Annotated in this window: 54 protein-coding genes (1 of these 54 only partly in view); 18 read left to right on the forward strand and 36 right to left on the reverse strand. The window is 60.5% G+C overall.

The window, feature by feature from the left end:
- Positions 1-261: IS3 family transposase (locus tag ACF8FG_RS08805; protein WP_392518710.1), on the forward strand; the 261-nt coding region annotated here is incomplete at its 5' end.
- Between the two features lie 102 nt (positions 262-363).
- Here the strand turns inward: ACF8FG_RS08805 and glmU are convergent.
- The 19 genes from glmU to rpmH form a co-directional block, all read right to left on the reverse strand.
- Entirely contained in the window at positions 364-1,731 is a 1,368-nt protein-coding gene (gene glmU / locus ACF8FG_RS08810) for a bifunctional UDP-N-acetylglucosamine diphosphorylase/glucosamine-1-phosphate N-acetyltransferase GlmU (protein WP_019436530.1), read from the reverse strand.
- Between the two features lie 118 nt (positions 1,732-1,849).
- Positions 1,850-2,269, reverse strand: a complete 420-nt coding sequence (locus tag ACF8FG_RS08815; RefSeq protein WP_016489909.1) for a F0F1 ATP synthase subunit epsilon — start codon at positions 2,267-2,269, stop codon at positions 1,850-1,852.
- Between the two features lie 43 nt (positions 2,270-2,312).
- A complete protein-coding gene (atpD, locus tag ACF8FG_RS08820; protein ID WP_003253197.1) occupies positions 2,313-3,689 on the reverse strand; it encodes a F0F1 ATP synthase subunit beta in 1,377 nt (458 codons plus the stop codon).
- 27 nt (positions 3,690-3,716) lie between these two features.
- Positions 3,717-4,577: a F0F1 ATP synthase subunit gamma gene (atpG, locus tag ACF8FG_RS08825; RefSeq protein ID WP_003253195.1), complete on the reverse strand. Its 861-nt coding sequence runs from the start codon at positions 4,575-4,577 to the stop codon at positions 3,717-3,719.
- A 48-nt stretch (positions 4,578-4,625) separates the two neighbouring features.
- Complete coding sequence (gene atpA / locus ACF8FG_RS08830) at positions 4,626-6,170, reverse strand: F0F1 ATP synthase subunit alpha (protein WP_010955887.1); 1,545 nt, start codon at positions 6,168-6,170, stop codon at positions 4,626-4,628.
- A gap of 21 nt (positions 6,171-6,191) precedes the next feature.
- Positions 6,192-6,728, reverse strand: coding sequence for a F0F1 ATP synthase subunit delta (locus tag ACF8FG_RS08835; protein ID WP_003253191.1), 537 nt, complete (start codon positions 6,726-6,728; stop codon positions 6,192-6,194).
- Positions 6,729-6,740: 12 nt separating this feature from the next.
- Positions 6,741-7,211, reverse strand: a complete 471-nt coding sequence (locus tag ACF8FG_RS08840) for a F0F1 ATP synthase subunit B (RefSeq protein ID WP_010955888.1) — start codon at positions 7,209-7,211, stop codon at positions 6,741-6,743.
- Positions 7,212-7,267: 56 nt separating this feature from the next.
- Entirely contained in the window at positions 7,268-7,525 is a 258-nt protein-coding gene (gene atpE / locus ACF8FG_RS08845) for a F0F1 ATP synthase subunit C (protein WP_003097235.1), read from the reverse strand.
- 144 nt (positions 7,526-7,669) lie between these two features.
- Positions 7,670-8,539, reverse strand: a complete 870-nt coding sequence (atpB, locus tag ACF8FG_RS08850) for a F0F1 ATP synthase subunit A (protein ID WP_010955889.1) — start codon at positions 8,537-8,539, stop codon at positions 7,670-7,672.
- A gap of 16 nt (positions 8,540-8,555) precedes the next feature.
- Positions 8,556-8,963, reverse strand: coding sequence for a F0F1 ATP synthase subunit I (locus ACF8FG_RS08855; protein WP_010955890.1), 408 nt, complete (start codon positions 8,961-8,963; stop codon positions 8,556-8,558).
- Positions 8,964-9,112: 149 nt separating this feature from the next.
- Complete coding sequence (locus ACF8FG_RS08860) at positions 9,113-9,985, reverse strand: ParB/RepB/Spo0J family partition protein (protein ID WP_003253185.1); 873 nt, start codon at positions 9,983-9,985, stop codon at positions 9,113-9,115.
- Positions 9,986-9,994: 9 nt separating this feature from the next.
- Positions 9,995-10,786, reverse strand: coding sequence for a ParA family protein (locus ACF8FG_RS08865; RefSeq protein WP_003253182.1), 792 nt, complete (start codon positions 10,784-10,786; stop codon positions 9,995-9,997).
- An 18-nt stretch (positions 10,787-10,804) separates the two neighbouring features.
- The gene (gene rsmG, locus ACF8FG_RS08870) at positions 10,805-11,455 is read right to left on the reverse strand and encodes a 16S rRNA (guanine(527)-N(7))-methyltransferase RsmG (protein WP_076402390.1); all 651 of its coding nucleotides are present in this window, start codon (positions 11,453-11,455) and stop codon (positions 10,805-10,807) included.
- Positions 11,452-13,344, reverse strand: coding sequence for a tRNA uridine-5-carboxymethylaminomethyl(34) synthesis enzyme MnmG (mnmG, locus tag ACF8FG_RS08875; protein WP_014589199.1), 1,893 nt, complete (start codon positions 13,342-13,344; stop codon positions 11,452-11,454). Before mnmG ends, rsmG begins: the two co-directional genes overlap by 4 nt.
- Before the next feature lie 632 nt (positions 13,345-13,976).
- Complete coding sequence (gene mnmE, locus ACF8FG_RS08880; protein ID WP_010951424.1) at positions 13,977-15,347, reverse strand: tRNA uridine-5-carboxymethylaminomethyl(34) synthesis GTPase MnmE; 1,371 nt, start codon at positions 15,345-15,347, stop codon at positions 13,977-13,979.
- A gap of 88 nt (positions 15,348-15,435) precedes the next feature.
- Entirely contained in the window at positions 15,436-17,118 is a 1,683-nt protein-coding gene (gene yidC / locus ACF8FG_RS08885) for a membrane protein insertase YidC (protein WP_010951425.1), read from the reverse strand.
- 2 nt (positions 17,119-17,120) lie between these two features.
- The gene (gene yidD, locus ACF8FG_RS08890) at positions 17,121-17,366 is read right to left on the reverse strand and encodes a membrane protein insertion efficiency factor YidD (protein ID WP_003253169.1); all 246 of its coding nucleotides are present in this window, start codon (positions 17,364-17,366) and stop codon (positions 17,121-17,123) included.
- The gene (rnpA, locus tag ACF8FG_RS08895; RefSeq protein ID WP_003253166.1) at positions 17,359-17,763 is read right to left on the reverse strand and encodes a ribonuclease P protein component; all 405 of its coding nucleotides are present in this window, start codon (positions 17,761-17,763) and stop codon (positions 17,359-17,361) included. The genes yidD and rnpA overlap by 8 nt, the downstream gene beginning before the upstream one ends.
- A gap of 13 nt (positions 17,764-17,776) precedes the next feature.
- Positions 17,777-17,911 (reverse strand): 50S ribosomal protein L34, encoded by a 135-nt coding sequence (gene rpmH, locus ACF8FG_RS08900; RefSeq protein ID WP_003253163.1) that lies wholly within the window; start codon positions 17,909-17,911, stop codon positions 17,777-17,779.
- A gap of 595 nt (positions 17,912-18,506) precedes the next feature.
- Between rpmH and dnaA the strand changes: the two genes are divergently transcribed.
- Genes dnaA through gyrB form a run of 4 tightly spaced genes read left to right on the forward strand, consistent with a single transcriptional unit; the run spans position 18,507 to position 24,715 of the window.
- Positions 18,507-20,027, forward strand: a complete 1,521-nt coding sequence (gene dnaA / locus ACF8FG_RS08905) for a chromosomal replication initiator protein DnaA (RefSeq protein ID WP_019436534.1) — start codon at positions 18,507-18,509, stop codon at positions 20,025-20,027.
- Between the two features lie 40 nt (positions 20,028-20,067).
- Positions 20,068-21,171, forward strand: a complete 1,104-nt coding sequence (gene dnaN, locus ACF8FG_RS08910) for a DNA polymerase III subunit beta (protein ID WP_003253156.1) — start codon at positions 20,068-20,070, stop codon at positions 21,169-21,171.
- 15 nt (positions 21,172-21,186) lie between these two features.
- The gene (gene recF / locus ACF8FG_RS08915; RefSeq protein ID WP_014589201.1) at positions 21,187-22,290 is read left to right on the forward strand and encodes a DNA replication/repair protein RecF; all 1,104 of its coding nucleotides are present in this window, start codon (positions 21,187-21,189) and stop codon (positions 22,288-22,290) included.
- Between the two features lie 4 nt (positions 22,291-22,294).
- Positions 22,295-24,715 (forward strand): DNA topoisomerase (ATP-hydrolyzing) subunit B, encoded by a 2,421-nt coding sequence (gene gyrB / locus ACF8FG_RS08920; protein WP_003253152.1) that lies wholly within the window; start codon positions 22,295-22,297, stop codon positions 24,713-24,715.
- Between the two features lie 64 nt (positions 24,716-24,779).
- On the opposite strand, the gene ACF8FG_RS08925 is transcribed toward gyrB, so the two are convergent.
- Positions 24,780-25,187 (reverse strand): RcnB family protein, encoded by a 408-nt coding sequence (locus ACF8FG_RS08925; protein WP_019438064.1) that lies wholly within the window; start codon positions 25,185-25,187, stop codon positions 24,780-24,782.
- Between the two features lie 130 nt (positions 25,188-25,317).
- Positions 25,318-26,610 carry a sigma-54-dependent Fis family transcriptional regulator gene (locus ACF8FG_RS08930; RefSeq protein WP_014589203.1) on the reverse strand — a complete coding sequence of 431 codons (1,293 nt, stop codon included), beginning with the start codon at positions 26,608-26,610 and terminating at the stop codon, positions 25,318-25,320.
- Between the two features lie 222 nt (positions 26,611-26,832).
- Between ACF8FG_RS08930 and ACF8FG_RS08935 the strand changes: the two genes are divergently transcribed.
- From ACF8FG_RS08935 to ACF8FG_RS08945, 3 genes are read left to right on the forward strand one after another with little or no spacing between them, the layout of a single operon-like run.
- Positions 26,833-27,717, forward strand: coding sequence for an MBL fold metallo-hydrolase (locus ACF8FG_RS08935; protein ID WP_010951461.1), 885 nt, complete (start codon positions 26,833-26,835; stop codon positions 27,715-27,717).
- Between the two features lie 40 nt (positions 27,718-27,757).
- Positions 27,758-29,026, forward strand: coding sequence for an FAD/NAD(P)-binding oxidoreductase (locus tag ACF8FG_RS08940; RefSeq protein WP_014589205.1), 1,269 nt, complete (start codon positions 27,758-27,760; stop codon positions 29,024-29,026).
- Complete coding sequence (locus ACF8FG_RS08945; protein WP_014589206.1) at positions 29,023-29,841, forward strand: sulfite exporter TauE/SafE family protein; 819 nt, start codon at positions 29,023-29,025, stop codon at positions 29,839-29,841. Before ACF8FG_RS08940 ends, ACF8FG_RS08945 begins: the two co-directional genes overlap by 4 nt.
- Here ACF8FG_RS08945 and ACF8FG_RS08950 read toward each other — a convergent pair.
- Positions 29,830-30,717 carry a LysR family transcriptional regulator gene (locus tag ACF8FG_RS08950; protein WP_053867749.1) on the reverse strand — a complete coding sequence of 296 codons (888 nt, stop codon included), beginning with the start codon at positions 30,715-30,717 and terminating at the stop codon, positions 29,830-29,832. The two genes, ACF8FG_RS08945 and ACF8FG_RS08950, sit on opposite strands and share 12 nt — an antisense overlap.
- A 234-nt stretch (positions 30,718-30,951) precedes the next feature.
- Here ACF8FG_RS08950 and ACF8FG_RS08955 point away from each other — a divergent pair, with 234 nt between their 5' ends.
- Together ACF8FG_RS08955 and ACF8FG_RS08960 are read left to right on the forward strand one after the other, a co-directional pair.
- Complete coding sequence (locus ACF8FG_RS08955) at positions 30,952-32,598, forward strand: GMC family oxidoreductase (protein WP_014589208.1); 1,647 nt, start codon at positions 30,952-30,954, stop codon at positions 32,596-32,598.
- Between the two features lie 97 nt (positions 32,599-32,695).
- Positions 32,696-34,315, forward strand: a complete 1,620-nt coding sequence (locus ACF8FG_RS08960) for an MFS transporter (RefSeq protein ID WP_119713160.1) — start codon at positions 32,696-32,698, stop codon at positions 34,313-34,315.
- A 174-nt stretch (positions 34,316-34,489) separates the two neighbouring features.
- Here the strand turns inward: ACF8FG_RS08960 and ACF8FG_RS08965 are convergent, their stop codons facing one another.
- Genes ACF8FG_RS08965 through glyQ form a run of 4 tightly spaced genes read right to left on the reverse strand, consistent with a single transcriptional unit; the run spans position 34,490 to position 38,851 of the window.
- Entirely contained in the window at positions 34,490-35,275 is a 786-nt protein-coding gene (locus ACF8FG_RS08965) for a 1-acyl-sn-glycerol-3-phosphate acyltransferase (protein WP_019438060.1), read from the reverse strand.
- A gap of 46 nt (positions 35,276-35,321) precedes the next feature.
- Complete coding sequence (gene gmhB / locus ACF8FG_RS08970; protein WP_003253129.1) at positions 35,322-35,849, reverse strand: D-glycero-beta-D-manno-heptose 1,7-bisphosphate 7-phosphatase; 528 nt, start codon at positions 35,847-35,849, stop codon at positions 35,322-35,324.
- Positions 35,850-35,852: 3 nt separating this feature from the next.
- Positions 35,853-37,907, reverse strand: coding sequence for a glycine--tRNA ligase subunit beta (gene glyS / locus ACF8FG_RS08975; protein ID WP_014589212.1), 2,055 nt, complete (start codon positions 37,905-37,907; stop codon positions 35,853-35,855).
- Entirely contained in the window at positions 37,904-38,851 is a 948-nt protein-coding gene (gene glyQ / locus ACF8FG_RS08980) for a glycine--tRNA ligase subunit alpha (protein WP_003253126.1), read from the reverse strand. Before glyQ ends, glyS begins: the two co-directional genes overlap by 4 nt.
- Positions 38,852-38,934: 83 nt before the next feature.
- On the opposite strand from glyQ, the gene ACF8FG_RS08985 reads away from it, so the two are divergent.
- Complete coding sequence (locus ACF8FG_RS08985) at positions 38,935-39,486, forward strand: DNA-3-methyladenine glycosylase I (protein ID WP_019438059.1); 552 nt, start codon at positions 38,935-38,937, stop codon at positions 39,484-39,486.
- A gap of 41 nt (positions 39,487-39,527) precedes the next feature.
- Positions 39,528-40,415 carry a lysophospholipid acyltransferase gene (locus tag ACF8FG_RS08990; RefSeq protein ID WP_003253121.1) on the forward strand — a complete coding sequence of 296 codons (888 nt, stop codon included), beginning with the start codon at positions 39,528-39,530 and terminating at the stop codon, positions 40,413-40,415.
- A 98-nt stretch (positions 40,416-40,513) separates the two neighbouring features.
- On the opposite strand, the gene ACF8FG_RS08995 is transcribed toward ACF8FG_RS08990, so the two are convergent.
- Genes ACF8FG_RS08995 through def form a run of 5 tightly spaced genes read right to left on the reverse strand, consistent with a single transcriptional unit; the run spans position 40,514 to position 45,043 of the window.
- Positions 40,514-40,828 carry a tetratricopeptide repeat protein gene (locus tag ACF8FG_RS08995; RefSeq protein WP_014589214.1) on the reverse strand — a complete coding sequence of 105 codons (315 nt, stop codon included), beginning with the start codon at positions 40,826-40,828 and terminating at the stop codon, positions 40,514-40,516.
- Positions 40,829-40,839: 11 nt separating this feature from the next.
- Positions 40,840-42,213 (reverse strand): Trk system potassium transporter TrkA, encoded by a 1,374-nt coding sequence (gene trkA / locus ACF8FG_RS09000; RefSeq protein WP_003253117.1) that lies wholly within the window; start codon positions 42,211-42,213, stop codon positions 40,840-40,842.
- A gap of 23 nt (positions 42,214-42,236) precedes the next feature.
- Positions 42,237-43,547, reverse strand: a complete 1,311-nt coding sequence (gene rsmB / locus ACF8FG_RS09005; protein WP_003253115.1) for a 16S rRNA (cytosine(967)-C(5))-methyltransferase RsmB — start codon at positions 43,545-43,547, stop codon at positions 42,237-42,239.
- Entirely contained in the window at positions 43,544-44,476 is a 933-nt protein-coding gene (gene fmt, locus ACF8FG_RS09010; protein WP_318077343.1) for a methionyl-tRNA formyltransferase, read from the reverse strand. The genes rsmB and fmt overlap by 4 nt, the downstream gene beginning before the upstream one ends.
- 60 nt (positions 44,477-44,536) lie before the next feature.
- Positions 44,537-45,043, reverse strand: coding sequence for a peptide deformylase (def, locus tag ACF8FG_RS09015; protein ID WP_003253111.1), 507 nt, complete (start codon positions 45,041-45,043; stop codon positions 44,537-44,539).
- A 206-nt stretch (positions 45,044-45,249) separates the two neighbouring features.
- Here def and dprA point away from each other — a divergent pair, with 206 nt between their 5' ends.
- The 3 genes from dprA to ACF8FG_RS09030 all read left to right on the forward strand — a co-directional run bounded on the left by dprA (position 45,250) and on the right by ACF8FG_RS09030 (position 47,712).
- Positions 45,250-46,347: a DNA-processing protein DprA gene (dprA, locus tag ACF8FG_RS09020; protein ID WP_070383324.1), complete on the forward strand. Its 1,098-nt coding sequence runs from the start codon at positions 45,250-45,252 to the stop codon at positions 46,345-46,347.
- A 42-nt stretch (positions 46,348-46,389) separates the two neighbouring features.
- On the forward strand, positions 46,390-46,947 hold the full coding sequence (locus ACF8FG_RS09025; RefSeq protein ID WP_014589218.1) for an L-threonylcarbamoyladenylate synthase: 558 nt from the start codon (positions 46,390-46,392) through the stop codon (positions 46,945-46,947).
- Between the two features lie 447 nt (positions 46,948-47,394).
- Complete coding sequence (locus ACF8FG_RS09030; RefSeq protein ID WP_020192348.1) at positions 47,395-47,712, forward strand: hypothetical protein; 318 nt, start codon at positions 47,395-47,397, stop codon at positions 47,710-47,712.
- A gap of 127 nt (positions 47,713-47,839) precedes the next feature.
- Here ACF8FG_RS09030 and ACF8FG_RS09035 read toward each other — a convergent pair whose 3' ends face one another.
- Positions 47,840-48,817, reverse strand: a complete 978-nt coding sequence (locus ACF8FG_RS09035; RefSeq protein WP_318077344.1) for an NADPH:quinone reductase — start codon at positions 48,815-48,817, stop codon at positions 47,840-47,842.
- A 134-nt stretch (positions 48,818-48,951) separates the two neighbouring features.
- On the opposite strand from ACF8FG_RS09035, the gene hemF reads away from it, so the two are divergent.
- The gene (gene hemF, locus ACF8FG_RS09040; RefSeq protein ID WP_318077345.1) at positions 48,952-49,863 is read left to right on the forward strand and encodes an oxygen-dependent coproporphyrinogen oxidase; all 912 of its coding nucleotides are present in this window, start codon (positions 48,952-48,954) and stop codon (positions 49,861-49,863) included.
- Positions 49,864-49,887: 24 nt separating this feature from the next.
- On the forward strand, positions 49,888-50,712 hold the full coding sequence (gene aroE / locus ACF8FG_RS09045; RefSeq protein ID WP_274081530.1) for a shikimate dehydrogenase: 825 nt from the start codon (positions 49,888-49,890) through the stop codon (positions 50,710-50,712).
- 38 nt (positions 50,713-50,750) lie between these two features.
- On the opposite strand, the gene ACF8FG_RS09050 is transcribed toward aroE, so the two are convergent.
- The 3 genes from ACF8FG_RS09050 to betC form a co-directional block, all read right to left on the reverse strand.
- Positions 50,751-52,316 carry a SulP family inorganic anion transporter gene (locus ACF8FG_RS09050; protein WP_014589223.1) on the reverse strand — a complete coding sequence of 522 codons (1,566 nt, stop codon included), beginning with the start codon at positions 52,314-52,316 and terminating at the stop codon, positions 50,751-50,753.
- Positions 52,317-52,460: 144 nt separating this feature from the next.
- Positions 52,461-53,384, reverse strand: a complete 924-nt coding sequence (gene choX / locus ACF8FG_RS09055; protein WP_019436835.1) for a choline ABC transporter substrate-binding protein — start codon at positions 53,382-53,384, stop codon at positions 52,461-52,463.
- A 14-nt stretch (positions 53,385-53,398) separates the two neighbouring features.
- Positions 53,399-54,916 (reverse strand): choline-sulfatase, encoded by a 1,518-nt coding sequence (gene betC, locus ACF8FG_RS09060; RefSeq protein ID WP_019436836.1) that lies wholly within the window; start codon positions 54,914-54,916, stop codon positions 53,399-53,401.
- 108 nt (positions 54,917-55,024) lie between these two features.
- On the opposite strand from betC, the gene ACF8FG_RS09065 reads away from it, so the two are divergent.
- Entirely contained in the window at positions 55,025-55,924 is a 900-nt protein-coding gene (locus ACF8FG_RS09065; RefSeq protein WP_014589226.1) for a choline sulfate utilization transcriptional regulator, read from the forward strand.
- A 111-nt stretch (positions 55,925-56,035) separates the two neighbouring features.
- Here the strand turns inward: ACF8FG_RS09065 and ACF8FG_RS09070 are convergent, their stop codons facing one another.
- Positions 56,036-56,589, reverse strand: partial view of an NAD(P)-dependent oxidoreductase gene (locus ACF8FG_RS09070; protein WP_014589227.1) — the 3' portion only. The gene runs 64 nt beyond the window's last position; 554 of the gene's 618 nt are visible here — the last part of the coding sequence; its start codon lies off the right edge, out of view — the gene reads right to left on this strand; it ends in the stop codon at positions 56,036-56,038.

A 56,589-nucleotide genomic window follows, 5' to 3' on the forward strand; every position in this document is an offset into this window, starting at 1 on the left:
CAGGCGCAATACCGCCGTAAGCTAAGCGAATGCGGGGTAAAGCAGAGCATGTCTCGAAAAGGCAATTGCCTGGACAATGCGGCCATGGAAAGCTTCTTCGGCACGCTCAAATCTGAGTTTTTCTACCTGAAGTGTTTCGAGAGCATTGATGAGCTGAGAGCGGGTCTGGATGAGTACATTCACTACTACAACCATGATCGCATCAAGCTGAGACTCAATGGCCTGAGCCCTGTGGAATACAGGGCTCGGGCTGTAGCTTAGAACTGTCCAACTTTTGGGGGGCAGTCCAAGGCGCGGGAGCGCCAATAAAAAAGCCGACTTATTCACATAAGTCGGCTTTCGATCGAAACGCCTGTGAATAACTCAGCTCTTCTTGATCTTCTCAGGGCGCTTCCAACCCGAAATGTTGCGCTGGCGCGCACGGGCTACAGCCAGGTCACCCGCGTCTACAGCCTGGGTGATGGTCGAGCCAGCTGCGGTGGTAGCGCCGGCCTTGATTTCCACAGGCGCCACCAGCGAGTTGTTCGATCCAATGAACACGTCTTCACCCATCACGGTCTTGAACTTGTTGGCGCCATCGTAATTACAGGTGATGGTGCCGGCGCCGATATTGGTGCGCGCACCGATTTCGGCATCCCCCAGGTAGGTCAGGTGACCAGCCTTGGCCCCTTCACCCAGGTGGGCGTTTTTCAGTTCAACGAAGTTACCCACATGGGCCTTGGCGTCCAGTACGCTGCCCGGGCGCAGGCGGGCGAACGGGCCAGCATCGCTGCCTTCTCCCATCACGGCGCCTTCGAGGTGGCTGTTGGCCTTGACCACCGCGCCTTTGCGCAGGGTCGTGTTCTTGATCACGCAGTTAGGGCCGATCTGCACATCGTCTTCGATGACCACCTTGCCTTCGAGAATCACGTTGATGTCGATCAGCACGTCACGACCAACGCTTACTTCACCACGAACATCGAAGCGTGCCGGATCACGCAGGGTAACCCCCTGAGCCATCAGACGGCGGCCTTCACGCAACTGGTAGTGACGCTCCAGCTCGGAGAGCTGGCGGCGGTCGTTGGCGCCCTGCACTTCCATAGCGTCGTGTGGCTGTTCAGTTGCCACCACCAAGCCATCGGCCACTGCCATGGCGATTACGTCAGTCAGGTAGTACTCGCCCTGGGCGTTGTTGTTCGACAGGCGGCCCATCCAGTCGGCGAGGCGCGCGGCCGGCAGCGCCAGAATGCCGGTGTTGCCTTCGTTGATCGCTTTTTGCGCGTCGTTGGCGTCCTTGTGCTCAACGATGGCAGTTACCTTGCCCTGCTCGTCACGCACGATCCGGCCATAGCCGGTCGGATCATCGAGGGTGACTGTCAGCAGTCCCAGCTGCTGATCGTTGGCCTTCGCCAACAGACGCTGCAAGGTCTCCACTTCGATCAACGGCACGTCGCCGTACAACACCAGCACGGTGTCAGCGGTCAGCGCTGGCAGTGCCTGGGCAACAGCATGACCGGTACCCAGCTGTTTATCCTGCATGACGAAATTCAGGTCGTCAGCAGCCAGCCGCTCGCGGACCAGCTCGGCGCCATGGCCAATGACCACATGAATACCTTGCGGCTGAAGTTGGCGCGCGCTGTGGATAACATGGCCGAGCATGGAATTGCCAGCCACCGGGTGCAACACTTTGGGCAGCGCCGAGCGCATGCGGGTGCCTTGGCCGGCGGCGAGAATAACGATATCGAGTGACATTACTGGCTACCAATCCTGGGCGGTCAGTGAAAGACCGGGGGAGAAAACAGAAAAAGAAAAAGGGTAGCCGAGGCTACCCTTTTACTCAATCGCAACAGAAGTTATCAGCCGTAGCCGATTACTTGCCTTTGCGCATTTGCTGGACGGTACGCAGCTGGGCTGCGGCCTCGGCCAGACGTGCGGCGGCGGCACCGTAGTCGAAGTCCGCGCCTTTCAGATTCAGGGCGTTCTCGGCAGCCTTGAGGGCCTCCTGAGCCTGAGCTTCATCCAGGTCTGCAGCACGTTGCACGGTATCGGCAAGCACCTTGACCATGTTCGGCTGAACCTCGAGGAAACCACCAGAGATGTAGAACACCTCTTGTGCGCCACCCTGCTTGGTCAGCGTGATCGGACCAGGCTTGAGATTGGTGATCAGCGGCGCATGGCCTGGAGCGATACCAAGATCACCCAGGTTACCGTGCGCAACTACCATCTCGACCAGGCCGGAGAAGATCTCTCCTTCCGCGCTGACGATATCGCAATGGACTGTCATAGCCATCTGCTTGCCTCAACCTGATAGCGCCCCTTGCGGGGCGCAGGAATTACAGTTTCTTGGCTTTCTCGATCGCTTCGTCGATGCTGCCGACCATGTAGAACGCTTGTTCTGGCAGGTGGTCGTAGTCACCTTTGAGGATGCCGCTGAAGCCAGCGATGGTGTCTTTCAGGGAAACGTACTTACCTGGCGAACCGGTGAACACTTCTGCCACGAAGAACGGCTGCGACAGGAAGCGCTGGATCTTACGAGCGCGGGCTACCAGTTGCTTGTCGGCTTCGGACAGTTCGTCCATACCCAGGATCGCAATGATGTCCTTCAGCTCTTTATAGCGCTGCAGAACATACTGAACGCCACGAGCGGTCTCGTAGTGCTCGTTGCCGATCACGTTCGGGTCCAGCTGGCGCGAAGTCGAGTCCAGTGGGTCGACCGCTGGGTAGATACCCAGGGAGGCGATGTCACGGGACAGAACGACGGTGGCGTCCAAGTGGGCGAAGGTGGTCGCTGGCGACGGGTCGGTCAAGTCGTCCGCAGGTACGTATACGGCCTGTACGGAGGTGATCGAACCTTCCTTGGTGGAGGTGATGCGCTCTTGCAGAACGCCCATCTCTTCAGCCAGGGTCGGCTGGTAACCTACCGCCGAAGGCATACGGCCCAGCAGTGCGGATACTTCGGTACCGGCCAGGGTGTAACGATAGATGTTGTCGACGAACAGCAGAACGTCGTTACCTTCGTCACGGAACTTCTCGGCCATGGTCAGGCCGGTCAGCGCTACACGCAGACGGTTTCCTGGTGGCTCGTTCATCTGACCGTAGACCAGCGCTACCTTGTCGAGAACGTTGGAGTCCTTCATCTCGTGGTAGAAGTCGTTACCCTCACGAGTACGCTCACCCACACCAGCGAACACGGAGTAACCGCTGTGTTCCATGGCGATGTTACGGATCAGTTCCATCATGTTTACGGTCTTGCCGACACCGGCACCACCGAACAGACCAACTTTACCACCCTTGGCGAACGGGCAAACCAGGTCGATAACCTTGATGCCGGTTTCCAGCAGGTCGTTGCCGCCTGCCTGGTCAGCGAACGAAGGCGCTGGCTGGTGGATACCGCGACGCTCTTCTTCGCCGATCGGGCCGGCTTCGTCGATCGGGTTGCCCAGTACGTCCATGATACGGCCCAGGGTGGCCTTACCAACTGGAACGGAAATGGCAGCGCCGGTGTCGACGACATCCAGACCGCGCTTCAGGCCTTCGGTCGAGCCCATCGCAATGGTACGAACCACGCCGTCGCCCAGCTGCTGCTGAACTTCCAGGGTGGTTTCCGCGCCTTGTACTTTAAGCGCGTTGTATACACTCGGCACGACGTCACGTGGGAATTCCACGTCGATGACGGCGCCGATGATTTGAACGATACGTCCGCTACTCATAGCTGGATCCTCTGAATATGTGAACCGTTAAACCGCGGCAGCGCCGCCGACGATTTCCGAGATCTCCTGGGTGATCGCAGCCTGACGCGCCTTGTTGTAGATCAACTGAAGCTCTTTGATCAAATCACCGGCGTTGTCTGTGGCGTTCTTCATGGCGATCATCCGGGCCGCTTGTTCAGCAGCGTTGTTCTCGACCACCGCCTGGTATACCTGCGACTCCACGTAACGCACCATCAAGCCGTCCAGCAGCTCTTTTGCGTCGGGTTCGTACAGGTAGTCCCAGTGATGCTTGAGATCCTGATCCGGGGTTGCCACCAACGGTACCAATTGCTCGACCGTCGGCTTCTGGGTCATGGTATTGATGAACTTGTTCGAAACCACCGAGAGGCGATCGATACGGCCGTCCAGGTAGGCGTCCAGCATCACTTTGACGGAGCCGATCAGATCGTTGATCGATGGCTCTTCGCCCAAGTGGCTGATCGCTGCTACGACGTTGCCGCCAAAGATGCGGAAGAAAGTCGCACCCTTGCTGCCGATCACGCACAGGTCGATTTCCACGCCCTGTTCGCGGTTTGCGCTCATGTCCTTGACCAGGGCCTTGAACAGGTTGGTGTTCAAGCCACCGCACAGACCACGGTCACTGCTCACCACGATATAACCGGCGCGCTTTACAGGGCGCTCGATCATGAACGGGTGGCGGTATTCCGGGTTGGCGTTGGCCAGATGACCGATCACCTGGCGGATACGTTCCGCGTAAGGACGGCTAGCAGCCATGCGCATTTGTGCCTTGCGCATCTTGCTGACCGCCACTTTCTCCATGGCGCTGGTAATTTTTTGCGTGCTTTTGATGCTCGCAATCTTACTGCGAATCTCTTTTGCGCCTGCCATGTATCACCTATCAGGTTAGCAAGCGGGGGCCTGAGCCCCCGCTGCGGCTTACCAGGTCTGGGTGGCCTTGAACTTCTCGATACCGGCTTTCAGGCCTGCGTCGATTTCGTCGTTGAAGTCACCCTTCACGTTGATCTTCGCCATCAGTTCAGCGTGATCACGGTTGAAGAAGGCGATCAGAGCTTGCTCGAAGCTGCCGATCTTGGAGACTTCTACGTCGATCAGGAAGCCACGCTCAGCGGCGTACAGCGACAGAGCCATGTCCGCGATGGACATCGGCGCGTACTGCTTCTGCTTCATCAGCTCGGTAACGCGCTGACCATGCTCCAGCTGCTTGCGGGTCGCTTCGTCCAGATCGGACGCGAACTGGGCGAATGCAGCCAGTTCACGGTACTGAGCCAGAGCGGTACGAATACCACCGGACAGCTTCTTGATGATCTTGGTCTGAGCGGCACCACCTACGCGGGATACCGAAACACCGGCGTTCACTGCAGGGCGGATGCCCGAGTTGAACATGGCCGATTCCAGGAAGATCTGACCGTCGGTGATGGAAATCACGTTGGTCGGAACGAACGCAGAAACGTCGCCAGCCTGGGTTTCGATGATCGGCAGAGCGGTCAGGGAACCAGTTTTGCCAGTAACAGCACCGTTGGTGAACTTCTCGACGTACTCTTCCGAAACGCGCGATGCACGCTCCAGCAGACGGGAGTGGAGATAGAACACGTCGCCTGGGTATGCTTCGCGTCCTGGTGGACGGCGCAGCAGCAGGGAGATCTGGCGGTAGGCAACGGCCTGCTTGGACAGGTCATCGTAAACGATCAGTGCGTCTTCACCGCGGTCGCGGAAGAACTCGCCCATGGTGCAACCGGCGTATGGCGCCAGGAATTGCAGTGCGGCGGATTCCGAAGCACTGGCAACAACCACGATGGTGTTGGCCAGGGCGCCGGTTTCTTCCAGCTTGCGAACGATGTTGGCAACGGTGGAACGCTTCTGGCCGACTGCAACATAAACACAGAAAATACCGGAGTCTTTCTGGTTGATGATGGCGTCGATGGCCATGGCGGTCTTGCCGATCTGACGGTCGCCAATGATCAGCTCACGCTGGCCACGGCCGACAGGGATCATGGCGTCGACGGATTTGTAACCAGTCTGTACAGGCTGGTCTACCGACTTACGCCAGATCACGCCTGGAGCCACTTTCTCGACTGCGTCGGTCTGGGTGTTACCCAGAGGACCTTTGCCGTCGATCGGGTTACCCAGTGCGTCAACGACGCGACCCAGCAGTTCCTTACCAACCGGAACTTCCAGAATGCGGCCGGTGCACTTGGCGCTCATGCCTTCGGCGAGGGTGTCATAGGCACCCAGGATCACTGCACCTACGGAGTCTTGCTCCAGGTTCAGGGCCATGCCGTATACGCTGCCAGGGAACTCGATCATTTCGCCGTACATGACGTCGGCCAGACCGTGGATCCGCACGATACCGTCGGATACCGAAACGACGGTACCTTCGTTACGGGCTTGGGAGCTCACATCGAGGTTATCGATGCGGCCCTTGATGATTTCACTAATTTCGGAAGGATTGAGTTGCTGCATTGCTCTGCTGCCCCTTCAAACTCAAGATTTCAATGCTTCGGCCAGTTTCGCGATTTTGCCGCGAACAGAGCCATCGATTACCAGGTCACCGGCGCGGATGACGACGCCGCCAATCAGGCTGGCATCCTCCGACGCGTGCAGGCGCACTTCCTGGCCTAACCGTGCACTGAGAACCTTGGCGAGTTTGTCTTGCTGTTCTTGGTTCAACGCGAAGGCACTGGTGACTTCCACGTCCACGGATTTCTCTTGCTCGGCCTTGTACAGGTCGAACAGGGCGGCAATCTCCGGCAGAAGCAGGAGACGGTCGTTTTCCGCGGCAACATGAATGAAATTCTGTGCCTGTGCATTGAACTTGTCACCGCACACGTCAATGAACGTGGCGGCCTTTTCTGCGCTCGTCAGTCGCGGGGCCTTGAGCAGGCGCTGCATGGTGTCGTCTTGCGACACCGCAGCAGCCAGGCCGAGCATGGCTGACCAATTGGCCAGTTGCTGATGGGCCTGGGCATGCTCAAAGGCAGCCTTAGCGTAAGGTCGGGCCAACGTGGTCAGTTCTGCCATGATCGCCCTCGCTTAAATTTCAGCGGCCAGTTTGTTAACCAGCTCCGCATGCGCGTTTTGATCGATTGTGGCGCCAAGGATCTTTTCAGCACCACCAACGGCCAGAGCACCCACTTGGGCACGCAGGGCGTCTTTAGCGCTGTTCAGTTCCTGTTCGATCTCGGCCAGAGCCTGAGCCTTCACACGGTCAGCTTCGACGCGAGCCTGTTCACGGGCTTCGTCGACAAGCTGAGCAGCGCGTTTCTTGCTTTGCTCGATGATTTCGGCTGCCTGTGCTTTAGCTTCACGCAGTTGCTGACCCGCTTTCTCTTGGGCCAGCTCCAGGTCGCGAGCTGCGCGGTTGGCAGCGTCCAAGCCGTCGGCAATCTTCTTTTGGCGCTCTTGCAGGGCAGTGATGACCGGAGGCCATACATACTTCATGCAGAAGAGTACAAAAATCAGGAAAGCAACGGATTGGCCAATCAGGGTTGCATTAATGTTCACGCCAACACCTCGCTCGGTCTTAATTCATACAGCCATCAACTCGTGGTGACGAGTGATTAGCCGGCGATCTGACCAACGAACGGATTCGCGAAGGTGAAGAACAGAGCGATACCAACACCGATCATGGTTACGGCGTCGAGCAGACCGGCAACGATGAACATTTTGACCTGCAGCATCGGAACCATTTCTGGCTGACGAGCAGCGCCTTCCAGGAATTTGCCACCCAGCAGGCCGAAACCAATGGCGGTACCCAGAGCACCCAGGCCGATCAGCAGAGCAACAGCGATAGCGGTCAGACCAACTACAGTTTCCATCTTTCCTCCCGACTTTTACGTCGTATTGGTTAGGTTTTTAGTTTGAAGCGGTAAAACAAATCGTTTGGTACAGCATGCCCTTGCGGACTTTTTAAGCCCTCCCCCCATACAGGCAGGGAAGGCTATCAGACACGCCAGGCGGTCTTAATGGTTATCTTCGTGAGCCATCGACAGGTAGACGATGGTCAGCATCATGAAGATGAAAGCTTGCAGGGTGATGATCAGGATGTGGAACACAGCCCACGCCCATTGCAGCACCACACCCAGACCGCTGAGCCACAGCAGGCCGGAGCCGAACATTACAGCGATCAGGATGAACACCAGCTCGCCAGCATACATGTTGCCGAACAGACGCAGTGCCAGCGAGATCGGCTTGGCGATCAGGGTGACGAATTCCAGCAGGAAGTTGACTGGAATCAGCAGGATTTGCACGAAGATATTCTTGCTGCCAAACGGGTGCAGGGTCAGCTCACCGATGAAGCCGCCCAGTCCCTTGACCTTGATGCTGTAGAAGATGATCAGGGCGAAGACGCAGAAGGCCATGGCCAGGGTCGCGTTCGGGTCGGTGGTCGACACGGCGCGGAACGGAATGTGCGGGTCACCGGAAATCAGGATGGCCAGCTGAGGAATCCAGTCGACCGGTATCAGGTCGACGGCGTTCATCAGGAATACCCAGACGAAAATGGTCAGCGCCAGTGGAGCGATTACCGGGCTACGGCCGTGGAAGGAGTCCTTCACGCTGCCGTTGACGAAGTCGACCATCACCTCAACGAAGTTCTGCAGACCGCCAGGTTGGCCGGAAGTCGCCTTCTTGGCCGCCATGCGGAAGATCAACAGGAAGATCAGACCCAGCGCGACGGACCAACCCAGGGTGTCCAGGTGGAACGCCCAGAAGCCCATTGCCTTGGCTTCTGCAGCCGAATGGGCGAAGCCCCAGCTGCCGTCTGGTAGTTGACCGTAGGTCAGGTTCTGCAAGTGGTGCTGGATATAGCCCGAAGCGGTTTCTGCTGCCATGGTTGCCTCAAACGCCCTAAGGTCTCGAAAGTCTTTTATTCATCAGCAGGGGCGCGAACCAGCTGACCAAAAGGGTCAACACGAAGACGCCGAATACTGCTAGCGGCGCCAGTGGCTTCACTCCTGCAAAGGTCAGTGCAAAAAGCACTGCCGTCAAAATCATCTTGCCTGCCTCGCCAGCGTAAAACGACTTGACGATAGCTTGTGCCGCCCGAGCCCCGCTGAAGCGAAAAGCCTTCCAGGCGAAATACACATTGGGCAGCCAGGCAATCAAACCTCCGCAAAGGCCTGAATATCCACTGACCGACCCTTTCCACTGCCACAACACCAAGGTTGCCAGCAGCAGTACGACAAATTGAGCCAGCAGTACCGGAAAAACCGCCCAGCGATGGAAAGGCAGGCGGTTTGGCGTGCGTATTTCCATCACAACTGCTCCTCGGAAGTCGACCAACAAGTCAGCTATGACTTGGCATAATTTGTGCCGACAAAATGCGCGCAGAGTATAGGGGTGGATTAACCCCTATTCAACTCTTCGGTAGTGATTTCCGACTTCGCGCTACAACAGGAATTGTTTCAGCGGATGTGAGCGAGCACGCCTTGCAACTCGTCAAGCGAGTTGTAGCGAATAACCAACTGGCCTTTGCCCTTGTTGCCATGACGGATCTGCACAGCCGAGCCCAGGCGCTCTGCGAGCCGCTGTTCAAGGCGTGCGATATCCGGATCAGGTTTGCTCGGTTCGACCGGATCAGGCTTGTCGCTGAGCCACTGACGGACCAGTGCCTCGGTTTGGCGCACGGTGAGGCCACGTGCGACAACATGACGCGCCCCCTCCTCCTGACGATTTTCATCCAGGCCGAGCAATGCACGGGCGTGCCCCATCTCCAGATCACCGTGGGCGAGCATGGTCTTGATCGCATCGGGCAAGGTAATGAGGCGCAACAGGTTGGCCACAGTCACCCGCGACTTACCCACAGCGTCAGCCACCTGCTGCTGGGTGAGCTCGAATTCCTGTTGCAGGCGCTGCAGGGCCATGGCCTCTTCCAGTGGGTTGAGGTCTTCGCGCTGGATGTTCTCGATCAATGCCATGGCGATGGCGGCTTCGTCGGGCACTTCGCGGACCATGGCCGGGATCGTGTCCAGGCCGGCCTGCTGGGTAGCGCGCCAACGGCGCTCACCGGCGATGATCTCGTATCGGTTGTCGCCAATCGGGCGTACTACGATCGGTTGCATCACACCATGGTTGCGAATCGAGTGCGCAAGCTCTTCCAGCGCCTCCGGGTCCATGTCTCGGCGAGGCTGATACTTGCCGCGCTGGACCAGCTCGACCGGCAGGTGTTGCAGTTCTTTCTGGTCGATCTTTACAGCCTGCTCTTCGAGCGCGCTGACGGAAGGACCACTGAGCAGTGCATCCAACCCACGTCCGAGACCCCGTTTCTTGACGGCCATACGGATTCCTTAAGTTGTTTGTGCAGTGCGTGATGGACGGCGTTGACGGCGTACCAGTTCCCCAGCCAGGGCCAGGTACGCCAGTGCGCCCCGCGATTGCTTGTCGTAAGCAAGGGCTGGCATGCCGAAGCTGGGGGCCTCGGCCAAGCGAATGTTGCGCGGAATGACCGTGTCGTACAGCTGAGGGCCAAAGTGCTCCTTCAACTGCGCCGAAACATCGTTGTTCAGGCTCAGGCGCGGATCGTACATGGTCCGCAGCAGGCCCTCGATCTTCAACTCAGGGTTCAACCGCGCGGCGATACGCTTGATGTTATCCACAAGGTCGCTGAGACCTTCCAGTGCGTAGTACTCACACTGCATGGGGATAATCACGCCATCGGAAGCGACCAGAGCATTCAGCGTGAGCATCGACAGCGACGGCGGGCAGTCGATGAGGATGTAGTCGTAGTTATCGCGAATAGGCGCCAGGGCGTTGCGCAGACGGCTCTCCTTGACCTGCATTTCCAGCAGCACCACCTCAGCGGCGGTCAGGTCACGGTTGGCAGGCAGCAACTGGAAGCCTCCGTGCTCGGAATAGTGCATAGCCTGGGCCAAATCGCACTCCCCGATCAGCAGGTCGTAGACCGAATGCTCGAGCTCGTGTTTGTCCACACCGCTGCCCATGGTGGCGTTGCCCTGCGGATCGAGGTCGATCAGCAGGACACGACGCTTGGTCGCAGCCAGCGAGGCGGCGAGATTGATACAGGTGGTTGTCTTGCCCACACCACCTTTCTGGTTCGCGATTGCGAATACCTTAGCCATTGTTGCGAGTGTTCCCAGTCATGCCTTGCGGCGCAGTATCAGCAGATGGCGCTGGCCCTGGCAACCCGGAACGGTCAGGGCCTGTTCGCTTTCCACTGTGAAGTCTGCGGGCAATGCTACCAGTTCATCGGCAGGATGCAGCCCCTTCATTGCAAGCCATTGCGTCCCGGTGTCGCCCAAGTGGCGGGTCCAGTTGGTGAAGTTCTCCATGCTGCTGAAGGCGCGGGAGATGATTCCGTCGAACGGTTGTGCCGGCTGGAAGGCCTCGACCCGGCTGTGGATAACCGTGAGGTTGTCCAGCCTGAGTTCCATTTTCACCTGTGTCAGGAAACGGGTTTTCTTGCCATTGGCGTCCAGCACGGTGACGCGCTTGTGTGGATGCAGAATAGCCAGCGGGATGCCGGGCATGCCACCGCCGCTGCCAACATCCAGCCAGTTATCACGGCCGTTGTGGATAAAAGACATGACGCTAAGGCTGTCGAGCAGGTGACGAGAAACCATCTCGTCCGGGTCGCGCACAGCAGTCAGGTTGTAGGCTTTGTTCCATTTGATCAACAGAGCCAGGTAGCCAAGCAGCTTCTCGTGCTGCTCGGCAGTCAGCTCGACACCAAGCTGGCGCGCACCTGTGGACAACTCTTCAGCGTGTTGAGGGGTGACCAGGGAACTCAAGCGCTTTGCTCCAATTCGCGGCCAGCGCCGCGTTTTTTCAAGTGAATCAGCAACAGGGAAATCGCCGCCGGGGTCACACCCGGGATACGTGAAGCCTGGCCCAGCGTCTCTGGACGGGTCTGGCTCAGCTTGCCCTGTATCTCCTTGGACAGGCCGGAAATCGTCGTGTAGTCGATATCCACAGGCAGGCGTGTGTCTTCGCTGGCGCGCAGTCGGGCAATTTCATCCTGCTGGCGGTCGATGTAGCCGGCGTACTTGGTGCGGATCTCGACCTGCTCGGCAACCTGTGGATCGATCGCTTCACCGCCAGTCGCTTCGATCAGGCCGGCGTAGTCGATTTCGGGGCGCGCCAGCAGGTTGAGCAGGCTGTACTCGTGGCTCAGCGGAGTGCCGAATTTATCCACAATGGCCTGGCCTTGCTCGGTATTCGGCCGAACCCAGGTCGATTTCAGGCGCTGTTCCTCACGCTCGATACCGTCGCGCTTGGCGCAGAACGCGGCCCAGCGCTGGTCATCGATCAGGCCCAGTTCACGGCCCTTTTCGGTCAGTCGCAGGTCGGCGTTGTCTTCGCGCAGTATCAGCCGGTACTCGGCACGCGAGGTAAACATGCGGTACGGCTCCTGGGTACCCAAGGTAATCAGGTCGTCCACAAGTACGCCGATGTATGCCTCGTCGCGGCGCGGGCACCAGCTGTCACGGCCCTGCGCCCGCAGTGCGGCGTTAGTCCCGGCCAGCAGGCCCTGGGCGCCGGCTTCTTCGTACCCGGTGGTGCCGTTGATCTGCCCGGCGAAAAACAGGCCGCCGATGACTTTCGTCTCGAGGCTGTACTTGAGGTCGCGGGGATCGAAGTAGTCGTACTCGATGGCGTAGCCGGGGCGCACGATGTGGGCGTTTTCCATGCCACGGATGGAACGCACGAGCTCCAACTGCACGTCGAACGGCAGCGAAGTGGAAATACCGTTGGGGTACAACTCATGGGTGTTCAAGCCTTCCGGCTCGATGAACACCTGGTGGCTTTCCTTGTCGGCGAAGCGGTGGATCTTGTCTTCGATCGACGGACAGTAACGCGGACCGACACCTTCGATCACACCCGAGTACATCGGTGAACGGTCGAGGTTCGACGCAATGATCTCGTGGGTGCGCGCATTGGTGTGGGTAATCCAGCAGCTCACCTGACGCGGGTGCATTTCGGCATTGCCCATGAACGACATCACCGGGATCGGCGTATCGCCTGGCTGTTCGGTCATTACCGAGAAGTCCACCGAGCGGCCGTCAATGCGTGGCGGGGTACCGGTTTTCAGGCGGCCGACGCGCAGCGGCAGTTCACGCATGCGGTGGGCCAGGGCAATCGAAGGTGGATCACCGGCGCGACCACCGGAATGGTTTTGCAGACCAATGTGGATAAGGCCGCCGAGGAAGGTACCGGTAGTCAGCACCACCGATTCGGCAAAGAAACGCAGGCCCATCTGGGTCACCACGCCTTTGACCTGGTCCTGCTCGACGATCAGGTCGTCGCAGGACTGCTGGAATATCCACAGGTTTGGCTGGTTTTCCAGGATTTCACGTACCACTGCCTTGTAGATGGCGCGGTCGGCTTGTGCACGGGTGGCACGTACGGCCGGGCCCTTGCGGTTGTTCAGAACGCGGAACTGGATGCCGCTCTTGTCGGTGGCCAGCGCCATGGCGCCGCCGAGCGCATCGATCTCTTTGACCAGATGGCTTTTGCCAATACCGCCGATGGCGGGGTTGCAGCTCATGTGACCGAGGGTTTCCACGTTATGGGTCAGCAGCAGGGTCTTCACACCCATGCGTGCAGACGCAAGCGCAGCCTCGGTACCGGCATGGCCGCCGCCGATGACGATCACGTCAAAACGGGAAGGGAAATCCACCACGCACCTCGTGCCTGTTTTTGCGAATAGAGAAGGTAAGCGGACAAGTATAGGGACTTCACCCCCAGTAAAGAAACCGTCTGAGCAAATTTTGACCAGTCTGTGGATGAGTGGCAAACAACAGAAATCAGAGAGAAGAAATTTAAAAAGCTTTGTTTTTATGTTTATTCTTATGCACAGCGACTTCTGTGGATAAAGTCATGTATCCCAATAATGGCGCTATGTAGAGAGAAATTAAACCCTGTGTCTGGAGTGCCATGAGGGCTCTGGATAACGTCATTTAGCCTGTGGATTAAATGCTTCTTTACCCACAGGTGGGTTTTTCCTCAGAAAAAAAGCCCGCTTATCAACTGAGCTGAAGGCGACTTTTCCACAGGGCTCCTGAGCACAGTTTTTAAGCCGAGCATGGAAAATTCATCGCGCTGGCGGCCAGACATGGTCAGGTTGGAGCGGTCGAGCCCGCGAAAGGGTCGGTACATCCACAGAGATCTGGTGCTTGTAAGGGCTTCTCGCGGGCCCGCCCGCTCCCACAGGTGCTTGGGTCATCGGCCTGTATTCATCTTCTGCAACGAATTTCAGGCAAAAAAAAGCCGCCCCCTAAGGAGCGGCGCTTGGCCTTGCCTGGCTGTGGATTACTTGCCGATGCAGAAGCTGGAGAAAATCCGCCCAAGCAGGTCATCCGAGCTGAATGCTCCTGTGATCTCCCCCAGCGCATGCTGTGCCTGGCGTAAGTCCTCAGCCAGAAGCTCTCCCGCGCCCGCCAAGGTCAATTGAGCACGGCCGTGCTCCAGGTGCTCGCTGGCCTGGCGCAAGGCATCCAGATGGCGCCTGCGGGCGCTGAAGCCACTCTCCGCAGTCTGCTCGTAACCCATACAGCCCTTCAGATGGTCGCGGAGCAGCTGCAGCCCTGTATCGTCGCCCTTGGCGCTCAGGGTAATGGTCACATGGCCGTCATCGCACTGTTCCAGCGCTACCCGCTCACCACTCAGGTCGGCCTTGTTGCGAATCAGCGTGACCTTGGCCGGGTCCGGCCGCTGAGCGAGAAACTCCGGCCACAAAGCGAACGGGTCGCTGGCCTCGGGCGCAGTGGAGTCGACTACCAGCAGCACGCGGTCTGCCTCGCCAATGGCCTTCAGGGCGCGTTCCACACCGATCTTTTCCACATGGTCATCGGTATCGCGCAAGCCGGCAGTATCGACAACGTGCAGCGGCATGCCGTCGATGTGGATATGTTCGCGCAGGATATCCCGCGTAGTGCCGGCGATGTCAGTGACGATGGCAGCTTCCCGACCGGCCAGCTGGTTCAGCAAGCTCGATTTACCGGCATTCGGCCGGCCGGCAATGACTACCGTCATGCCGTCACGCAGCAAGGCGCCCTGCCCGGCCTCGCGCTGCACAGTGGATAACTCGCTACGCACGGCATCAAGCATCGACAGCACGTGGCCATCGGCGAGGAAGTCGATCTCTTCCTCAGGAAAATCGATCGCCGCCTCGACGTAAATACGCAGGGCAATCAACGCCTCGGTGAGGCTGTGCACACGCCTGGAGAATTCCCCTTGCAGCGAGCGCAGGGCGTTGCGCGCTGCCTGGCTGGAACTGGCCTCAATCAGGTCGGCGATGGCTTCAGCCTGCGCCAGGTCGAGCTTGTCGTTGAGGAAGGCGCGCTCGCTGAACTCGCCCGGGCGGGCCAGACGACAGCCGACTTGTACACAGCGCTGCAGCAGCATGTCCAAGACCACGGGGCCACCGTGTCCCTGCAGTTCAAGCACGTCCTCGCCAGTGAACGAATTAGGCCCAGGAAAGAACAGAGCAATCCCTTCGTCCAGCACCAGCCCTTCATCGTCGCGAAACGGACCGTAATGGGCATGCCGCGGGGTCAGGGTGCGGCCAGTGATCAACAGGCCGGCCTTGGCAGCCAAGGGGCCGGACAACCTGACAATTCCCACACCGCCCCGGCCCTGGGCCGTGGCGATGGCGGCGATGGTTTCACGCACAGTGTTCATGCTCGAAAGCCTCTACGACAAAAACGACAGATAGCAAAAACGCCCCACTAGGGGGCGTTTTTTATTCACAGGCTAGCGTATTAGCCCGTCAAGCAGCAGCTTTTTTGGTAGCTGCTTCGATACGGCGAGTGATGTACCACTGCTGCGAAATCGACAGGCAGTTGTTCACAACCCAGTACAGCACCAGACCGGCAGGGAACCACAGGAAGAAGAAGGTGAAGATGATTGGCATCATTTTCATTACCTTGGCTTGCATCGGATCCGGCGGAGTCGGGTTCAGGCGCTGCTGGATGAACATGGTGGCGCCCATGATGATCGGCAGGATGAAGAACGGATCCTTGATCGACAGGTCGGTAATCCACAGGATCCATGGGGCCTGGCGCATTTCCACGCTTTCCAGCAATACCCAGTACAGGGCCAGGAATACCGGCATCTGCACCAGGATCGGCAGGCAGCCGCCCAGTGGGTTGATCTTCTCTTTCTTGTAAAGCTCCATCATCGCCTGGGACATCTTCTGGCGATCGTCACCGAAGCGTTCCTTGAGTGCAGCGAGCTTAGGTGCAACGGCACGCATACGCGCCATGGAGCGGTAGCTGGCAGCCGACAGTGGGAAGAACAGGCCTTTGATCAACATGGTCAGCACGATGATCGACCAGCCCCAGTTACCCAGCAGGCTGTGGATATGTTGCAGCAGCCAGAAGATCGGCTGGGCGATGAACCACAGGAAGCCGTAGTCGACGGTCAATTCCAGGCCTGGGGACAACTCTTTCAGCTTGGACTGGATCTTCGGGCCGGCGTACAGCAGGGCACTGGTTTCGACCTTGCCGCCAGCCGGTACGCTGATAACCGGGCCGGTGTAGCCGATGATGTAGTTGCCCTGGCTATCCTTGCGGGTCTGGACAACGTTGTTGTCCGACTTGGCCGGAATCCAGGCGGTCACGAAGTAGTGCTGCAGCCAGGCAACCCAGCCGCCGGACACATTTTCTTTCAAACTACCTTTGTCGATGTCCTTCATCGAGACCTTTTTGTAAGGCTCAGAAGCTGTCCACAGGGCAGCACCCAGGTAGGTAGCGGTGCCGGTGGCAGTACTGGAGGACGGATCGCCGCTGGCATCACGCTTGAGCTGGGCAAACATGTTGCCGTTCCAGGCCTGGCCGCTCTGGTTGTCGATCAGGTAGCTGACATTCAGGTCGTACTCACCGCGCTTGAAGCTGAAACGCTTGATGTAGTTGACACCGTTGTCACTGAACTTCAGGTCTACCACCAGTTGTTCCTGGCCATCGGCCAGCTGGTAGCTCTTCTGCTCGGCGGCATACAGGGGCCGGCCGCTGGCGCGGGCATCCGGGCCGTCGGTGCCGGTCAGACCGCTTTGTGCCAAGTAAACACGCTCACCACCGTTGTCGAACAACTGGAATGGAATGTTCGGGTGGTCTTGACGGCGTGGGTACTTCGGCAGGTTCAGCTGGACGATGTCACCACCGACCGGATCGATAGCCAGTTCCAGAACGTCGGTCTTGACTCGGATCAGGTCCTTGCTGAGTGCGACCGGTGCCAGTTCGGCAGGGCTCGATTCGGCGTTGGCGCTCGGTACATCGGCGCTGGCACCGTTGTTACCGGCCGGCACGCCATCGGGCAAGCCCGGAGCAACAGTGCTGGCAGCAGTATTCTGAGTCGGCAGGGCAGCCTGGCCGTAGTCATCGTTCCACTTCAGGACCATGACGTAGGACACGACTGCCAGCGCGGCGATCAGGATCGTGCGTTTAATATCCATGATTACTCGGCTATCGAAGAAGTTCGGGAGGAAGGAGCGGGTGGAACGGGGTCGAAACCGCCGTCATTCCACGGATGACAACGCCCCAGGCGACGAACGGCCAGCCACCCACCACGCCAGATGCCATGGTTTTCGATGGCTTCATACGCGTAACAGGAGCAACTGGGGAAAAACCGACAGTGGTTGGCCATCAGAGGACTAATGGCGTAACGGTAAAACTGGATCGGAACGAGTGCCAGTTTACGCATCTTGGCTGTCTACCCCTGCGGAATTGGCGGTGACTGCTGGTGTTGGCCGGCTGCGCGCCAGGCGTTTCCAGAGCTTGCCAAAGTGTTGGTGCAATTCCGGGTTTTCTATCTCACCCAATCCCTTGCGCGCGACGATCACGATGTCCAGGCCGGCAAGCAATTGCTGGTTCAGACGAAAGGAATCGCGCATCAAGCGCTTGAGGCGGTTGCGTTGAACGGCGAGCTTGACACTCTTCTTGCCGATTACCAAGCCAAGGCGTGGGTGATCGAGGCCGTTCTCGCGAGCAAGGATCAGCAGGTTTTTCCCTGGAACCTTGCCGGTTGGGGAGTCGAAGACCGCTTTGAAATGCCGGGGTGTAAGCAGTCGCTTTTCCCGACTGAAGTCCTGACTCACCACCTGTGCCGAAAAATCAAATGGCCAGACGCTTACGGCCTTTGGCACGACGACGCGACAGAACAGCACGGCCGTTCTTGGTAGCCATACGGGCACGGAAACCGTGGGTGCGGGCGCGCTTGATGGTGCTTGGTTGGAAAGTACGTTTCATGGCGTGTTACCTGGTTTGTCGACGACGGGCCGGGATGGCCCCCTTTTTAAGAGACCGGCGATTCTAGAGAAAGCAAGCCCATAGGTCAATTTCCAACCAGTCTTTCCATATAGAGCATGTGATGGACGGTGCCTGTTGATCAGTGCCCAAGGGGTGCTTGATCGGACACACGGATCGGGGACAACATGAAAAAAAAGAAGAGACATATAAAAAGCTTTTTTGAAGAACTTATAACTCTTAAGTGGATAACCTTCTGTGGATAACCTGCGCCGGCCCATGAATTACGGGGTGTACAGAGTTTTACAACTTTGTTCTGATCCCGTGCTGCGCTTGTTCCCATCGTGAGCGAAAGCTGTGGATGAAAACACCAGTTATCCACAGTAGACTTATCAACAGGCTAAGGGGTGGGGTTGTGCATAGCCCTCATGGTCGTTTATCCACAGGGCTTATTCACAGAGGCGAAAAGCCGTTTTGGTCGATAAATGGCTGTTTTGTCGTGGTTCCTAACGTGTCCACATGTGGATAACTGAACGCTCGACCGGTACAATGGCGGTTTGTTTTTGCCTCATCCGGCTTTCAAACTCAGGGGATATCCGTGTCAGTGGAACTTTGGCAGCAGTGCGTGGAGCTTCTGCGCGATGAACTGCCTGCCCAGCAATTCAACACCTGGATCCGTCCGCTACAGGTCGAAGCCGAAGGCGACGAGTTGCGCGTCTATGCGCCTAACCGTTTCGTTCTCGATTGGGTCAATGAAAAGTACCTGGGTCGCTTGCTCGAGCTGTTGGGTGAGAACGGTAGCGGCATTGCACCAGCCCTTTCCTTATTAATAGGTAGCCGTCGCAGCTCGGCCCCAAGGGCTGCGCCCAACGCGCCAGTCAGCGCTGCCGTTGCGGCTTCGCTGGCGCAGACTCAGGCACACAAGACGGCCCCGGCAGCAGCGGTTGAACCCGTTGCCGTGACTGCAGCCGAGCCTGTACTGGTCGAGACGTCTTCGCGTGACAGCTTTGATGCCATGGCCGAGCCCGCTGCGGCGCCGCCCAGTGGTGGTGGCCGGGCTGAACAGCGCACCGTGCAGGTTGAAGGTGCGCTCAAGCACACCAGTTACCTGAACCGGACCTTTACCTTTGACACCTTCGTCGAAGGTAAGTCGAACCAGCTCGCCCGCGCGGCTGCCTGGCAGGTTGCAGACAACCCTAAGCATGGCTACAACCCACTGTTCCTTTATGGCGGTGTGGGTTTGGGTAAAACTCACCTTATGCATGCTGTGGGTAACCATCTGCTGAAGAAGAATCCGAACGCCAAGGTGGTGTACCTGCATTCGGAGCGTTTCGTCGCGGACATGGTCAAAGCGCTGCAACTCAATGCCATCAACGAATTCAAGCGCTTCTACCGCTCGGTGGACGCGTTGTTGATCGACGATATCCAGTTCTTCGCTCGCAAAGAGCGCTCACAGGAAGAGTTTTTCCACACCTTCAACGCCTTGCTTGAGGGCGGCCAGCAGGTAATCCTTACCTCTGACCGCTATCCCAAGGAAATCGAAGGCCTGGAAGAGCGTCTGAAGTCGCGCTTTGGTTGGGGCCTGACGGTGGCTGTCGAGCCACCAGAGCTGGAGACCCGCGTAGCGATCCTGATGAAGAAGGCCGACCAGGCCAAAGTCGAGCTCCCGCATGACGCAGCCTTTTTCATCGCTCAGCGCATCCGGTCCAACGTCCGTGAGCTGGAAGGTGCACTGAAGCGGGTTATCGCTCACTCGCACTTCATGGGGCGTGACATCACCATCGAGCTGATTCGTGAATCGCTCAAGGATCTGTTGGCGCTGCAAGACAAACTGGTCAGTGTGGATAACATTCAGCGTACCGTCGCTGAGTACTACAAGATCAAGATCTCCGATCTGTTGTCCAAGCGTCGTTCGCGTTCTGTCGCGCGCCCGCGTCAGGTAGCCATGGCCCTGTCCAAGGAGTTGACCAACCACAGTCTGCCGGAAATCGGCGACATGTTCGGTGGTCGCGACCATACGACCGTGCTGCACGCCTGCCGCAAAATCAATGAACTGAAGGAATCCGACGCGGACATCCGCGAGGACTACAAGAACCTGCTGCGGACGCTGACGACCTGATGGCCGTCTGCGCAGCTAATTGAAGGCAAGGGACTAGACCATGCATTTCACCATTCAACGCGAAGCCCTGTTGAAACCCCTGCAACTGGTCGCCGGTGTCGTCGAGCGCCGTCAGACCTTGCCGGTCCTGTCCAACGTATTGCTGGTCGTACAAGGCCAGCAACTGTCGTTGACCGGTACCGACCTGGAAGTCGAGCTGGTAGGCCGCGTGCAACTGGAAGAGCCGGCCGAGCCTGGCGAGATCACTGTTCCGGCGCGCAAGCTGATGGACATCTGCAAAAGCCTGCCTAACGACGCCCTGATCGATATCAAGGTCGATGAGCAGAAATTGTTGGTAAAGGCCGGCCGCAGCCGCTTCACCCTGTCGACCCTGCCTGCCAATGACTTCCCGACTGTGGAAGAAGGCCCGGGTTCGCTGACCTGCAACCTGGAGCAGAGCAAGCTGCGCCGCCTGATCGAGCGTACCAGCTTCGCCATGGCCCAACAGGATGTGCGCTATTACCTCAACGGCATGCTGCTTGAGGTTTCCCGCAACACGTTGCGCGCCGTATCCACCGATGGTCACCGCCTGGCGCTTTGCTCGATGAGTGCGCCGATCGAGCAGGAGGATCGACACCAGGTTATCGTGCCGCGTAAAGGTATCCTGGAGTTGGCGCGCCTGCTGACCGATCCTGAAGGTATGGTCAGCATCGTGCTGGGCCAGCATCACATCCGCGCCACTACTGGCGAGTTCACCTTTACCTCCAAGCTGGTGGACGGCAAATTCCCTGACTACGAGCGCGTACTGCCCAAAGGCGGTGACAAGCTGGTCGTTGGAGACCGCCAGGCGCTGCGTGAAGCTTTCAGCCGTACTGCGATTCTTTCCAACGAGAAGTACCGCGGTATTCGCCTGCAGCTGGCAGCCGGTCAACTGAAGATCCAGGCTAACAACCCCGAGCAGGAAGAAGCTGAAGAAGAAATCAGCGTGGACTACGAAGGTAGCTCGCTGGAGATTGGTTTCAACGTCAGCTACTTGCTAGACGTGCTGGGCGTGATGACTACTGAGCAAGTTCGTCTGATTTTGTCCGATTCAAACAGCAGTGCGCTGCTGCAGGAAGCTGGCAATGACGATTCTTCCTACGTTGTCATGCCGATGCGACTGTAAGCTGTAGCAGGCGAAATGTCCCTTCGACGTATCATGGTCACCGCGGTGCGCAACTTGCACCCGGTGACACTCCTACCCTCCCCCCGCATCAACATCCTTTACGGCGCCAACGGCAGCGGCAAGACCAGCGTGCTAGAAGCCGTGCATTTGCTCGGGCTGGCCCGTTCATTTCGCAGCACTCGCCTGAATCCGGTTATTCAGTACGAACAGGCTGCCTGTACTGTGTTCGGTGAGGTTCAGCTGACGGAGGGTGGTACGAGCAACCTGGGGGTGTCCCGCGAGCGGCAAGGGGAGTTTACTATTCGCATTGATGGGCAGAATGCGCGCAGCGCCGCGCAATTGGCTGAGTTACTGCCGCTTCAGCTCATCAACCCAGACAGTTTCCGGCTGCTGGAAGGTGCCCCAAAAATACGCCGCCAGTTTCTGGACTGGGGAGTGTTCCACGTGGAACCTCGTTTTCTGCCAGCCTGGCAACGCCTTCAGAAGGCGCTGCGGCAGCGGAACTCATGGTTGCGTCATGGTACACTTGACCCAGCTTCGCAAGCCGCCTGGGACCGGGAATTGTGCCTGGCTAGCGCGGAAATAGATGAATACCGTCGCAACTACATCAAGGCCTTGAAGCCCGTCTTCGAGCGAACCCTGAGCGAACTGGTCGAGCTGGACGGGTTGACCCTGAGCTACTACCGAGGTTGGGACAAGGACCGGGAACTGCAAGAAGTACTCGCCTCCTCCCTCCTTCGCGATCAGCAGATGGGCCATACCCAAGCCGGTCCGCAGCGTGCTGATCTGCGTTTGCGGTTGGCTGGCAACAACGCAGCCGACATCTTGTCGCGTGGTCAGCAAAAGTTGGTGGTATGCGCATTGCGCATTGCCCAAGGCCACCTCGTTAGTCAGGCTCGCCGCGGTCACTGTATTTATCTCGTGGATGACTTGCCGTCCGAACTGGATGACCAGCATCGCCGCGCACTATGCCGCTTGCTTGAAGAATTACACTGCCAGGTGTTCATCACCTGTGTAGATCACGAATTACTGAGGGAAGGCTGGCAGACGGAAACGCCAGTTGCTTTGTTCCACGTGGAACAAGGCCGTATCACCCAGACCCACGACCATCGGGAGTGAAGGCATGAGCGAAAATCAAACGTACGACTCCTCCAGCATCAAAGTGCTGAAAGGTTTGGATGCCGTACGCAAGCGTCCCGGCATGTACATTGGCGACACCGATGATGGTAGTGGCCTGCACCACATGGTCTTCGAAGTGGTCGACAACTCGATCGACGAAGCCCTCGCCGGTCACTGCGATGACATCACTGTCATCATCCACCCGGACGAATCTATCAGTGTGCGCGACAACGGTCGCGGCATTCCGGTCGATGTGCATAAGGAAGAAGGCGTTTCCGCAGCCGAGGTCATCATGACTGTGCTGCACGCCGGCGGTAAGTTCGACGACAACTCCTACAAAGTATCTGGCGGTCTGCACGGTGTCGGTGTGTCGGTTGTGAACGCCCTGTCCGAGAAGCTGGTTCTGACCGTTCGCCGTAGCGGCAAGATCTGGGAACAGACTTACGTTCACGGTGTTCCACAAGCGCCCATGGCGGTTGTCGGTGACAGTGAAACCACGGGTACCCACATCCACTTCAAGCCATCGGCTGAAACCTTCAAGAACATTCACTTCAGCTGGGACATCCTGGCCAAGCGCATCCGCGAGCTGTCGTTCCTCAACTCGGGCGTTGGCATTCTGCTGAAGGATGAGCGCAGCGGTAAGGAAGAGTTCTTCAAGTACGAAGGCGGTCTGCGTGCGTTCGTCGAGTACTTGAACACCAACAAGACGCCGGTCAACTCCCAGGTGTTCCACTTCAACGTTCAGCGTGACGATGGCGTGGGTGTTGAAGTCGCCCTGCAATGGAACGACAGCTTCAACGAAAACCTGCTGTGCTTTACCAACAATATTCCGCAGCGTGATGGCGGTACCCACCTGGTGGGTTTCCGTTCCTCGCTGACCCGTAGCCTTAACAGCTACATCGAGCAGGAAGGCCTGGCCAAGAAGAACAAGGTGGCAACCACTGGCGACGACGCCCGTGAAGGCCTGACCGCAATCATCTCGGTTAAGGTACCGGACCCGAAGTTCAGCTCGCAGACCAAGGACAAGCTGGTCTCCTCGGAGGTGAAAACCGCCGTGGAGCAAGAGATGAACAAGTACTTCGCCGATTTCCTCCTGGAAAACCCGAACGAGGCGAAGGCCGTCGTTGGCAAGATGATCGACGCGGCTCGCGCTCGTGAAGCTGCACGTAAAGCTCGTGAGATGACCCGCCGTAAAGGTGCGCTGGATATCGCGGGTCTGCCGGGCAAACTGGCGGACTGCCAAGAGAAGGATCCTGCTCTCTCCGAACTGTACCTGGTGGAGGGTGACTCTGCGGGTGGCTCGGCCAAGCAAGGTCGCAACCGTCGTACCCAGGCGATCTTGCCGCTGAAGGGTAAAATCCTCAACGTCGAGAAAGCGCGCTTCGACAAGATGATTTCGTCCCAGGAAGTGGGCACGCTGATCACTGCGCTGGGCTGTGGTATCGGCCGTGAAGAGTACAACATCGACAAACTGCGTTATCACAACATCATCATCATGACCGATGCTGACGTTGACGGTTCGCACATCCGTACGCTGCTGCTGACCTTCTTCTTCCGTCAGCTGCCGGAGCTGGTCGAGCGTGGCTACATCTATATTGCCCAGCCGCCGCTGTACAAGGTGAAACGAGGCAAGCAGGAGCAGTACATCAAGGACGATGAGGCCATGGAAGAGTACATGACCCAATCGGCGCTGGAAGATGCCAGCCTGCACCTGGACGAATCGGCACCTGCAGTTTCCGGTGTGCAGCTGGAAGCGTTGGTGAATGAGTTCCGTAGTGTCATGAAGACTCTCAAGCGCCTGTCGCGCTTGTACCCGGAAGAGCTGACTGAGCACTTCGTCTACCTGCCTGAGGTGACCCTGGAGCAGTTGGGTGACCACGCAGTGATGCAGGCCTGGCTGGCCCAGTTCCAGGCGCGTCTGAACTCCAGCCAGAAGTCTGGCCTGGCTTACAACGCCAGCCTGCGTGAAGACAAAGAGCGCAACGTGTGGCTGCCTGAAGTGGAAATTACCTCCCACGGTCTGGCCAGCTACATCACGTTCAACCGCGATTTCTTCGGCAGCAATGACTACCGTACCGTAGTCAACATTGGTGCCAAGCTTTCGAGCCTGTTGGGTGAAGGTGCGTACGTGCAGCGCGGTGAACGCCGCAAGGCAATCGTCGAGTTCAAAGAGGGCCTGGATTGGCTGATGAACGAGACCACCAAGCGCCATACGATTCAGCGATACAAAGGGCTGGGTGAGATGAACCCGGACCAGCTGTGGGAAACCACCATGGACCCGACCGTTCGCCGTATGCTCAAGGTCACGATCGAAGATGCCATCGCCGCTGACCAGATCTTCAACACCCTGATGGGTGATGCGGTCGAGCCGCGTCGTGACTTCATCGAAAGTAACGCGCTGTCGGTGTCGAACCTGGACTTCTGACCAGGTGTAATTCGCCACACACTAAGAAGCCCGCTGATGCGGGCTTTTTAGTGCCTGCAAACAATCAGTAGCCGGCCAGAATGTTCACGATCACACCGCTGGCAATGGCCACCAGCACATAGTCGCCATTCACATACAGCCAACGATGATCACGAGGTGGCGCATACAGGTGGCGCGCTTGCCAGTCAGTTACCCAGTAACGATCACCACGGTAATGTGGATCAACGGCATGACCACGCTGCCACTGCTTATGAGGTATCGGCATGCCTTGTTGTGGGCGGAAGTTTGGATCACGGTAAGCAGGTCCGCGGCCATTGTCATGTCGGCCCTGGTGCTGTGGTTGACCATGTGGCGGGTTGCCTTGGTGCGATGGGCCGCCATCATGCCGATCAGGCGGGCCCGGTTGCGCGAAGCTTGCCAGCGGTGTGCTGAGCATGAGCGCGGCGCAGATCACGGTTAGGGCTTTCTTCATTTGATGCGGTCCTCTGCCTGTTAATCGCCTGGCAAGTATTGATTGCCAGTTTCGGTTAACTGATCAGACCACGATTTTTCCCTTTCAATGTCAGGGCGCAGGTAAAGGTCCGGTAAAGTCTGGCGTTCTTTCAGTTCAGCCCGAGCGCTTTCAAGCGGCGATACAGCGTGCGTTCACTCATGCCAAGATGACTGGCCAGTTCACTGCGCGAGCCTTTGAACAGCTCCAGCGCCTGCGCCAGCTCACCCAAGTCATTGCGACGGCCGCTTCCTTTAGGCGCGCCAGTCAGCCCAGTGTCTTCCGGTAAATGCTCCGGCCTGATCACACCGTCATCGGCAAACAAACGCGCGCGTTCCAGAATGTTGCGCAGCTCGCGGATATTGCCCGGAAACGGATGCAATGCAAGTTGCTGCAAGGCGTCTTCACTCAGCCTGGGCGTCGGCTGGCCCACCATGCGCTGCAGCAGGCTTTGTGCGAGCAGCGGCAGATCCTCCACCCGTTCGCGCAATGCAGGCAGACGAATCGGGAAGCCACTGATGCGGTAATACAGGTCTTCACGGAAGGAGCCATCCGCGACCATTTGTTTAAGTGGTTTATGGGTGGCCGATATCAGGCGGAAATCCGAATGCACAGTGCGCAGGCTGCCCACAGGACGGAAACTGCCGGACTCTATCAGGCGCAGCAGCTTCACCTGCATCGCCAGCGGCACTTCACCGATTTCGTCGAGGAACAGGGTGCCGCCATGGGCTGCCTCGGCCAAGCCGATCTTGCGCTGATTCGCCCCGGTGAACGCACCCTTCTCATAGCCGAACAGTTCACTCTCGAACAACGACTCGGTCAGACCGGTGCAGTCCACCACCACCAGTGGGCCGTTGGCCCTGGGGCTGCCCATGTGCACTGCACGGGCGAACAGCTCCTTGCCGGTCCCCGACTCCCCCTGCAACAACACCGGGATCTGCGCCGGTGCCGCACGCTGCAGGCTGGCCAGCGCGGCCTTGAAGGTTGGCGCGCGGCCGACCAACCCTTGCTCCTGAGGCTGCGCCGAGGCGAGGGTAATGGTGGTGAGGCGTTCGACAAAGGCCACTACCTTGCCCTGTTCATCCAGGATCGGCCGCAACTCGACATCCACATGCTCCGGGCCGCGTGGTGTGTGATGAATGTGCAATACCCGTTCCGGTACCTTGCTGTCCCACGCCTTGCGCATCGGGCAATGTTCGCCAGCCTGGTCGCACGGCACAGCGTAGTGATGCGAAACCCTGTGGCACTTCTCGCCCAGTGGGGCCTGATCATGCCGCCCAAACTGACGGCGATAGGCCGCATTGGCGGCGAGGATGTTGTAGTCGGTGTCCAACACGATGGTCGGGAGGGCATCGTGCTCGAGGTAGGAAACCAGAGCTAGGATGAGGGGATGGGCTTCAGGCATGACGGCACCGTATGGATGACCGACGCAGGGTAACAAGGACTGCCAAACACTGCCATTGGCTGTCAGTCGACTGCCATCTGGGCTGCCAGTTTTGACGGCAGCAGTCTGCAACTGGACGGTTTTACTGGCCAGTGAGTGGCAAAAAGCCTGGCATGCATCTTGATAAAGCTCCTGTCACTGCCTACGCCTGTACAAGGCGGGGCGGATAAATTGGAGAACGTGATGATCATCGGCAACAACCTTCACGTGGACGCCTTCTACGACGAGGCGACCTCGACCATCAGCTACCTGGTCATGGACCGTGAAACCCGACAATGCGCATTGATCGACAGCGTGCTGGATTACGACCCCAAGTCCGGGCGCACCTGCAGCGCTTCGGCTGATCGCCTGATCGAGCGTGTGAACGAGCTGAATGCCAGTGTGCGCTGGGTGCTGGAAACCCATGTACACGCCGACCACCTTTCAGCCGCTGCCTACCTGAAGGAAAAGCTGGGCGGCCATACCGCAATTGGCGCGCACATTACCCAGGTGCAGAAAGTGTTTGGCGCCTTGTTCAACGCTGAGCCCGGCTTCGCCCGTGATGGCAGCCAGTTCGATGTGCTGCTCGAAGACGAGGAAGGTTTCCGTATTGGCAACCTGCAGGCCCGTGCGTTGCACACGCCTGGGCACACACCCGCGTGCATGAGTTTCATGATCGAAGATGCTGGCGAGATCGCGGTGTTCGTTGGAGACACCTTGTTCATGCCCGACTATGGCACCGCCCGCTGCGACTTCCCCGGGGCCGATGCCCGCACCTTGTATCGCTCAATCCGTCGCCTGCTGGCTTTCCCCGATCAGACGCGGTTGTTCATGTGCCACGACTACCTGCCAGGTGGCCGTGACATGCAGTACGTCACAACTGTCGCCGAGCAGCGCGCCCACAACATTCACATCCACCAGGGTATCGATGAGGACAGCTTCGTTGCCATGCGCGAAGCCCGCGACAAGACGCTCGAAATGCCTGTGCTGATCCTGCCTTCGGTGCAGGTGAACATGCGTAGCGGCCAGCTACCCCCTCCGGAGGCGAACGGCGTGAGCTATCTGAAGATCCCGCTGAACAAGCTGTAACCGCCCTGCCCCCATAATCAGATTTCCAGGATTTGCCGCCATGCCTGCCTTGTTGTCCCCTGCCAATACCGACCACCACAAGGTGGTCATCGTCGGTGCCGGTGCCGCCGGGATCGCCACTGCTTCCAGCCTGACCAGCCGCGACCCATCGTTGGACGTCGCCTTGATCGACCCTGCCGAAGTGCACTACTACCAACCCGGCTGGACCATGGTCGGTGCCGGTGTGTTCAAGGCACCAAGCACTGCCCGCACCATGGCGTCGACCATTCCTCGCGGTGTGCGCTGGGTCAAGGCGCGGGTAAAGGGATTCGACCCATTGGCCCAGTTGGTCATCCTCGATGATGGTCGCGCCATCAGCTATGAACAGCTGATCGTCTGCCCCGGCCTCAAGCTGGACTGGGCGGCCATCGATGGGCTCAGCGAGACCCTCGGCCGCAACGGTGTCACCTCCAACTATCGCTACGACCTGGCGCCCTATACCTGGGAACTGGTGCAAAAGCTCAAGCAAGGACGCGCGTTGTTCAGCCAGCCGCCCATGCCGATCAAGTGCGCCGGTGCACCACAGAAGGCGCTGTACCTGTCTTGCGACCACTGGCTGCGCCATGGCCATTTGGGGGCGGTGAAAGCCAGCTTCTATAATGCGGGTGCCGTACTGTTCGGTGTCGCGGATTACGTGCCCGCGCTGATGAAGTACATCGAGAAATACGCCGTCGACCTCAACTTCTCCCACAGGTTGGTTGCCGTAGACGGCCCGGGAAAGCGCGCTACATTCTTGCGTACCCTCCCCGATGGCAGCAGCGAAACGCGCATCGAGGCCTTCGACATGCTGCACGTGGTACCGCCACAGGTGGCGCCAGACTTCATTCGCGAAAGCCCCTTGGCTGATAGCTCCGGCTGGGTTGACGTCGATCCGCATACCCTGCGCCATCGCAAATACACCAACGTTCATGCCCTGGGTGACGTGGCTAACACCAGCAATGCCAAGACCGCCGCTGCGGCGCGCAAGCAGGCACCGGTGGTCGCCAACAATGTGCTGGTGGCGCTGGGCAGGCTGGCGACCCTGGCTCAGTACGACGGCTATGGCTCGTGCCCGCTTACCGTCGAGCGCGGCAAGATTGTCCTGGCCGAGTTCACCTATGGCGGCAAGCTGGCACCGAGCTTCCCTAACTGGTTACTGGATGGCCGCAAGCCGACACGCCTGGCCTGGTTGCTCAAGGCACAGGCGCTGCCACCGTTGTACTGGCAAGGCATGCTCAAGGGGCGCGAGTGGTTGGCACGCCCGCAGCTGGTAGCTGAGGGTGGGCAGTGATCGAGCATCAACTGTTAGGGGCGGGCCTGGGCGCAATCATCGGCGCGGTGCTGGCGCTGACCGGCGCAGGCGGTGGCATTCTCGCAGTACCCTTGCTGGTGTTCGGCCTGGGGCTATCGATGGTCGAAGCGGCACCGGTGGGCCTGTTGGCTGTAGGTTTGGCTGCAGCGGTTGGTGCGGTGCTGGGCTTGCGCCAAGGTCTGGTGCGTTATAGGGCTGCGCTGTTCATTGCGTTGGTTGGTGTGGCAGCAGCGCCTTTCGGGCTGATGCTGGCGCACCGCCTGCCGAATGCACCGTTGCAGGTGGTATTCGCCGGCGTGCTGGTTTATGCCTGCCTGCGCATCTGGCGCAAGGCGGCCAAAGAACTGCGTGGCGAAGCCAATGACGCTCATCGCTTTATCGAGCCGTGCGTGCTGAACCCGTTGCAGGGGCGTTTGCGCTGGACCCTGCCCTGCGCGCGCGCACTGGCATTCACGGGTGCCTTGTCCGGGTTGTTGTCCGGCTTGCTGGGCGTGGGTGGGGGCTTCGTTATCATCCCGGCCCTGAACCGCTACACCAACCTGCGCATGGCCAGTATCGTCTCCACCTCGCTGGCAGTGATTGCCCTGGTCTCTACCGGCAGTGTGGTCAGCGCCAGCCTTGCGGGCGTCATGCACTGGCAGGTTGGCGCCCCGTTTGCCGTCGGCGCGGTGCTCGGCCTGCTGCTGGCGCGGCCCTTGGCAGCCAGGTTGGCCGGGCCGCGTCTGCAGCAAATGTTTGCCGTGGCAGGTTGGGCCGCAGCCCTGTTGTTGGCCGGCAAGGCACTACTCGGCTAGCAACTCGCTTTGTTCGGCCGCGCATAACGCCAGCAGGTAGTCCCACACCACCCGCAGGCGCACAGACTTGTGCAGCTCGCGGCGGGTGCAGATCCAGTAGCTGCGCTGGATGGTTTCTCCCGGCAGCACACGCACCAGTGTCGGGTCGTGGCGGGCCATGTAGTTGGGCAGCACGGCGATGCCCAGCCCGGCGCGGGCGGCGGCTTGCTGGGCAATCACGCTGGTGCTGCGAAAGACCACGTTGGGTGCTCGGCAGAAACTGTTGAGAAACAGCAGTTCCTGGCTGAACAGCAAATCGTCAACGTAGCCGATCCAGCTGTGCCGGGCCAGGTCTTCTCGGTGATGCAATGGCGGCGCACGGTCCAGATAGTCCTGGCTGGCGTACAGCGCCAGGCGGTAGTCGGTGAGTTTGCGGGTGATCAGCAGATCGGCGTTGGGTCGCTCCAGATGGATGCTGATTTCTGCCTCGCGGTTGAGGATGCTGACGAAACGCGGGACCGCAACCAGTTCCACCTCCAGGCCGGGGTAGCGCTCGAACAACGCGTTCATGCGTGGGGTGAAGAACATGATGCCGATGCCTTCGGTTACCCCAAGGCGAATCTTGCCCAGCGGGGTGATGGCCTGGGTGATTTCCTCCTGTGCCAGCAGGGCGACGTTCTCCATGGCTTCGGCATGCTTGAGCAGGGCTTGGCCCGAGGGGGTCAGCTCGTACCCCTGGGCATGTTGCACGAACAGCGCGGTCCCCAGGCTCTGCTCGATGCTCTCGATATGCCGGGCCACGGTGCTGTGGGTAGTGTTCAGGCGCTTGGCGGCGGTCAGCAGGCGGCCGCTGCGCTGCAACTCGAGGAAAAAACGCAGATCATTCCAGTCGAACATGCTTGTCCCTTATGGCAGTTCGTTCCGGCCTCTTCACGGGCATGCCCCACAGGTGTGGTCAACACCCTGAAGTTAACGTGATCCCTGAGGTGCGGGCGAGCCCGCGAAGAGGTCGGTACAGGCTTGCCACTGTGCTAAAACGCACAGCGGCTGCGCGAAATCTCGTGTTTCATCCACGAAATTACTCACTAAGATGGATCGGGACAAGAATAAAAAACAGGCGCGAGGTTGCACATGCCATCAGCCGATTCTGTCTTCGACTACGTGGTCGTAGGGGCCGGTCCTGCCGGATGCCTGCTGGCCAATCGTTTGTCCGCCGACCCTTCCTGCCGCGTGCTGCTGCTGGAGGCGGGTGGCCGTGACAATTATCCCTGGATCCATATCCCCGTCGGTTACCTCTACTGCATCGGCAATCCGCGCACAGACTGGTGCTTCAAGACCGAGGCACAGCCTGGGCTCGGCGGTCGCGCTTTGGGTTATCCAAGGGGCAAGGTGCTAGGTGGCTGTTCGTCGATCAACGGCATGATCTACATGCGGGGCCAAGCCGCCGACTATGACCATTGGGCCGCGCAAGGCAACGACGGCTGGGCGTGGAAAGATGTGTTACCGCTGTTCAAGGCCAGCGAAAACCACTTTGCCGGCGCCAGCGAGTACCACGGCGCGGAGGGCGAATGGCGGGTCGAGCGCCAACGCTACAGCTGGCCGATCCTTGATGCTTTCCGTGATGCCGCCGAGCAGAGCGGTATTGGCAAGGTCGACGATTTCAACACCGGCGACAACCAGGGTTGTGGATATTTTCAGGTCAACCAGCGCAGTGGTGTGCGCTGGAACGCTTCCAAAGCTTTCCTGCGGCCGATCAAGGATCGCGCCAACCTCACTGTGCTGACCGGCGTGCAGGTTGATCAGGTACTGCTCGACAACACCCGCGCAAGGGCGGTGAAGGCGCTCTGGCAAGGGGCTTGGCATGAGTTTGCGGCGCGCCGCGAGATCATCCTCTGTGCTGGGGCGGTTGGTTCACCGGGCATCCTCCAGCGCTCCGGCATCGGCCCGCGTCAGTTGCTGGAAAGCTTGGGCATTGGTGTTCGCCACGATATGCCTGGCGTTGGTGGCAACTTGCAGGACCACCTGCAACTGCGCCTGATCTACCAGATCCGCAACACCCGTACCTTGAACCAGATGGCCAACAGCCTGTGGGGCAAGATGGGCATGGGCCTGCGTTACCTCTACGACCGTAGCGGGCCGCTGGCCATGGCGCCGAGCCAGTTAGGCGTGTTCGTGCGTTCAAGCCCCGAACAGGCCACCGCCAACCTTCAGTATCACGTGCAGCCGCTGTCACTGGAACGCTTCGGTGAGCCGTTGCATCAGTTCCCGGCCTTTACGGCCTCGGTGTGCAACCTGCGCCCGGCCAGCCGTGGGCGCATCGACATCTGCAGCACCGACATGAATAGCACGCCGCTGATCGACCCTAATTACCTCAGTGCTGCGCAGGACTTGCGGGTTGCTGCCGATGCCATTCGCCTTACCCGGCGCATCGTCCAGGCCCCTGCCCTCGCCGCTTTCGAGCCCAAGGAATATTTGCCGGGCCCGGCGCTGCAAAGCGAGGAAGAACTGTTCGAGGCCGCTGGCAAGATCGGCACCACCATCTTCCACCCGGTCGGTACCTGTCGCATGGGCAACGGTGCCATGGACGTTGTGGATAACCAGCTGCGCGTGCATGGCATCCCCGGACTTCGCGTGGCTGATGCTTCGATCATGCCGCAGATAACTTCCGGCAATACGTGTTCCCCCACCCTGATGATCGCCGAAAAGGCGGCGCAACTGATCCTCAAAGGAGCTGCTACCCAGACCTACCTGAACGAAGACGCGTTACCGACGCCCTGACCCGGGTGCGTGCAGTACCGGCGGCTTGCGGTCAGAAGTCGCCGACAGTGGAACAACAAGAATAATCACTGTGGCCTAAGGGCCGAGGACAGCAACGATGTCGGATTACATCCAAGAGCAGGGTGCGGCGGCCAGCAGCTCCAGCCGCCGTGAAGAACGCAAGATCATTTTCGCGTCATCCCTCGGGACGGTTTTCGAGTGGTATGACTTTTTTCTCTATGGTGCGCTGGCAGCGGTCATCAGCAAGCAGTTCTTCGCTGGCGTGAACGATACCACCGCTTTCATCTTCGCCCTGATGGCCTTTGCTGCGGGCTTTCTGGTGCGGCCGTTTGGCGCGCTGGTGTTCGGCCGCCTGGGTGACATGATCGGGCGCAAGTACACCTTCCTGGTCACCATCGTGTTGATGGGCCTGTCCACTTTCGCTGTGGGGTTGTTGCCCACCTACGCCAGCATCGGCATCGCCGCACCGATCATCCTGGTGATCCTGCGCATGCTTCAGGGGCTGGCGCTGGGCGGTGAGTATGGCGGTGCAGCCACTTACGTGGCCGAGCATGCGCCGCCCGGCAAGCGTGGCTTACACACTGGTTTCATCCAGTCCACCGCAACGCTGGGCCTGTTGTTGTCGCTCTTGGTGGTGCTGGGTAGCCGGTATGTCAGTGGCGACCAGTTCGAAACCTGGGGCTGGCGCTTGCCGTTCCTGCTGTCGATCGTGCTGCTGGCGATCTCCACCTGGATTCGCATGAGCATGCACGAGTCGCCGGCCTTTGTGAAAATGAAGGCTCAGGGCAAGGTCAGCAAGTCGCCCATCCGTGAGTCATTCACCTCCTGGCCAAACCTGAAAGTGGTGCTTACCGCCCTGTTCAGCATCAACGCGGGGCAGGCTGTGACCTTCTACACGGCGCAGTTCTACGTTCTGTTCTTCATGACCCAGATGCTGAAAATGGACTCGGCTCAGGCCAACACCCTGCTCATCATCAGCGTTGTGATTGGCGCGCCGTTCTTCGTGTTCTTCGGCTGGTTGTCCGACCGTATCGGCCGCAAGCCGATCCTGATGCTCGGCCTGTTGCTGGCCACGGTACTGTACTTCCCACTGTTCAAGGCGCTGAGCCACTACGCCAACCCGCAGATCGACGCTGCCAGCCGTCAGGCGCCGATTGTGGTCACCGCCGACCCGCAAGGCTGCACATTCCAGTTCGACCCAGTGGGCAAGGCTCGTTTTGACAGCCCGTGCGACAAGGTCAAGACCTTCCTGGTTAAGCAGGGCCTGCCGTACAGCTCGGTAAGCGTGGCCGGCAGTGAAGTGGTGGTGAACATCGGTGACAAGACCATCAACGGCTTTGACGAAACCGCCATGCGTGCTGCAATCGAGCAGGCTGGTTACCCGGCCAAGGCGGAGCCTGCGCAGGTCAACCAGGTAATGGTGGTGGTACTGATCGTGGCGATGATCCTGATCGCGACCATGACCTATGGTCCGTTGGCGGCGGTGATGGTCGAGCTGTTCCCGACCCGCATCCGCTACACCTCGATGTCGCTGCCCTACCACATTGGCAATGGCTGGTTTGGTGGTTTCCTGCCTACCGTATCGTTTGCGCTGGTGGTCTATACCGGGGATATCTTCTACGGGCTGTGGTACCCGGTGCTGGTGACCGGGATCAGCCTGGTGGTTGGGATCTTCTGTCTGAGAGAAACCAAGGATGTAGATATCGACAAAGTCTGATGTCCACATGCCATAAAAAAACCGGCTGTAAAAGCCGGTTTTTTTATACCTCAAAAAAACTTATGCACGATTTTCAGAAAAAATTCATACAAAGAAATAACTAGAAAATTCATACACTTAGCTATCAATTCAAGCATTTAATCCAAAAACTGCACACAAGTTATCCACAGAAGGTCAAGCCATCTGCTCCTGAGGTTTTTCCGCAGCTGGCGGCAGCGATCCCATGGCCCGCTGGGTCGCTTCGTTCCAAGCTGCAGCGCGGTCGTTGAGTTCGGCGATGGCACGTGGCCCAGTGCCGTTGGCGTACATCGGCTCACCAATTACCACTTCGATTGTACCGGCGCGCTTGCCCCAACCCGTCTTGGGCCAGAACTTGCCAGCGTTGTGGGCAATCGGCAGCACCGGCAGCCCGGCATTCACGGCCAGGGCGGTACCGCCGCGGGAGAACTTGCCGAGGGTGCCGAACGGTACACGGGTGCCTTCTGGGAAAATCAGCACCCACGTCTTCTGCTTGAGCAGTTCGTCACCCTTGCTCGCCACCTGGCGCAACGCTTCCTTGGGGTTGTCGCGGTTGATCGCGATGGGCCGCAGCATGGCCATGGCCCAGCCGAAGAACGGTACATACAGCAGCTCGCGCTTGAGCACCTGGCTAAGCGGCGAGAAGTACTGGGACAGGAAGAAGGTTTCCCAGGTGCTCTGGTGATTGGACAAAATCACGCAAGGCTCAGCTGGCACGTTCTCGGCGCCAGTGATCTTGTAGTCGATGCCCAAGATGGTGCGCACCAGAAACAGCGCGCAGCGGCACCAGTACACATTGATGAACTTGTAGCGCTTGGGGAACGACAGGAACGGCGCGACGAAGAAGCTCAGCGAGCACCACAGCAGCGAACTGGTGCCCAGCAGCAGGTAAAAAAGAAAGATTCTGATCGCCTGCAGGATCGACATAGTGGCTTGTACCATTGCGGGGCATGCCCGCCTGAGAAAAATGCGCCAGAAGGCGCACTGTTTAAATTAGTTCTCTGGCGATAGCTGCCAGATCGTCGAAAATCAGTGTAGTTTCCGGGACGCCTTTTTCCAGGGTCCGCTCGCCCTTGCCGGTCTTCACCAGCACGGGTTGTGCACCGACGGCCAGGGCGGCCTCCAGGTCACCTTTGCTGTCGCCGACGAACCAGACGCCTTCAAGGCCGATCTGGTAATGCTCGGCGATCGCCCGCAGCATGCCGGGCTTGGGCTTGCGGCAATCGCACCCCTCGTCCGGCCCATGCGGGCAATACACGATGTGGCCCACCTCGCCGCCCTGCTCGGCCACCAGCGCGCGCAGACGCGCGTGCATGGCCTCAAGGGTTGCCAGCGGGTAGTAGCCACGGGCAATGCCGGACTGGTTGGTGGCCACGGCCACCGTCCAGCCCGCCTTGCTCAACTGCGCGATCGCATCGACCGAACCTGGGATCGGCACCCATTCTTCCAGCGTCTTGATGTACGCATCGGAGTCGTAGTTGATCACCCCGTCACGGTCGAGAATCAGCAGTTTCAAGGCTTACCCCAGCAGCGAAATGTCAGCCACGCCCAGGAACAGGCCGCGCAGGCGGCTGAGCAGGGCATAACGGTTGGCACGTACCTTGGCGTCTTCGGCGTTGACCATGACCGCCTCGAAGAAGGCATCGACCGGGTCACGCAGGGCCGCCAGGCGGGCCAGCGATTCGCTGTACTGACGTGCCGCAGCCATCGGTTGCACGGCCTGGTCGGCCTGCTGGATGGCCGAGTACAGGGAGAACTCGTTGGCATTGTCGAAGTACTTCGGCTCGACCTGCTCGGCGATGGCACCTTCGGCCTTGCTCAGCAGGTTCGACACGCGCTTGTTCACCGCGGCCAGGGCCTCGGCTTCCGGCAGTTTGCGGAACGCCTGCACGGCTTGTACGCGCTGGTCGAAGTCCAGGGCGGAGCCTGGCTGCAGTGCGCGTACCGACAGGTACGTGGCGACGTCGATGCCTTCGTCTTCGTAACGCGCGCGCAGGCGGTCGAAAATGAACTCCAGTACTTGTTCGGCCAGGCCGGGGGCCTTGACCTTGGCGCCGAACTGCTTGACCGCAAACTCGACCGCACCGGTCAGGTCCAGGTCCAGTTGCTTCTCGATCAGGATACGCAGCACGCCCAGAGCAGCACGGCGCAGGGCGTACGGGTCCTTGCTGCCGGTAGGCAGCATGCCGATGCCAAAGATGCCCACCAGGGTGTCGAGCTTGTCGGCGATGGCCACGGCAGCACCGGTCAGGGTCTGCGGCAGCTCGGCGCCTGCACCGCGCGGCATGTACTGCTCGTTCAGGGCCAGGGCTACGTCTTCCGGCTCACCGTCGTTGAGCGCGTAGTAGTAACCGGCAACACCCTGCATTTCAGGGAATTCGCCGACCATCTCAGTGGCCAGGTCGCACTTCGACAGCAGGCCGGCACGGCCAGCGCGCTGGGCGTCGCCGCCGATCAGCGGAGCAATGAAGGCGGCCAGCCTGGAAACACGTTCAGCCTTGTCGTACACGGTGCCGAGCTGAGCCTGGAACACCACGTTCTTGAGACGTTCGTTGAAGGTTTCCAGTGGCTGCTTCTTGTCCTGCTTGAAGAAGAACTCGGCGTCGGTCAGGCGCGGGCGCACGACTTTTTCGTTGCCTTGCACGATCTGCTTCGGGTCGCGGCTTTCGACGTTGGCCACGGTAATGAAGCGCGGCAGCAGCTTGCCTTCGTTGTCCAGCAGGCAGAAGTACTTCTGGTTGTCCTGCATGGTGGTGATCAGGGCTTCTTGCGGTACCTCGAGGAAACGCTCCTCGAACGAGCACACCAGCGGCACCGGCCACTCGACCAGTGCGGTCACTTCGTCCAGCAGCGCCGGTGGCACGATGGCCGTGCCTTCCTGCTGCATGGCCAGCTCTGCGGTACGCTTGCTGATCAGCTCGCGGCGCTCGGCGAAGTCGGCCAGGACGTAGGCCTTGCGCAGGTCTTCGACGTAGTTGGCCGGGGTGGTGATGAGCACGTTTTCCGGATGGTGGAAGCGGTGGCCACGGGATTCACGCCCGGCCTTCTGCGACAGGATGGTGCAGTCGACCACCTGATCGCCCAGCAGCATCACCAGCCATTGGGTCGGGCGTACGAACTCTTCACGGCTGGCCGCCCAGCGCATGCGCTTGGGAATCGGCAGGTCGTTCAGCGAATCTTCGACGATGGTCGGCAGCAGCCCAACGGTAGCCTTGCCCGGGATGTGCTGGGAGAAGCGCAGCTTGGGGCCGCTCTGGTCGATCTCGGCCAGTTCCACACCGCACTTCTTGGCGAAGCCCAGCGCAGCCTGGGTCGGCTCGCCTTCGGCGTTGAAGGCAGCCTGCAGGGGCGGGCCGTCGATGTTGATGCTGCGGTCAGGCTGCTGCACGTCCAGCTGGCGAATCAGCACGGCCAGACGACGCGGCGCGGCGTACACCTGCTTGCCGGTGTAATTCAGGCCAGCAGCCTGCAGGCCTTTTTCGATACCGGCCAGGAAGGCGTCGCCAAGGCTGGCGAGGGCCTTGGGTGGCAGCTCTTCGGTGCCCAGTTCTACCAGGAAATCTTGAGCACTCATTGTGCAGCCTCCAGCTTAGCCAACACTTCGTCACGCAGTTCAGGGGTGGCCATCGGGAAGCCCAGGCGTGCGCGGGCTTGCAGATAGCTTTGCGCCACGTCCCGGGCCAGGGTACGTACACGCAGGATGTAACGCTGGCGCTCGGTTACCGAGATGGCGCGGCGGGCGTCCAGCAGGTTGAAGGTGTGCGAGGCCTTCAGGACCATTTCATAGGTCGGCAGCGGCAGCTCCAGCTTGATCAGGCGGTTGGCTTCGCTTTCGTAGAAATCGAACAGTTCGAACAGTTTGTCGACGTTGGCATGTTCAAAGTTGTAGGTCGACTGCTCCACCTCGTTCTGGTGGAACACGTCGCCATAGGTGACCTTGCCGAACGGGCCGTCGGCCCACACCAGGTCGTACACCGAATCGACGCCCTGGATGTACATGGCCAGGCGCTCCAGGCCGTAGGTGATTTCACCGGTGACCGGGTAGCACTCGATGCCGCCGACTTGTTGGAAGTAGGTGAACTGGGTGACTTCCATGCCGTTGAGCCAGATTTCCCAGCCCAGACCCCAGGCGCCGAGGGTCGGCGATTCCCAGTTGTCTTCGACGAAACGAATGTCGTGCACCAGCGGATCCAGACCGATGGCTTTCAGCGAGCCGAGGTACAGCTCCTGGAAGTTGGCCGGGTTCGGTTTGAGCACCACCTGGAACTGGTAGTAGTGCTGCAGGCGGTTGGGGTTTTCGCCATACCGCCCGTCGGCAGGACGACGGCTAGGCTGCACATAGGCGGCGTTCCAGGTTTCTGGACCCACGGCGCGCAGGAATGTAGCGGTGTGGAAAGTGCCGGCGCCTACTTCCATATCGTAGGGCTGAAGTACCACACAACCTTGAGCTGCCCAGTAGTTCTGCAGGGCGAGGATCAGGTCTTGGAAGGTACGCACGGCTGGCGTAGGCTGGCTCACGAAATTCACCTGTATCTGGGGATGCGGATGTAAAGAGCGGGAGTATAACCTGATTCGCCTCGCCCTCTACTCATTGGAGCCTTATGCCACGCTGCTTTTGGTGTACCGACGATCCGTTGTACCAGGCCTACCACGACCAGGAATGGGGAATGCCACAGCGCGACCCGGCGTTGCTCTTCGAGATGCTTTTGCTCGAAGGGTTCCAGGCGGGGCTTTCGTGGATTACCGTTTTGCGCAAACGCGAGCGTTATCGTCAGGTGATGTACGGCTTCGACCCGGTAAAGCTGGCGGCCATGAGCGACGAACGCATCGAAGAATTGATGCAGGATGCAGGCATCATCCGCAATCGCCTCAAGCTCAAGGCTGCACGGCGCAATGCCCAGGCCTGGCTGGCTGTGGATAACCCTGCCGAATGGCTGTGGTCGTTCATCGGCGGCTCGCCGAAGATCAACCACTTCAAGCAGCGCAGCGATGTGCCGGCGGTCACCGATGAAGCCAAGGCAATGAGCAAGGCCCTGCAGAAAGCTGGCTTCACGTTCGTCGGTCCGACCATCTGCTACGCCTTCATGCAGGCCACCGGCATGGTCATGGACCACACCACCGACTGCGATCGCTACGCCGCCTTGTTGCGCTGAGGGGTTACAATGCGCGCCTTGCTGAAATAAGGAATTCGCCTGTGGAAAAGTTCAAGGGCGCCCTGATGGTCGGGGTGCTGCGCCTGTTTGCCAAGCTGCCCTGGGGCGCTGTGCAGCGTGTCGGCGCCGGTATTGGCTGGCTGATGTGGAAAATCCCCAACAGTTCGCGCAACGTGGTACGGATCAACCTGGCCAAATGCTTCCCGGAGATGGACCCGGTTGCCCGTGAGCAACTGGTGGGCCAGGCGCTGCGGGATATCGGTAAATCCTTTGTCGAAAGTGCCTGTGCCTGGATCTGGCCGCCGCAACGCTCGCTGGAGCTGGTCAAGGAAGTGCATGGCCTGGAAGTGCTGGAGCAGGCCCTGGCCTCGGGTAAAGGCGTGGTCGGCATCACCAGCCACCTGGGCAACTGGGAAGTGCTGAACCACTTCTACTGCAACCAGTGCAAACCGATCATCTTCTACCGCCCGCCGAAGCTGAAGGCGGTGGATGACCTGCTGCGCGAGCAGCGCGTGCAGATGGGCAATCGCGTGGCACCGTCGACCAAGGAAGGCATCCTCAGCGTGATCAAGGAAGTGCGCCGTGGTGGCCAGGTGGGTATTCCTGCCGACCCGGAGCCGGCGGAATCGGCGGGCGTGTTCGTGCCGTTCCTCGGCACCCAGGCGCTGACCAGCAAGTTCGTGCCGAACATGCTGGCCGGTGGCAAGGCGGTAGGTGTGTTCCTGCATGCGCTGCGGTTGCCGGATGGCTCGGGCTTCAAGGTGTTCCTCGAAGCTGCGCCGGAAGAGATGTACAGCACCGATGTGAATGTGTCGGCGGCGGCGATGAGCAAAGTGGTCGAGCGTTATGTACGCGAGTACCCGAGCCAGTACATGTGGAGCATGAAGCGCTTCAAGAAGCGCCCGGCTGGCGAGCCGCGCTGGTATTAAGCCATTCATCGCCCTCTGGTAGGAGCGGGTTTACCCGCGAATGCGATGTTGGATTCACCGACGCATTCGCGGGTAAACCCGCTCCTACAGGGGCCGCGTCAACCCGCTGCTTTGTTGAGCTTCTTCAGGAATACGGTCATCTCTTTCTCGGCTTGCTTGTCGCCATGGGCCTGCGCCGCCACGATCCCGTCTTCCCACGCCTTGCGCGCCGCCGCCAGGTCACCCTGCAACTGATAGGCCTTGCCCAGAAGCTTCCACGCTGCCGAGTATTTCGGATCCTGCTCTACACAGCGCGCCAGGTGTACCGCCGCTTCAGCGCCGTTGCCTTCATCCAGCCAAGCCTTGCCCAGACCAAACCTCAGCAGTGGGTTATCCACACCCTTGGCCAGCATCTTCTCCAGCGACTCGCGCATGCCCTCTTCTCCTAGAAGAAACTCAAGCCGACGTGGAATAGCTTCTCCACATCACGAATGTGCTTTTTATCCACAACGAACAGGATTACATGGTCACCCGATTCGATCACGGTGTCGTCGTGGGCAATCATCACCTCTTCGTCACGGATGATCGCGCCGATGGTGGTTCCCGGTGGCAGGGCAATGTTCTCGATCGCCTTGCCGACCACCTTGCTCGACTTCGAATCGCCATGTGCCACCGCCTCGATCGCTTCGGCCGCACCGCGGCGCAGCGAGTGCACGCTGACAATGTCGCCCCGGCGCACGTGCGCCAGCAGGGTGCCGATGGTGGCGAGCTGCGGGCTGATGGCAATGTCGATATCGCCGCCCTGCACCAGGTCGACATAAGCCGGGTTGTTGATGATGGTCATCACCTTGCCTGCGCCCAGGCGCTTGGCCAGCAAGGACGACATGATGTTGGCTTCGTCATCGTTGGTCAGGGCCAGGAAAATATCGGCGTCGGCGATGTTCTCTTCGAGCATCAGGTCTTTGTCCGAGGCGCTGCCCTGCAGCACCACAGTGCTTTCGAGGGTATCGGAGAGGTGCCGGCAACGCGCCGGGCTCATCTCGATGATCTTCACCTGATATCGGCTTTCGATGGCCTCCGCCAGGCGCTCGCCGATCTGCCCGCCGCCGGCGATGACAATGCGTTTATTGGTTTCGTCGATGCGGCGCAGTTCGCCCATCACCGCACGGATATCCTTCTTCGCGGCAATGAAGAACACCTCGTCGTCGGCTTCGATCACCGTGTCGCCACGCGGGGTGATCGGCCGGTCACGGCGGAAGATGGCCGCCACGCGGGTGTCGACGTTGGGCATGTGCGCGCGGATCTGGCGCAATTGCTGGCCGACCAGCGGGCCGCCATAGTAGGCCTTCACTGCCACGAGCTGGGCCTTGCCCTCGGCGAAATCGATCACCTGCAGCGAGCCTGGGTGTTCGATCAGGCGCTTGATGTAATTGGTCACCACCTGCTCGGGGCTGATCAGAACGTCGACCGGGATATGGTCGTTGTCGAACAGCTCTTCGCGGGTCAGGTAGGACGATTCGCGCACCCGTGCAATCTTGGTCGGGGTATGGAACAGCGAATAGGCCACCTGGCAGGCAACCATGTTGGTCTCGTCACTGTTGGTTACCGCCACCAGCATGTCGGCGTCGTCGGCACCGGCCTGACGCAGTACCGTCGGCAGTGAGCCACGGCCCTGGACGGTGCGGATGTCCAGGCGGTCGCCGAGGTCGCGCAGGCGGTCGCCGTCGGTGTCGACCACGGTAATGTCGTTGGCTTCGCTGGCCAGGTGTTCAGCCAGCGTACCGCCTACCTGCCCTGCGCCGAGGATGATGATCTTCATGCGCTACTCCCTATCCTTTGTTCTTATCCGCGCGAGGCGGCGATCTTGATCAGCTTGGCATAGTAGAAACCGTCGTGGCCGCCTTCCTGGGCCAGCAACTGACGGCCGTGGGGCTGGCGCAGGCCGGCTTCGGTCGCCAGGTCCAGCTCACGGGCGCCCGGGGTGCGGGCGAGGAAGGCTTTGATCACTTCAGTGTTTTCGGTTGGCAAGCTGGAGCAGGTGGCGTATAGCAGCATGCCGCCCACTTCCAAGGTCGGCCACAGGGCATCGAGCAACTCGCCTTGCAGCGTGGCCAAAGCCGGGATGTCATCGGCTTGGCGGGTCAGCTTGATGTCCGGGTGGCGGCGAATCACGCCGGTGGCCGAGCACGGCGCGTCGAGCAGAATGCGCTGGAATGGCTTGCCGTCCCACCAGCTGGCAGTGTCGCGGGCATCGCAGGCGATCAGCTCGGCGTCCAGCTGCAGGCGGTCGAGGTTTTCTCGCACGCGGGTCAGGCGCTTGGCTTCGAGGTCGATGGCCACCATGTGGGCCAGGCCAGCCTCGGCCTCCAGCAGGTGGCAGGTTTTGCCGCCCGGTGCGCAGCAAGCATCGAGCACGCGTTGGCCGGGGGCCAGTTCCAGCAGGTCGGCAGATAGCTGCGCAGCTTCGTCCTGCACGCTCACCCAGCCTTCGGCGAAGCCTGGCAGGCCGCGCACGTCGCAGGCTTCGGCCAGCACGATGCCATCCCGGCTGTACTGGCATGCGCTGGCGCCAATGCCGGCTTCGGCCAGCAGTGCCAGGTAGGCATCGCGGCTATGGTGACGGCGGTTGACCCGCAGAATCATCGGAGGGTGGGCATTGTTGGCGGCGCAGATGGCTTCCCACTGCTCTGGCCAGAAGGCTTTCAGCGCCTTCTGCAGCCAGCGCGGGTGGGCGGTACGCACCACCGGGTCGCGCTCCATGCCGGCGAGCAGTTCCTCGCCTTCGCGCTGGGCACGGCGCAGTACGGCATTGAGCAGGCCCTTGGCCCACGGCTTCTTCAGTTTGTCGGCACAGCCCACGGTCTCGCCGATGGCGGCATGTGCCGGAATGCGGGTGTAGAACAGCTGGTACAGGCCGACCAGCAGCAGCGCCTGAACATCGGCATCGGCTGCCTTGAAGGGCTTTTGCAGCAGCTGTGCGGCCAGCAGGTCGAGGCGTGGCTGCCAACGTGCGGTGCCGAACGCCAGGTCCTGGGTCAGGCCGCGGTCGCGTTCATCTACCTTGTCCAGTTGCGCCGGCAGCGAGCTGTTCAGCGAAGCCTTGCCGCTGAGCACAGCGGCCAGCGCACGGGCGGCGGCGAGGCGTGGGTTCATTGGCCCAGCACCTTGCCAGCGGCGAACTTCTCGCGGCGGCTGTTGAACAGGTCACTGAAGCTCAATGCCTTGCCGCCAGGCAGTTGCAGGCGGGTCAGGCTCAGGGCTTGGTCACCACACGCAACTACGAGGCCGTCCTTGCTGGCGGAAAGTATCTCGCCCGGGGCGCCTTGGTCTGTGGACAGGTTGGCGGCCAGCACCTTGACGCTTTCACCGTCCAGCATGCTGTGGCACACCGGCCATGGGTTGAAGGCGCGGATCAGGCGTTCCAGCTCGACGGCCGGGCGGGTCCAGTCGATACGCGCTTCGTCCTTGTTCAGTTTGTGCGCGTAGGTGGCCAGGGCATCGTCCTGTATTTCGCCTTGCAGCGAACCGTCAGCCAGGCCGGCGATGGCCCGAACGACTGCGGGCGGGCCCATTTTGGCCAGGCGATCGTGCAAGGTGCCGCCGGTGTCGTCGGCGCTGATCGGGGTGACTACCTTGAGCAGCATCGGGCCGGTGTCCAGACCTGCTTCCATGCGCATGACGGTCACGCCGCTTTCGGCGTCGCCAGCTTCCACGGCGCGCTGGATCGGCGCGGCACCGCGCCAGCGTGGCAGCAGGGAGGCGTGGCTGTTGATGCAGCCCAGGCTCGGGATATCCAGCACCACTTGCGGCAGGATCAGGCCGTAGGCGACTACTACCATCAGGTCCGGCTTCAGTGCGGCCAGTTCGGCCTGGGCATCGGCGTTGCGCAGGGTCTGCGGCTGGAACACCGGGATGTCATGGGCCACGGCCAGTGCCTTGACCGCACTTGGCATCAGCTTCTGGCCACGGCCGGCAGGGCGGTCGGGCTGGGTGTAGGCGGCCACGATCTCGTAGGGGCTGTCGAGCAGGGCCTTGAGGTGTTCGGCGGCAAACTCTGGAGTGCCTGCAAAGACGATGCGCATGGAGTTCTCGCTTCAAAAAAGAAAAAGGCTTGCCGGAGCAAGCCTTCAGGAAGGTGGGGATCAGGCTTGCTGGCGGTGCTGCTTTTCCAGCTTCTTCTTGATCCGGTCGCGCTTGAGCTGCGACAGGTAGTCGACGAACAGCTTGCCGTTGAGGTGATCGAATTCGTGCTGGACGCACACCGCCAGCAGGCCTTCGCATTCCAGTTCGAACGGCTTGCCGTCGCGGTCCTGGGCCTTGACCCGGACACGCAGCGGGCGGTCGACGTTCTCGTAGAAGCCCGGTACCGACAGGCAGCCTTCCTGGTACTGGCCCATGTCATGGGTCAGCTCTTCGACCGACGGGTTGATGAAGACGCGCGGTTCGCTGCGGTCTTCGCTGAGGTCCATGACCACAACCTGCTTGTGCACGTTCACCTGGGTAGCGGCCAGGCCGATGCCAGGGGCTTCGTACATGGTTTCAAACATGTCGTCGATCAGCTGACGCAGGGCGTCGTCGAACTCCGTCACCGGTTTGGCGAGGGTGCGCAGGCGCGGGTCCGGGAATTCGAGAATGTTCAAGATGGCCATAAGGTCAGGCAGTCACTGTGCGTTCGGTTGAAAACTGAGCACACATAATAAAGGGAAACGGGGATTTCGGCACCTGGCAAGCTCGTCTAGGGTGACTATGGGCTTGATAGCCCCCAATCAATGGACAGCTTTTCAAAGTGTTACTCACAGAGTTATCCACAGTTTGTACCACGTAAATGGCCCTGTTTCGATCAAGGATGATCTCAATGCCCAGTCACCATTCGTCGCCCTGCCCGCCTGCCGAACTGGAGGCACGCTTACGCCTGCATCGCCTCCCCGAGGCTGGACTGCGACGCTTTCGAACGTTGCTCGAAGCCTTCGGCAGTGCCTCCTCCGCGCTCAGTGCTCCCGCTTCGGCCTGGCGAGCGTTGGGCATCCCCCAAGCCACCATCGATGCCCGGCGCAGTGCCGAGGTACGCGATGGCGCACTGGCCGCAATGGCTTGGCTGGAGCGCCCTGGCCAGCATTTGCTGATGTGGGACGGCCCAGACTACCCAGCCTTGCTGGCAGAAATCGACGATGCCCCGCCGCTGCTTTTTGTCGCTGGCGAACCTGCCTTGCTCGATCGTCCTCAGCTGGCGATCGTGGGCAGCAGACGTGCCACACCCCCGGCGCTCGACACCGCCCGGGCATTTTCCCGCTACCTCGCGCAGGCTGGTTTCACCATTACCAGCGGGCTGGCGGTGGGTGTCGACGGTGCCGCTCATCGGGCCGCGTTGCAGGCTGGCGGCGGCACGATTGCCGTGCTCGGTACGGGGTTGCAAAAACTTTATCCACAGCGCCATCGGGACCTTGCGCAGGCGATGATCGACAACGGCAGCGCGCTGGTTTCCGAGTATCCCCTGGATGCCGGGCCGCTGCCCGGCAACTTCCCCCGGCGCAACCGCATCATCAGTGGGCTGTCGCTCGGTGTGCTGGTGGTCGAGGCGAGCCTCGCCAGCGGCTCGCTGATCACGGCGCGTCTGGCGGCGGAACAAGGCCGCGAGGTGTACGCCATTCCGGGCTCCATTCATCACCCAGGGGCCAAGGGCTGTCACCAGCTGATTCGTGATGGGGCGCTGCTGGTGGAAACGGTGGAGCAGATCCTGGAAAGCTTGCAGGGTTGGCAGAACCTGCCGCCTGCGGTTATGGACAGATTCGACCACCCCCTGCTCGCCCTTCTGCATGCCGCACCCCAGACCAGTGAAAGCCTGGCCCACTGCAGCGAGCAGCCGCTGGCCGACGTGCTGGCGCAGTTGACCGAGCTGGAGCTGGAAGGCCGGGTCAGCAATGAAGCCGGGCGTTGGTTTGCCCGCGCGGGCTAAGTACACTGCGCACAAGCAAGGTATTCAGGCGGAGAAACAGCAATGGTGAGCAGTTTTCGTGTGCAACAAGCCGCACGTGAGATCCGGGCGGGCGCGGTGATCGCCTACCCGACGGAAGCGGTCTGGGGCCTGGGCTGCGACCCATGGAACGAGGACGCGGTGTATCGCCTGCTGGCGCTGAAGTCGCGCCCTGTGGATAAAGGGCTGATTCTGGTCGCTGACAATATCCGTCAGTTCGACTTCCTGTTCGAGGACTTCCCCGAGGACTGGATCGACCGTATGGGCAGCACCTGGCCGGGGCCGAACACCTGGCTGGTGCCGCACCAGGACCTGTTGCCCGAGTGGGTGACTGGGCAGCATGACACGGTGGCGCTGCGGGTCAGTGATCACCCGGTGGTGCGTGAACTGTGCGCGCTGGTGGGGCCGCTGATTTCCACCTCGTGCAACCCCGGCGGGCGCCCGGCGGCGAAGACCCGGTTGCGGGTGGAGCAATACTTCCACGGCCAGTTGGACCTGGTGCTTGGCGGCGCGCTGGGGGGGCGGAAAAACCCGAGTGTGATTCGCGACCTGGCAACCGGCGAAGTCGTTCGCCCGGGTTGATACCTATCCACAGGCCTGGCTCGGGACTCGGGCCCCTGTGGGAGCGGGCGCGCCCGCGAAGAATACAACCCGGTGCCTGGCACGGGCTTCGCCCGTGTTCGCGGGCATGCCCGCTCCCACAGGTTCGGGCCTAGCCAGCGGAGATTTTTCTGATTTTGTCTCGAATGGTTGTCCGGTTTGAGGATTGGGAAATATCCTACGACCCGCGTCTCCTTCCATCACCTTCTAAGTGGGAACCTCTGCCTCTAGGCTCTATCCGTCGCCGAATAACTTGGCGATCGGGTGTGGTAGCCCGGATGCATTTTTTCCATGACAGTCTATGGTGGCTGTGCGTGGGAGGCTTTCGAGCCTGCCTGGATTGGAAAATGCCCGGGTCTACCACCTCGCGTACAGTCGCCACCCATTCACGTGGTAGTGAAGGTTGGCGGCCTTGAGGAGCATTTTCCAATGATGAAGAAAATAGTCCCCGATCCACCTCTCCCATGCACCTCCACCCGTCCCTTCGGCCGCTGCGATGCCGGCCACGATCCACTCTTCACCGTCAACCCAAACATTTCTGCCGAGGACGCTCTGGTCCACGTAGCCCTGTACCTGCGCAGCGCTTACGAAACCGGCTACAAAGCTTTGGACTACATGCGTGAAGAAGGCCGTGGCATGTTCTGGTCGAACCTGCATGCGATTGAAATGGCAGAGGGTGTGATCGAGGCGATACTCGATGGCATCGAGTCGACTCCACCGCCGACAAACCGACCCTCACAGGCATAGCGAAGCTATCGAGGCCGACGCAGTACCTGTGGGAGCGGGCTTGCCCGCGAACACCGGCAAAGCCGGTGCCATCCATCGCGGTGGCTTCTTCGCGGGTAAACCCGCTCCTACAGGGAATGTGTGTGGCTCAGGGGGTTAGTACAGTCGATCCTACAGTCCGCCGCGCCGACAGCTCTGCCTGCGCCTTGGCCGCCTCGCTCAGTGGATACCGCTGCTGGATATCCACAACCAGCTTCCCGCTCGCAATCATCGCAAACAGGTCATCGGCCATGGCCTGGGTGTTCTCGGCATTGTTGGCATAGGTGGCCAAGGTCGGCCGGGTGACATACAGCGAGCCCTTCTGCGCCAGGATCCCCAGGTTCACCCCGCTCACCGCACCGGAAGCGTTGCCAAAGCTCACCATCAACCCACGCGGGCGCAGGCAGTCCAGCGAGGTCAGCCAGGTGTCGGCACCCACGCCGTCATACACCACCGGGCATTTCTTGCCGTCGGTCAGCTCCAGTACGCGCTTGACCACATCTTCACGGCTGTAGTCGATGGTCGCCCAAGCCCCCAGCGCCTTGGCCCGCTCTGCCTTCTCGGCAGAGCTCACGGTGCCGATCAGCTTGGCGCCCAGGGCCTTGGCCCACTGGCAAGCCAGCGACCCTACACCACCGGCTGCGGCATGGAACAGGATCACATCACCCGCCTTCACCTCATAGGTCTGCTTCAACAGGTACTGTACGGTCAAACCCTTGAGCATCACCGCTGCCGCCTGCTCGAAGCTGATGGTGTCCGGCAGCTTGACCAGGTTGGCTTCCGGTAGCGTATGCACCTCGCTGTAGGCGCCCAGCGGGCCGCCGGCATGTGCCACACGGTCTCCTACCTTCAGCCGGGACACGCCTTCGCCCACGGCCTCTACCACACCTGCCGCTTCGGTACCCAGGCCAGAAGGCAGGGACGGCGGCGCATACAGCCCGCTTCGGAAGTAGGTATCGATGAAGTTCAGGCCGATCGCATGGTTACGCACACGCACCTGCTGTGGCCCAGGCGGGGTGGGTTCGAATTCCACAAACTGCAGCACTTCCGGGCCGCCATGCTGGCTGAACTGGATACGCTTGGCCATCTCGCACTCCTGTAGTCGGGATCGGGAAAGGCCTTCTATCGGACGCCTTTGCTTGGTCGTCGTCAACTGCGGCGCGCGCGCTGGCGGTGGTATGCTACGCGGCGAATTCTTCCCTGCCCGTTCCTGGTGACCCGATGACTAGCCGCACCGAGGCCGTGAAAGCCTACCTGCTCGACCTGCAAGACCGCATCTGCTCTGCCCTCGAAACAGAAGACGGCGGTGCCCGCTTCGTCGAGGACGCCTGGGTGCGCGAAGCCGGTGGCGGGGGCCGCACGCGGGTTATCGGTGAGGGCAAAGTGATCGAAAAAGGCGGGGTCAACTTCTCCCATGTGTTTGGTAGCGGCCTGCCGCCGTCGGCCAGTGCCCACCGTCCCGAACTGGCAGGCCGTGGCTTCGAAGCCTTGGGCGTGTCGCTGGTGATACACCCGCACAACCCGCATGTGCCCACTTCCCACGCCAACGTTCGCTTCTTCATCGCCGAGAAGGAAGGTGAAGAGGCCGTATGGTGGTTTGGCGGCGGCTTTGACCTGACGCCATACTATGGCAACGAAGAAGACTGCATTCATTGGCACCGGGTGGCCGAGCAGGCCTGCGCGCCGTTTGGCGCTGACGTATACCCACGCTATAAAGCCTGGTGTGATCGCTATTTCCACCTCAAGCACCGTGGTGAGCCACGTGGTATCGGCGGCTTGTTCTTCGATGACCTGAACGAGTGGGACTTCGACACTTGCTTCGCCTTCATCCGCGCCATTGGCGATGCCTTCGTCGACGCCTACCTGCCAATCGTCCAGCGCCGCAAGAACACGCCCTACACCCCGCAGCAGCGCGAGTTCCAGGAATACCGCCGTGGCCGGTACGTGGAGTTCAACCTGGTCTATGACCGCGGCACCCTGTTTGGCCTGCAGTCCGGTGGCCGCACCGAATCCATCCTCATGTCGCTGCCACCGCAGGTGCGTTGGGGTTATGACTGGAAGGCCGAGCCCGGCAGTGAAGAAGCGCGCCTGACAGAGTACTTCCTGCAAGACCGCGACTGGCTCTGCCAGTAGCCTGTGGATAAACAAGGAGCCGTCATGGACCAGTACGTCGTTTTTGGTAACCCCATCGGCCACAGCAAGTCGCCGCTGATCCACCGCCTGTTCGCCGAGCAGACCGGTCAGGACCTGGAATATGCCACGCTGCTGGCGCCGTTGGACGAGTTCAGCGACTGCGCGCGCGGCTTCTTCAAGCAGGGCAGTGGCGGTAATGTCACCGTGCCGTTCAAGGAAGAGGCCTATCGCCTGTGCGACAGCCTGACCCCGCGTGCCCAGCGCGCTGGCGCAGTGAACACGCTGAGCAAGCTGGCTGATGGCACCCTGCAGGGCGACAACACCGACGGCGCTGGCCTGGTGCGCGACCTGACGGTGAATGCCGGGGTCGAGCTGGCGGGCAAGCGCATTCTCATCCTCGGTGCCGGTGGCGCCGTGCGCGGCGTGCTGGAGCCTATTCTGGCGCACAAGCCGCAGTCGCTGGTGATTGCCAACCGTACCGTGGAAAAGGCCGAGCAGCTGGCGCGCGAGTTCGATGAACTGGGGCCGGTGGTGGCCAGCGGATTTGCCTGGTTGCAGGAACCTGTGGATGTGATCATCAACGCCACCTCGGCGAGCCTGGCCGGGGAATTGCCACCGATTGCCGACAGCTTGGTCGAGGCGGGTCGTACGGTTTGCTACGACATGATGTATGGCAAGGAGCCGACGCCGTTTTGCCAGTGGGCTACCAAGCTGGGGGCTGCCAAGGTGCTGGATGGGTTGGGGATGCTGGCTGAGCAGGCGGCTGAGGCCTTCTTTATCTGGCGTGGCGTGAGGCCGGATACGGCGCCGGTGTTGGCTGAACTACGCCGGCAGCTTGCTCGGGGCTGAGATTGCCGGGGCTGCAAAGCAGCCCCAGAATCCCAACCTCATTCCTCAAACCGGATCGGGCACAACTCCACCCCTTCCAGCTTCTGCAATTCCTCGATCACTTGGGGCCTGGCCCGGTGCAGTGTCAAGCTCCCGCCCAAGCGCCGCAACCGCCGCGCCTCGCGGTGCAACATGTCCACACCCGAGTAATCGATGAAATTCACCTGCCGGGCATCGATCACTACATGCGGCCCTTGGCAGCGCTGCAAGCGCACTTGCAGGTAATGGGCCGCACCAAAGAAAATCGACCCACCAACCCGCAATACATCCGCGTCCCCTTCACGGCTTTGTTGGATCCGTGGTCGTGAGGTGCGCTTCAGATAGAAGAACAGCGAAGCCAGCACTCCGGCATAAATGGCCGTCTGCAGCTCCAGTAGCAATGTTGCTGCAGTCGTCAGCGCCATCACCAGAAACTCCGAGCGGCTGACCCGGAACAATGCACGGATCCCTCGGTGGTCCACCAACCCCCAGCAGATCAGCAGAATGCTGCCGGCCATGGCCGGTATCGGCAGGTGCGCGATCAGGCCGGCACCGCTAACCGCGAACAACGCCACCCACAGCGCCGAAAACACCCCGGCCATGGGCGAGCGGGCGCCCGCCTCGTAGCTCAGGCCCGAGCGGGTGAAGGAACCGGCAGACAGGTATCCAGAGAAAAATGCACCGGCAATGTTCGACAGGCCCTGTGCGCGTATTTCCTGGTCCGGGTTGATCAGTTGTTCTGAACGTGCCGATAACGAGCGGGCAATCGACAGGCTGGTGACCAACCCCAGCATGCCTACCGCCACGGCGCTGGGCAGCAGATGCAGCATCAGCTCCACGTCCAGCAAAGGCAGCGGGCTGAAAGGCGGGAGTTGCCCGGTGAACGCTGCCACCCGCGGCACATGGCCAAAGAAGCCCGGCAACAGCCAGGCCAGCAAGCTGACCAGGATCAGGCTTATCAACAGGCTCGGCCAGCGTGGGCGCCAGAGTTTGAAGGCCACGCCGATCACTACGGTGGCCAGGCCCAGCAGCAGGGAAGGCAGGTCGACCTCGCCTGCATGGCTGGCCAGGTCCTGCACGGTTTTCAGCGCTGTGGACTGGCTGGGCAGGGCCATGCCCAGCAGGTTGGGTAGCTGGCCCAAGGCAATGACGATGGCGGCACCCAGCGTGAAGCCGAGCACCACGGAATGGGAGACGAAGTTGACCAGCGCGCCGAAGCGCAAAAGCCCGAGCAGCAGCTGGAAAATGCCGCCGAGGAAGGTCAGCAGCAACACCAGCGTGATGTAGTCAGCGCTGCCGGCCACGGCCAGCGGGCTGATGCTGGCGTAGAGCACGATGGAAATGGCAGCGGTCGGGCCGCAGATCAGGTACCAGGATGAACCCCACAGGCAGGCGATCAGTACCGGCACGATGGCGGCGTAAAGCCCGTATTCGGCGGGCAGGCCGGCGATCAGGGCGTAGGCGATGGATTGCGGCAGGGCGAGGATGGCGCCGCTCAGGCCTACCAGCAGGTCCTGGCGCAGGCTGCGGCCCGATTGGCGGGGAAGCCAGGTGAGGAAGGGCAGCAGTAAAGAGAGGCGATGCATGGGTTATCCACAATCCTTAAGGGGTCGCCAAGCCCTGTGGGAGCGGGCATGCCCGCGAAAAAGCCAACGCGTTGCTTGGCACCGGCTTTGCCGGTGTTCGCGGGCGCGCCCGCTCCCACAGGGTTGGTGTGTTGCTTTGTGAGATTACAGTTTGGCTTTGACGGCCTCCAGGGCATCCCCATCGGCCTTGGTGGTAACCCCGGCCAACCACTCGTCCAACCGTTCAGGATGCGCTTTCACCCAGGCCTTGGCCGCTTCATCGAAGCTGATCTTCTTGTCTACCACCTCTGCCATGATGCTGTTTTCCATGTCCAGTGTGAACTTGAGGTTACCCAGCAGCTTCGCCGCATTCGGGCAGGCTTGTGGATAACCCTTGCGGGTCAGCGTGTATACCTCGCCCTTGCTGCCGAACCATTTTTCCCCACCGGTCAGGTAATGCATTTTCAGTTTCACGTTCATCGGGTGCGGGGTCCAGCCAAGGAAGGTGATGAATTGCTGCTTCTTCACCGCCCGGTCGACCTGGGCCAGCATCGCCTGCTCGCTGGACTCAACCAGCTTCCACTGGCCGAGGTTGAATTCATTCTTGTCGATGATTGCCTTGAGCGACAGGTTGGCCGGGGCGCCGGAGCCGATTCCGTACAGTTTTTTGTCGAACTGCCCGGCGTGTTTCTGAAGGTCAGCGAAGTCCTTCACCCCGGCATTCCACACATAGTCGGGCACTGCGAGGGTGAATTCGGTTCCCTCCAGGTTGCGCGACAGCTGCTGCACATCGCCGTTGGCGATGAACTTGTCATGGAAGCCTTGATGTGCGGGCATCCAGTTGCCGAGGAAGGCGTCGACCTGGCCGTCCTTGAGGCCACCGTAGATGATCGGTACGGCCAGGCTGTCGATCTTCACCTGGTAACCCAGGCTTTCCAGTAACAGACGGGCCACGGCATTGGTCGAGGCAATATCACTCCAGCCGGGGTCGGCCATTTTCACGGTACTGCATTGCGCATCGCTGTCTGCGGCGTGGGCCGTGGTGGTGCTCAGGGCCAGGACGAACACGGCGGCGGAGAACTTGTGCATGGCGGCCTCTCTTCTCAATCCAGGGGGGCGGGCTGTGGATAACGTGCCTTGCGCTCGAGGTCATCGAGATCGATGTGGTTGCGCATGTACTGTTGGCTGGCGTCCACCAGTGGTTGGTGATCCCAGCTTTTCAGCTTGCCGATGGCCAGCGCTTCGGCCACCAGTCGGCGGCGGCGCTGGCTGGCCAGCACCTGCTGGCGCAGGCTGGGGATGTCCCAGCGCTGTTGCGCTTCATCGACAAATGCCTGCAGCAGCACCTGGTGGTCCGGGCTGTCGGTGAGGTTCTCCCGCTCGTGCGGGTCGCGGCTCAGGTCATAGAGTAGGCATGGGTCGTCTTCGCTGTACACGAACTTGTAGGGCCCGCGACGGATCATCATCAGCGGGCCGACGGTGCCTTCGGCCATATACTCGCCGATCACCTCGTCGTGACCGCCCTGCCCTTGCAGGTGGCCCAGCAGTGAGCGGCCGTCCAGCTGCAGGTCTTTATCCACAGCGCCGCCAGCCAGTTCGACCAAGGTTGGCAACAGGTCGCAGGTCGACACCGAGGCAGTGACCCGGCCCGCTGCGAAGCGCTTCGGCGCATGGATCAGCAGCGGCACCCGCGCCGACATTTCGAACCAGTGCATTTTGTACCAGAGGCCACGCTCGCCAAGCATGTCGCCGTGGTCGCCGGAAAACACGATCAGTGTGTCATCGGCCAGGTTGCATTCCTCCAGGGTCTGCAGCAATTGGCCGATGTTGTCATCGATATAGCTGCACGCGCCGAAGTAGGCGCGGCGGGCGTCGCGGACCTTATCCACAGGCAGTGGCTTGTTCCACAGGTCGTAGACCTTCAGCAGGCGCTGCGAATGCGGGTCGAGTGCTGCCTGGCCGAACTCGGCACGGGGCATGGGGATATCCACACCTTCGTAGCGGTCCCAGTAGCGTTTGGCAATGGTGTAGGGGTCGTGCGGGTGCGTCATCGAAACGGTCAGGCAAAATGGCCGGCCATCGTTTTCGCGCACATGGTCGTACAGGTACTGGCGCGCCTTGAACACTACCTCCTCGTCGAAATCCAGCTGATTGGTGCGCACGCACGGACCGGCCTGCAGCACCGAGGACATGTTGTGGTACCAGCTTGGACGCACATCGGGTTCGTCCCAGTTCACCGCCCAACCGTAGTCGGCCGGGTAGATGTCGCTGGTCAGGCGTTCTTCATAGCCGTGCAACTGGTCCGGGCCGCAGAAGTGCATCTTGCCCGACAGCGCGGTGCGGTAGCCCAGGCGACGCAGGTAATGGGCGTAGGTCGGCACATCGGCAGGGAAGTCGGCCGCGTTGTCGTAGGCGCCAATGCGGCTGGGCAACTGACCGCTGACCAGGGTGAAGCGTGATGGCGCGCACAGTGGGCTGTTGCAGTAGGCCGAGTCGAACACCACGGCTTGCTCGGCCAGGCGGCCGAGGTGCGGCATCTTGATGGGCGAAGGGCCGTAGATCGGCAGCAAGGGCGCGGCCATCTGGTCGGCCATGATGAACAGGATATTCGGACGCGTCATGGTGGCTCCCATCGTTGAGGGTTATGCGAACTGCTTGCCTACCAAGATGCGACTGTGGATAACATGGGTAAAGCCCATGGCGGGCAATGACTGGGATTAGCCAAGCTTATGTTTGAGCACCTTGCCGGGTTGTCGCTGGATACCTTGCGCGTATTCGAGGCTGCTGCGCGCCTGCGTGGCTTTACCGCTGCGGCGCTGGAGTTGGGTACCACGCAGCCGGCAGTGAGCCAGCAGGTGAAGCGCCTGGAGGCACAGTTGGGCACGCGCCTGTTTGACCGCATTTACCGGGGCATCGAGCTGACCGAGGCTGGCCAGGTGCTGTTCGAACAGGTGCATCAGGGGCTGCAGGCCATGGATGACGGTATTGCCCAGTCCGGCGGGCGCGGCCAGCGAGAAGTGCTGCAGGTCGCCACCGACTTTGCCTTTGCGGCGTTCTGGCTGATGCCAAGGCTGCAGCGCTTTCATGAGGCTTATCCACAGGTGGATGTGAGCCTGGTGACGGGTGAGCGCAGCCAGGGCATGTTGCGCCCGGACATCGATGTGGCGGTGCTGTTTGGCGATGGACGCTTTCACCAAGGAGAAAGCCGCTGGCTATTCGATGAGGAAGTGTTCCCGGTGTGCAGCCCGCATCTGATTCATGGCAAAGCCTTGTCAGCTGTGGCTTTGCAACGATTGCCGCTGCTGCATTTGAAGGGCGAGCAGGCCAGCCGCTGGTTTGACTGGGCGGGGGTATTTCGTGGGTTTGGTGTGGACAGCCCACCGCCGGCGGGGCAGCTGAGGTTTGATAACTATACCTTGCTGATTCAAGCAGCGATTGCCGGGCAAGGGGTGGCGATTGGTTGGGCGCACCTGGTGGATGGATTGGTGGAGCAAGGGTTGCTGTGTCGGCCGCTGGAGGGGAGTTTGCGCTCGGAACGCGGCTATTACGCAGTTTTGCCACCGCGCAAGCGGCGGGGAGCGTTGATCGAGCGGTTCGTGGATTGGTTGGAGCAGGAGCGCAGCCTTTGAGATTTTGGGGCCCATCGCGACACAAGGCCGCTCCCAGAAAGACACTGCACACGCCGGCCCATGTGGGAGCGGCCTTGCGTCGCGATGGGCTGCGCAGCAGCTCCCGGCAATCTAGACCACGAAGTTCAGGTGCTCGCCCCGGTGCAAGTCCAGCTCCAGCATGTCCACCATCCCCGCTGCTATCCTGGCCAAGCGCCGCAACGGCTCAGCCAGCCCAGGCTCCAGCGTGCCTTCGGTACTGCGAAAATGCTCCATGCTCAACCCGGCCAGTTCCTGCGGTGCATTGATCAGCGTCCAGTGCAAGGCACTGCGCTGCAACCCATCAACCACCTGGGCCACGCATTCCCGTTCCACCTCGCTGTACTTGCCCGGCTCATCCAGCACATCGAAATCGCCCACAAGCAGCAGCCGGCGTATAGTCGTACGCGCAAGCCCCGCCACCAGCGCCTCGCTCAAGCGTGCCTGCCCCGGCAGGTCACCCGGCGCCAGCGCTGGTAACAGGGCGATCACCGCGGAGCCGCCCGCTGCGCCCTGCTCCGCCTGGTGGGCATCACCCAGCCCCCCTATCTTGAAGTGCAGGCCCGGGCGCGGCGAATGGCGGTTGAGGTCGTCGACCACGGCGGTGACTTCGTGCTGGCGCGACAGCAGCTCGACCATCAGGGCAT

The sequence above is a fragment of the Pseudomonas sp. YQ_6 genome, assembly GCF_043103245.1.
GTDB classification, from domain to species: domain Bacteria; phylum Pseudomonadota; class Gammaproteobacteria; order Pseudomonadales; family Pseudomonadaceae; genus Aquipseudomonas; species Aquipseudomonas alloputida.

Excerpts from the sequence above, each read along its gene's own strand:
- atpG (WP_003253195.1), bottom strand. The coding sequence starts at position 4,577 with ATGGCAGGCGCAAAAGAGATTCGCAGTAAGATTGCGAGCATCAAAAGC.
- ACF8FG_RS08855 (WP_010955890.1), bottom strand. The coding sequence starts at position 8,963 with ATGGAAATACGCACGCCAAACCGCCTGCCTTTCCATCGCTGGGCGGTT.
- yidC (WP_010951425.1), bottom strand. The coding sequence starts at position 17,118 with ATGGATATTAAACGCACGATCCTGATCGCCGCGCTGGCAGTCGTGTCC.
- def (WP_003253111.1), bottom strand. The coding sequence starts at position 45,043 with ATGGCCATCTTGAACATTCTCGAATTCCCGGACCCGCGCCTGCGCACC.
- mnmE (WP_010951424.1), bottom strand. The coding sequence starts at position 15,347 with ATGAACACTGTGCGTGAAACCATCGCCGCCATCGCCACGGCCCAGGGC.
- ACF8FG_RS08930 (WP_014589203.1), bottom strand. The coding sequence starts at position 26,610 with ATGCCTGAAGCCCATCCCCTCATCCTAGCTCTGGTTTCCTACCTCGAG.
- ACF8FG_RS09030 (WP_020192348.1), top strand. The coding sequence starts at position 47,395 with ATGATGAAGAAAATAGTCCCCGATCCACCTCTCCCATGCACCTCCACC.
- ACF8FG_RS08965 (WP_019438060.1), bottom strand. The coding sequence starts at position 35,275 with ATGGTACAAGCCACTATGTCGATCCTGCAGGCGATCAGAATCTTTCTT.
- dnaN (WP_003253156.1), top strand. The coding sequence starts at position 20,068 with ATGCATTTCACCATTCAACGCGAAGCCCTGTTGAAACCCCTGCAACTG.
- ACF8FG_RS08940 (WP_014589205.1), top strand. The coding sequence starts at position 27,758 with ATGCCTGCCTTGTTGTCCCCTGCCAATACCGACCACCACAAGGTGGTC.
- hemF (WP_318077345.1), top strand. The coding sequence starts at position 48,952 with ATGACTAGCCGCACCGAGGCCGTGAAAGCCTACCTGCTCGACCTGCAA.
- aroE (WP_274081530.1), top strand. The coding sequence starts at position 49,888 with ATGGACCAGTACGTCGTTTTTGGTAACCCCATCGGCCACAGCAAGTCG.
- ACF8FG_RS08955 (WP_014589208.1), top strand. The coding sequence starts at position 30,952 with ATGCCATCAGCCGATTCTGTCTTCGACTACGTGGTCGTAGGGGCCGGT.
- atpE (WP_003097235.1), bottom strand. The coding sequence starts at position 7,525 with ATGGAAACTGTAGTTGGTCTGACCGCTATCGCTGTTGCTCTGCTGATC.
- ACF8FG_RS08860 (WP_003253185.1), bottom strand. The coding sequence starts at position 9,985 with ATGGCCGTCAAGAAACGGGGTCTCGGACGTGGGTTGGATGCACTGCTC.
- ACF8FG_RS08960 (WP_119713160.1), top strand. The coding sequence starts at position 32,696 with ATGTCGGATTACATCCAAGAGCAGGGTGCGGCGGCCAGCAGCTCCAGC.
- rpmH (WP_003253163.1), bottom strand. The coding sequence starts at position 17,911 with ATGAAACGTACTTTCCAACCAAGCACCATCAAGCGCGCCCGCACCCAC.
- ACF8FG_RS09025 (WP_014589218.1), top strand. The coding sequence starts at position 46,390 with ATGGTGAGCAGTTTTCGTGTGCAACAAGCCGCACGTGAGATCCGGGCG.
- gyrB (WP_003253152.1), top strand. The coding sequence starts at position 22,295 with ATGAGCGAAAATCAAACGTACGACTCCTCCAGCATCAAAGTGCTGAAA.
- atpB (WP_010955889.1), bottom strand. The coding sequence starts at position 8,539 with ATGGCAGCAGAAACCGCTTCGGGCTATATCCAGCACCACTTGCAGAAC.
- atpD (WP_003253197.1), bottom strand. The coding sequence starts at position 3,689 with ATGAGTAGCGGACGTATCGTTCAAATCATCGGCGCCGTCATCGACGTG.
- glyS (WP_014589212.1), bottom strand. The coding sequence starts at position 37,907 with ATGAGTGCTCAAGATTTCCTGGTAGAACTGGGCACCGAAGAGCTGCCA.
- recF (WP_014589201.1), top strand. The coding sequence starts at position 21,187 with ATGTCCCTTCGACGTATCATGGTCACCGCGGTGCGCAACTTGCACCCG.
- dprA (WP_070383324.1), top strand. The coding sequence starts at position 45,250 with ATGCCCAGTCACCATTCGTCGCCCTGCCCGCCTGCCGAACTGGAGGCA.
- ACF8FG_RS08815 (WP_016489909.1), bottom strand. The coding sequence starts at position 2,269 with ATGGCTATGACAGTCCATTGCGATATCGTCAGCGCGGAAGGAGAGATC.
- ACF8FG_RS08865 (WP_003253182.1), bottom strand. The coding sequence starts at position 10,786 with ATGGCTAAGGTATTCGCAATCGCGAACCAGAAAGGTGGTGTGGGCAAG.
- ACF8FG_RS08985 (WP_019438059.1), top strand. The coding sequence starts at position 38,935 with ATGCCACGCTGCTTTTGGTGTACCGACGATCCGTTGTACCAGGCCTAC.
- ACF8FG_RS08835 (WP_003253191.1), bottom strand. The coding sequence starts at position 6,728 with ATGGCAGAACTGACCACGTTGGCCCGACCTTACGCTAAGGCTGCCTTT.
- ACF8FG_RS09065 (WP_014589226.1), top strand. The coding sequence starts at position 55,025 with ATGTTTGAGCACCTTGCCGGGTTGTCGCTGGATACCTTGCGCGTATTC.
- ACF8FG_RS08935 (WP_010951461.1), top strand. The coding sequence starts at position 26,833 with ATGATCATCGGCAACAACCTTCACGTGGACGCCTTCTACGACGAGGCG.
- ACF8FG_RS09035 (WP_318077344.1), bottom strand. The coding sequence starts at position 48,817 with ATGGCCAAGCGTATCCAGTTCAGCCAGCATGGCGGCCCGGAAGTGCTG.
- yidD (WP_003253169.1), bottom strand. The coding sequence starts at position 17,366 with ATGCGTAAACTGGCACTCGTTCCGATCCAGTTTTACCGTTACGCCATT.
- ACF8FG_RS09050 (WP_014589223.1), bottom strand. The coding sequence starts at position 52,316 with ATGCATCGCCTCTCTTTACTGCTGCCCTTCCTCACCTGGCTTCCCCGC.
- trkA (WP_003253117.1), bottom strand. The coding sequence starts at position 42,213 with ATGAAGATCATCATCCTCGGCGCAGGGCAGGTAGGCGGTACGCTGGCT.
- betC (WP_019436836.1), bottom strand. The coding sequence starts at position 54,916 with ATGACGCGTCCGAATATCCTGTTCATCATGGCCGACCAGATGGCCGCG.
- choX (WP_019436835.1), bottom strand. The coding sequence starts at position 53,384 with ATGCACAAGTTCTCCGCCGCCGTGTTCGTCCTGGCCCTGAGCACCACC.
- ACF8FG_RS08925 (WP_019438064.1), bottom strand. The coding sequence starts at position 25,187 with ATGAAGAAAGCCCTAACCGTGATCTGCGCCGCGCTCATGCTCAGCACA.
- atpA (WP_010955887.1), bottom strand. The coding sequence starts at position 6,170 with ATGCAGCAACTCAATCCTTCCGAAATTAGTGAAATCATCAAGGGCCGC.
- ACF8FG_RS08995 (WP_014589214.1), bottom strand. The coding sequence starts at position 40,828 with ATGCGCGAGTCGCTGGAGAAGATGCTGGCCAAGGGTGTGGATAACCCA.
- ACF8FG_RS08950 (WP_053867749.1), bottom strand. The coding sequence starts at position 30,717 with ATGTTCGACTGGAATGATCTGCGTTTTTTCCTCGAGTTGCAGCGCAGC.
- glmU (WP_019436530.1), bottom strand. The coding sequence starts at position 1,731 with ATGTCACTCGATATCGTTATTCTCGCCGCCGGCCAAGGCACCCGCATG.
- rsmB (WP_003253115.1), bottom strand. The coding sequence starts at position 43,547 with ATGAACCCACGCCTCGCCGCCGCCCGTGCGCTGGCCGCTGTGCTCAGC.
- fmt (WP_318077343.1), bottom strand. The coding sequence starts at position 44,476 with ATGCGCATCGTCTTTGCAGGCACTCCAGAGTTTGCCGCCGAACACCTC.